General features: G+C 59.7%; 53 protein-coding genes and 1 other RNA gene (2 of these 54 running past the window's edge). 27 read left to right on the top strand and 27 right to left on the bottom strand.

Features of this window, described 5'->3' with window-relative positions:
• The 4 genes from H3H36_RS08585 to H3H36_RS08570 all read left to right on the top strand — a co-directional run.
• On the top strand, window positions 1–539 hold the 3' portion of the coding sequence (locus tag H3H36_RS08585; RefSeq protein WP_229219815.1) for a DUF58 domain-containing protein. 469 nt of this gene lie to the left of the window's left edge; the window shows 539 of its 1008 coding nt (coding positions 470–1008); its start codon lies beyond the left edge, outside the window; the stop codon is at window positions 537–539.
• The gene (locus H3H36_RS08580) at window positions 536–2542 is read left to right on the top strand and encodes a transglutaminase TgpA family protein (protein WP_182216253.1); all 2007 of its coding nucleotides are present in this window, start codon (window positions 536–538) and stop codon (window positions 2540–2542) included. The genes H3H36_RS08585 and H3H36_RS08580 overlap by 4 nt, the downstream gene beginning before the upstream one ends.
• A 5-nt stretch (window positions 2543–2547) precedes the next feature.
• Entirely contained in the window at window positions 2548–3687 is a 1140-nt protein-coding gene (mltB, locus tag H3H36_RS08575) for a lytic murein transglycosylase B (protein ID WP_182216251.1), read from the top strand.
• A 425-nt stretch (window positions 3688–4112) separates the two neighbouring features.
• Entirely contained in the window at window positions 4113–4460 is a 348-nt protein-coding gene (locus H3H36_RS08570; protein WP_182161342.1) for a hypothetical protein, read from the top strand.
• Window positions 4461–4535: 75 nt separating this feature from the next.
• Here H3H36_RS08570 and cysM read toward each other — a convergent pair whose 3' ends face one another.
• Together cysM and H3H36_RS08560 are read right to left on the bottom strand one after the other, a co-directional pair.
• On the bottom strand, window positions 4536–5438 hold the full coding sequence (cysM, locus tag H3H36_RS08565) for a cysteine synthase CysM (RefSeq protein ID WP_182161340.1): 903 nt from the start codon (window positions 5436–5438) through the stop codon (window positions 4536–4538).
• An 83-nt stretch (window positions 5439–5521) separates the two neighbouring features.
• Complete coding sequence (locus H3H36_RS08560; RefSeq protein ID WP_182216249.1) at window positions 5522–6070, bottom strand: GNAT family N-acetyltransferase; 549 nt, start codon at window positions 6068–6070, stop codon at window positions 5522–5524.
• A gap of 125 nt (window positions 6071–6195) precedes the next feature.
• Between H3H36_RS08560 and H3H36_RS08555 the strand changes: the two genes are divergently transcribed.
• Window positions 6196–7962: an FAD-dependent oxidoreductase gene (locus tag H3H36_RS08555; RefSeq protein WP_182216247.1), complete on the top strand. Its 1767-nt coding sequence runs from the start codon at window positions 6196–6198 to the stop codon at window positions 7960–7962.
• 4 nt (window positions 7963–7966) lie between these two features.
• Here H3H36_RS08555 and H3H36_RS08550 read toward each other — a convergent pair whose 3' ends face one another.
• The 15 genes from H3H36_RS08550 to gyrA form a co-directional block, all read right to left on the bottom strand.
• Complete coding sequence (locus H3H36_RS08550) at window positions 7967–9343, bottom strand: M28 family peptidase (protein WP_220459686.1); 1377 nt, start codon at window positions 9341–9343, stop codon at window positions 7967–7969.
• A gap of 119 nt (window positions 9344–9462) precedes the next feature.
• On the bottom strand, window positions 9463–9870 hold the full coding sequence (locus tag H3H36_RS08545) for a ComEA family DNA-binding protein (protein ID WP_182216241.1): 408 nt from the start codon (window positions 9868–9870) through the stop codon (window positions 9463–9465).
• 194 nt (window positions 9871–10064) lie between these two features.
• The gene (gene rfaE1 / locus H3H36_RS08540; RefSeq protein WP_182216238.1) at window positions 10065–11009 is read right to left on the bottom strand and encodes a D-glycero-beta-D-manno-heptose-7-phosphate kinase; all 945 of its coding nucleotides are present in this window, start codon (window positions 11007–11009) and stop codon (window positions 10065–10067) included.
• A 9-nt stretch (window positions 11010–11018) separates the two neighbouring features.
• Entirely contained in the window at window positions 11019–12386 is a 1368-nt protein-coding gene (locus tag H3H36_RS08535) for a UDP-glucose dehydrogenase family protein (protein ID WP_182216235.1), read from the bottom strand.
• Window positions 12387–12423: 37 nt separating this feature from the next.
• Window positions 12424–13599, bottom strand: coding sequence for a lipopolysaccharide assembly protein LapB (gene lapB / locus H3H36_RS08530; RefSeq protein ID WP_182216232.1), 1176 nt, complete (start codon window positions 13597–13599; stop codon window positions 12424–12426).
• A gap of 45 nt (window positions 13600–13644) precedes the next feature.
• Window positions 13645–13950, bottom strand: coding sequence for a LapA family protein (locus tag H3H36_RS08525; RefSeq protein WP_182216229.1), 306 nt, complete (start codon window positions 13948–13950; stop codon window positions 13645–13647).
• A 125-nt stretch (window positions 13951–14075) separates the two neighbouring features.
• On the bottom strand, window positions 14076–14381 hold the full coding sequence (locus H3H36_RS08520) for an integration host factor subunit beta (RefSeq protein ID WP_107141261.1): 306 nt from the start codon (window positions 14379–14381) through the stop codon (window positions 14076–14078).
• Between the two features lie 11 nt (window positions 14382–14392).
• Entirely contained in the window at window positions 14393–16072 is a 1680-nt protein-coding gene (rpsA, locus tag H3H36_RS08515) for a 30S ribosomal protein S1 (RefSeq protein ID WP_182216227.1), read from the bottom strand.
• A gap of 176 nt (window positions 16073–16248) precedes the next feature.
• Window positions 16249–16917: a (d)CMP kinase gene (cmk, locus tag H3H36_RS08510; protein ID WP_182216224.1), complete on the bottom strand. Its 669-nt coding sequence runs from the start codon at window positions 16915–16917 to the stop codon at window positions 16249–16251.
• A gap of 112 nt (window positions 16918–17029) precedes the next feature.
• Window positions 17030–18361, bottom strand: coding sequence for a 3-phosphoshikimate 1-carboxyvinyltransferase (aroA, locus tag H3H36_RS08505; RefSeq protein ID WP_182216222.1), 1332 nt, complete (start codon window positions 18359–18361; stop codon window positions 17030–17032).
• A gap of 15 nt (window positions 18362–18376) precedes the next feature.
• A complete protein-coding gene (locus tag H3H36_RS08500) occupies window positions 18377–19279 on the bottom strand; it encodes a prephenate dehydrogenase (protein WP_182216219.1) in 903 nt (300 codons plus the stop codon).
• Between the two features lie 4 nt (window positions 19280–19283).
• Window positions 19284–20393: a histidinol-phosphate transaminase gene (hisC, locus tag H3H36_RS08495; RefSeq protein ID WP_182216217.1), complete on the bottom strand. Its 1110-nt coding sequence runs from the start codon at window positions 20391–20393 to the stop codon at window positions 19284–19286.
• Between the two features lie 20 nt (window positions 20394–20413).
• A complete protein-coding gene (pheA, locus tag H3H36_RS08490; protein ID WP_182216214.1) occupies window positions 20414–21487 on the bottom strand; it encodes a prephenate dehydratase in 1074 nt (357 codons plus the stop codon).
• Between the two features lie 53 nt (window positions 21488–21540).
• Window positions 21541–22650 (bottom strand): 3-phosphoserine/phosphohydroxythreonine transaminase, encoded by a 1110-nt coding sequence (gene serC, locus H3H36_RS08485; protein WP_182216212.1) that lies wholly within the window; start codon window positions 22648–22650, stop codon window positions 21541–21543.
• Between the two features lie 181 nt (window positions 22651–22831).
• Entirely contained in the window at window positions 22832–25477 is a 2646-nt protein-coding gene (gene gyrA, locus H3H36_RS08480; protein WP_182216210.1) for a DNA gyrase subunit A, read from the bottom strand.
• 488 nt (window positions 25478–25965) lie between these two features.
• Here gyrA and ompA point away from each other — a divergent pair, with 488 nt between their 5' ends.
• From ompA to H3H36_RS08430, 10 genes are all read left to right on the top strand, one after another.
• On the top strand, window positions 25966–26676 hold the full coding sequence (ompA, locus tag H3H36_RS08475) for an outer membrane protein OmpA (RefSeq protein WP_182216208.1): 711 nt from the start codon (window positions 25966–25968) through the stop codon (window positions 26674–26676).
• Between the two features lie 113 nt (window positions 26677–26789).
• Entirely contained in the window at window positions 26790–27485 is a 696-nt protein-coding gene (gene ubiG, locus H3H36_RS08470) for a bifunctional 2-polyprenyl-6-hydroxyphenol methylase/3-demethylubiquinol 3-O-methyltransferase UbiG (RefSeq protein ID WP_182216206.1), read from the top strand.
• A 34-nt stretch (window positions 27486–27519) separates the two neighbouring features.
• Window positions 27520–28221 (top strand): HAD family hydrolase, encoded by a 702-nt coding sequence (locus tag H3H36_RS08465; protein WP_182216204.1) that lies wholly within the window; start codon window positions 27520–27522, stop codon window positions 28219–28221.
• A 209-nt stretch (window positions 28222–28430) separates the two neighbouring features.
• Window positions 28431–29441, top strand: coding sequence for a hypothetical protein (locus H3H36_RS08460; RefSeq protein WP_229219814.1), 1011 nt, complete (start codon window positions 28431–28433; stop codon window positions 29439–29441).
• 152 nt (window positions 29442–29593) lie between these two features.
• Window positions 29594–30628 (top strand): hypothetical protein, encoded by a 1035-nt coding sequence (locus H3H36_RS08455; protein WP_229219813.1) that lies wholly within the window; start codon window positions 29594–29596, stop codon window positions 30626–30628.
• A gap of 49 nt (window positions 30629–30677) precedes the next feature.
• Window positions 30678–31038: a transfer-messenger RNA gene (gene ssrA / locus H3H36_RS08450) on the top strand.
• Window positions 31039–31200: 162 nt separating this feature from the next.
• A complete protein-coding gene (locus H3H36_RS08445) occupies window positions 31201–32460 on the top strand; it encodes a tyrosine-type recombinase/integrase (RefSeq protein WP_182216202.1) in 1260 nt (419 codons plus the stop codon).
• A 12-nt stretch (window positions 32461–32472) separates the two neighbouring features.
• Window positions 32473–33450: a hypothetical protein gene (locus H3H36_RS08440; protein WP_182216200.1), complete on the top strand. Its 978-nt coding sequence runs from the start codon at window positions 32473–32475 to the stop codon at window positions 33448–33450.
• 102 nt (window positions 33451–33552) lie between these two features.
• Window positions 33553–33780 (top strand): helix-turn-helix transcriptional regulator, encoded by a 228-nt coding sequence (locus tag H3H36_RS08435; protein WP_182216198.1) that lies wholly within the window; start codon window positions 33553–33555, stop codon window positions 33778–33780.
• A 10-nt stretch (window positions 33781–33790) separates the two neighbouring features.
• Window positions 33791–35233 (top strand): YfjI family protein, encoded by a 1443-nt coding sequence (locus H3H36_RS08430; protein WP_182216196.1) that lies wholly within the window; start codon window positions 33791–33793, stop codon window positions 35231–35233.
• A 352-nt stretch (window positions 35234–35585) separates the two neighbouring features.
• On the opposite strand, the gene H3H36_RS08425 is transcribed toward H3H36_RS08430, so the two are convergent.
• Window positions 35586–36476: a toxin-antitoxin system YwqK family antitoxin gene (locus tag H3H36_RS08425; protein ID WP_182216194.1), complete on the bottom strand. Its 891-nt coding sequence runs from the start codon at window positions 36474–36476 to the stop codon at window positions 35586–35588.
• 163 nt (window positions 36477–36639) lie between these two features.
• On the opposite strand from H3H36_RS08425, the gene H3H36_RS08420 reads away from it, so the two are divergent.
• The gene (locus H3H36_RS08420) at window positions 36640–36885 is read left to right on the top strand and encodes a helix-turn-helix domain-containing protein (RefSeq protein WP_182216192.1); all 246 of its coding nucleotides are present in this window, start codon (window positions 36640–36642) and stop codon (window positions 36883–36885) included.
• A 52-nt stretch (window positions 36886–36937) separates the two neighbouring features.
• On the opposite strand, the gene H3H36_RS27690 is transcribed toward H3H36_RS08420, so the two are convergent.
• The 3 genes from H3H36_RS27690 to H3H36_RS08405 all read right to left on the bottom strand — a co-directional run bounded on the left by H3H36_RS27690 (window position 36938) and on the right by H3H36_RS08405 (window position 38491).
• On the bottom strand, window positions 36938–37171 hold the full coding sequence (locus H3H36_RS27690; protein ID WP_182216309.1) for a recombinase family protein: 234 nt from the start codon (window positions 37169–37171) through the stop codon (window positions 36938–36940).
• Between the two features lie 280 nt (window positions 37172–37451).
• A complete protein-coding gene (locus H3H36_RS08410; RefSeq protein ID WP_182216190.1) occupies window positions 37452–37820 on the bottom strand; it encodes a hypothetical protein in 369 nt (122 codons plus the stop codon).
• Between the two features lie 371 nt (window positions 37821–38191).
• Entirely contained in the window at window positions 38192–38491 is a 300-nt protein-coding gene (locus tag H3H36_RS08405) for a hypothetical protein (protein WP_182216188.1), read from the bottom strand.
• A 389-nt stretch (window positions 38492–38880) separates the two neighbouring features.
• Between H3H36_RS08405 and H3H36_RS08400 the strand changes: the two genes are divergently transcribed.
• From H3H36_RS08400 to H3H36_RS08375, 6 genes are all read left to right on the top strand, one after another.
• The gene (locus H3H36_RS08400) at window positions 38881–40113 is read left to right on the top strand and encodes an ABC-three component system protein (RefSeq protein ID WP_182216185.1); all 1233 of its coding nucleotides are present in this window, start codon (window positions 38881–38883) and stop codon (window positions 40111–40113) included.
• Window positions 40110–40607, top strand: coding sequence for a three component ABC system middle component (locus H3H36_RS08395; protein WP_182216183.1), 498 nt, complete (start codon window positions 40110–40112; stop codon window positions 40605–40607). Before H3H36_RS08400 ends, H3H36_RS08395 begins: the two co-directional genes overlap by 4 nt.
• Window positions 40604–42553 carry a DUF3732 domain-containing protein gene (locus H3H36_RS08390; RefSeq protein ID WP_182216180.1) on the top strand — a complete coding sequence of 650 codons (1950 nt, stop codon included), beginning with the start codon at window positions 40604–40606 and terminating at the stop codon, window positions 42551–42553. The genes H3H36_RS08395 and H3H36_RS08390 overlap by 4 nt, the downstream gene beginning before the upstream one ends.
• Window positions 42554–42705: 152 nt before the next feature.
• Window positions 42706–44298: an AAA family ATPase gene (locus H3H36_RS08385; RefSeq protein ID WP_311196606.1), complete on the top strand. Its 1593-nt coding sequence runs from the start codon at window positions 42706–42708 to the stop codon at window positions 44296–44298.
• Entirely contained in the window at window positions 44282–45154 is an 873-nt protein-coding gene (locus H3H36_RS08380; protein WP_182216178.1) for an HNH endonuclease, read from the top strand. Before H3H36_RS08385 ends, H3H36_RS08380 begins: the two co-directional genes overlap by 17 nt.
• Window positions 45155–45365: 211 nt before the next feature.
• A complete protein-coding gene (locus tag H3H36_RS08375) occupies window positions 45366–46073 on the top strand; it encodes an HNH endonuclease (RefSeq protein WP_220459685.1) in 708 nt (235 codons plus the stop codon).
• Window positions 46074–46644: 571 nt separating this feature from the next.
• Here the strand turns inward: H3H36_RS08375 and H3H36_RS08370 are convergent.
• A complete protein-coding gene (locus H3H36_RS08370) occupies window positions 46645–48771 on the bottom strand; it encodes a TonB-dependent receptor (RefSeq protein WP_229219812.1) in 2127 nt (708 codons plus the stop codon).
• Window positions 48772–48865: 94 nt separating this feature from the next.
• On the opposite strand from H3H36_RS08370, the gene H3H36_RS08365 reads away from it, so the two are divergent.
• Both H3H36_RS08365 and H3H36_RS08360 read left to right on the top strand, forming a co-directional pair.
• On the top strand, window positions 48866–50047 hold the full coding sequence (locus tag H3H36_RS08365; protein WP_182216173.1) for a PepSY-associated TM helix domain-containing protein: 1182 nt from the start codon (window positions 48866–48868) through the stop codon (window positions 50045–50047).
• A 138-nt stretch (window positions 50048–50185) separates the two neighbouring features.
• Window positions 50186–51139 (top strand): sensor domain-containing diguanylate cyclase, encoded by a 954-nt coding sequence (locus H3H36_RS08360; RefSeq protein ID WP_182216171.1) that lies wholly within the window; start codon window positions 50186–50188, stop codon window positions 51137–51139.
• Between the two features lie 23 nt (window positions 51140–51162).
• Here H3H36_RS08360 and H3H36_RS08355 read toward each other — a convergent pair whose 3' ends face one another.
• From H3H36_RS08355 to H3H36_RS08345, 3 genes are all read right to left on the bottom strand, one after another.
• The gene (locus H3H36_RS08355; protein WP_182216169.1) at window positions 51163–51621 is read right to left on the bottom strand and encodes a hypothetical protein; all 459 of its coding nucleotides are present in this window, start codon (window positions 51619–51621) and stop codon (window positions 51163–51165) included.
• 71 nt (window positions 51622–51692) lie between these two features.
• A complete protein-coding gene (locus H3H36_RS08350) occupies window positions 51693–53153 on the bottom strand; it encodes a GGDEF domain-containing protein (RefSeq protein WP_311196604.1) in 1461 nt (486 codons plus the stop codon).
• Window positions 53154–53302: 149 nt separating this feature from the next.
• Window positions 53303–53698 (bottom strand): nuclear transport factor 2 family protein, encoded by a 396-nt coding sequence (locus H3H36_RS08345; protein ID WP_229219811.1) that lies wholly within the window; start codon window positions 53696–53698, stop codon window positions 53303–53305.
• 795 nt (window positions 53699–54493) lie between these two features.
• Between H3H36_RS08345 and H3H36_RS26930 the strand changes: the two genes are divergently transcribed.
• Both H3H36_RS26930 and H3H36_RS08335 read left to right on the top strand, forming a co-directional pair.
• Window positions 54494–55192: a PEP-CTERM sorting domain-containing protein gene (locus tag H3H36_RS26930; protein WP_229219810.1), complete on the top strand. Its 699-nt coding sequence runs from the start codon at window positions 54494–54496 to the stop codon at window positions 55190–55192.
• A 172-nt stretch (window positions 55193–55364) separates the two neighbouring features.
• Window positions 55365–55997 (top strand): TetR/AcrR family transcriptional regulator, encoded by a 633-nt coding sequence (locus H3H36_RS08335; RefSeq protein WP_182216295.1) that lies wholly within the window; start codon window positions 55365–55367, stop codon window positions 55995–55997.
• Here H3H36_RS08335 and H3H36_RS08330 read toward each other — a convergent pair.
• Window positions 55994–56860, bottom strand: a complete 867-nt coding sequence (locus tag H3H36_RS08330) for an SDR family oxidoreductase (protein ID WP_182216167.1) — start codon at window positions 56858–56860, stop codon at window positions 55994–55996. The genes H3H36_RS08335 and H3H36_RS08330 overlap by 4 nt on opposite strands.
• 123 nt (window positions 56861–56983) lie before the next feature.
• Between H3H36_RS08330 and H3H36_RS08325 the strand changes: the two genes are divergently transcribed.
• Complete coding sequence (locus H3H36_RS08325; RefSeq protein ID WP_182216165.1) at window positions 56984–57289, top strand: antibiotic biosynthesis monooxygenase family protein; 306 nt, start codon at window positions 56984–56986, stop codon at window positions 57287–57289.
• Between the two features lie 3 nt (window positions 57290–57292).
• Here H3H36_RS08325 and pncB read toward each other — a convergent pair whose 3' ends face one another.
• Window positions 57293–57671, bottom strand: partial view of a nicotinate phosphoribosyltransferase gene (gene pncB, locus H3H36_RS08320; RefSeq protein ID WP_182216163.1) — the 3' portion only. Its footprint extends 815 nt past the window's final position; 379 of the gene's 1194 nt are visible here — the last part of the coding sequence; its start codon lies beyond the right edge, outside the window; it ends in the stop codon at window positions 57293–57295.

Genomic DNA, 57671 nt, shown 5'->3' with positions numbered 1-57671 from the left:
CGGCGCAACGGGGCTGGCTGGAGGCGCCCCGCATCCGCCTGCTCACGCGCTATCCGCTCGGCCTGTTCCGGGCCTGGGCCTACTGGAAGCCGGACCTGCGGGCGCTGGTCTATCCCTGTCCGGAGCCGGACGCGCCGCCACTGCCCATGCAGGGCGCGGCCAGCGAGGAAGGCCATGGCCAGGTGGGGCTGGACAATTTCGCCGGCATCCGCAGCTACCAGCCGGGCGACCCGATGCGCCACCTGGCGTGGCGCCAGATCGCGCGCCATGACCCGTCCCTGGGCGGCCAGCTGGTGACCAAGCATTTCGACGGCGGCGCCGTGGCCGAGCTGTGCCTCGATTTCGCCCAGCTGCCGCTGTGGATGGACCGGGAACTCAAGCTGTCGCGCCTGACCAGCTGGGTGCTGGAAGCGGAGCGGCGCGCCCTGCCCTACGCATTCCGACTCGGTCCGCACCAGTTCGAGGCGGCGCTGGGCGACGCCCACCGCGCCGCCTGCCTGCAGGCGCTGGCCCTGTACGGCGCGGAGCGGCAGCCATGACAAGCGCCGCCGGCCGCTGGCAGCGCCTGGCCCAGCGCCTGCCGCGCGACAAGGCCGACACCCTGCTGCTCCTGGGCGCGGCCGTGATGGTGCTGGCGCCCCACTTCGCCCACCTGCCGCTGTGGACCAGCGCCGCCGTCTGCGCCACGCTGCTGTGGCGCACCGCCATCACGTGGCTGGGCAAGCGCATGCCGCCCTTGTGGCTGCTGCTGCCGCTGTCGATGCTGGCCATGGCCGGCGTCTATCACTCATTCCACACGCTGCTGGGGCGCGACGCCGGGGTGGCCATGCTGGCGCTGCTGCTGGCCTTCAAGCTGCTGGAAATGCACGCGCGGCGCGACCTGTTCGTGGTCATCTTCCTGAGCCTGTTCCTGCTGCTGACCACCTTCTTCTACAGCCAGACCATGCTCACGGCGCTGTCCATGCTGGCCACGCTGGCCGTGCTGCTGACGGCCCAGCTCACGTTCCAGTACAGCGGCGCCGTGCCGCCGCTGACCCGGCGCCTGCGCACGGCTGGCCACATCATGCTGCTGGCCGCGCCGCTGGCGCTGCTGCTGTTCGTCGCCTTCCCCCGCATCCAGGGGCCGCTGTGGGGCTTGCCCGGCGACGCGCGCGCGGGGCGCAGCGGCATGTCCGACAGCATGGCGCCCGGTAACGTGTCCAGCCTGGCCATGTCGGACGAGGTGGCGTTCCGGGTGCGCTTCCTCGATCCGCGGCCAGACCAGCAGCAACTGTACTGGCGCGGCATCGTGCTGGGCGACTATGACGGCCGCACCTGGACCCGCGTGCCGCGCCGGCGCGGCACGCGGCACGACGTGCAAGTGCAGGCGCGCGGCCCGGCTGTGCGCCATCAAATCACGCTGGAGCCGACCGGCAAGCGCTGGCTGTTCGCGCTGGAATTGACGGAGCCGGACCTTGACCTGCCCGGCTACCTGGCCGCCAGTTCCGGGCAGGCGGAATATTTTGCCACCACCCCGATCAACGAACGGCTGCGCTACGACGCCGTGGCCCATCTCGATTACCGCATCGAGGCCAACGCGCCGCCGCCGGACCTGGCCCGCTGGCTGGCGCTGCCGGCCGGTTTCAACCCGCGCACGCTGGCCCTGGCCGCCACCTTGCGCCAGCCGCAGCCGGCCGATTCCGTGCGGGCCGTGCTCGCCCTGTTCCGCAATGAAAAGTTCTTCTACACGCTGCAACCGCCGCTGCTGGGCCGCGACGCCGTCGACCGGTTCCTGTTCGATACCCGCTCCGGCTTTTGCGAACACTACGCGGGCGCCTTCGTGGTGCTGATGCGCGCCATGCAGGTGCCGGCGCGCGTGGTCACCGGCTACCAGGGCGGCGAATACAATCCGGTGGATGGCTACGTGACGGTGCGCCAGTCCGACGCCCACGCCTGGGCCGAAGTGTGGCTGGACGGCCAGGGCTGGCGCCGGGTGGACCCGACGGCCGCCGTGGCGCCCGAGCGCATTGCGCACAACCTGGCACGCGCCCTGCCCCAGAACACCTTATTTGGCCTCGGTCCCTTGCTGGCGTTGCAGAACGACCCCACCTCATGGTTGGCCCGTTTGCGTTTTACGATGGCAGCGATGAATAATGCTTGGAATCAATGGGTCCTGGATTACAATCCAGACAGGCAGCGAAGTTTCCTTGAAGAATTAAGCGCGGCCCTGTTCCAGTGGCGCAGCATGGCCGGCCTGGCACTGGCGACGGCCTTGGCCCTGTTACTGCGCCAGCGCGGCCTGCGGCGCCGGGAAGACCCGCTGGAACGCCTGTACCAGGCATTTAGCCGGCAACAGGCCCGCCATGGTTACGCGCGCCGCCCCGATGAAGGGCCGATGGCCTACGCGGCGCGGCTGCGCGCCATGCCGGCCAGCAAGGAGAAACATGCTGCCATGGACGAATTTTTGACGATGGTTGGCGCGCTCCGATATGGCCGCGCCAGTCCCGCGACCCAAGCGGCGTCGCTGCAGACGCTGCACACCCTGTTACCCAAATGCCGATGAACATCATGCCGTCCCTCCACCGATCCCCCGCCCGCTGGATGTTGGCCCTGCTGCTGGCGGCCGCGCCGCTGGCCCAGGCCGCCGTCGATCCTTATGGTTACAAGCTGCCGCCCAGCCAGCGCCACAAGAAGGCCAAAGTGGTCAAGAAGAAAGGTCCGCCCCCCATCGACTACGTGGGCGAATTCGTCAACTTCGGCGAATGGAAGGATGTGCGCGCCTTCCTCGACGACCTGGCCACGCGAGACGGCTTCGACCGCGCCGCGCTCGATACCTTGATGAGCCAGGTGCACTACGTGGACGCGGCCGTGCAACTGATCAAGCCGGCGCCACCGGGCAAGCCCAAGAACTGGCAAGCGTACAGCAAGCTGTTCATCGATCCGGTGCGCATCGACGCCGGCGTGAAATTCTGGAACGAGAACCAGGACGCGCTGGCGCGGGCCGAGGCGCTGTATGGCGTGCCGGCCGAAATCCTGGTCGGCATCATCGGCGTGGAAACCGTGTATGGCCGCAATACGGGCCGCTTCCGCGTACTCGACGCGCTCACCACGCTGGCGTTCTCGTATCCGGAAGCGCCGGCCCGTGACGAGCGCATGGCCTTCTTCCGCAGCGAGCTCGAAGCGACCTTGCTGTTTGCGCGCCAGAACGGCATCGATCCATTGTCGCTGCGCGGCTCGTACGCGGGCGCCGTCGGCATGCCGCAATTCATGCCCAGCAGCATAGTCAAGTATGCCGTCGATTTCGACGGCAACGGCAAGGTCGATCTGCTCGGCTCGAGCAGCGACGCCATCGGCAGCGTGGCCGCCTTCCTGACGGCGCACGGCTGGCGGCGCGACGATCCGGGCCCGCTCGTGTACGCGGCCGAGGTGTCGCCCAACCGGGCCTGGGAAGGCATGATCAACCAGGGGCTGGCGGCGAAATTTCCGGCCCAGGACTTGACGGCGGCCGGTGTCAGCACCACATCAGCATTGCCATCGGGCATGGTCTTTGGCCTGGTGGACTTGCAGAACGGCGCCGATCCCACGGAGTACTGGGTGGCGACCAATAATTTCTATGCCATCACGCAGTACAACCGCAGCTATTTCTATGCGATGTCGGTGGTGGAACTGGGGCGGGCCGTGCGCCTGTCCCGCGGCGGCGCAATGTAAGGAAGCGTAAAGACAGTTGAACTGTGATCTTGCTCGCAGTATCTTGTAATTAACACTAGGAAACTGCCATTTTGTGCCGCATGGAAAGTGCATTTCGTGCGGCAACAAATAAAAATTGCCTTATAATCAACTTTGACGATACAATTGAATTGAGGCACAAGCAGCTTAACACACGAGAAGGTGTATAATTCTCACACAATGTTGCAGCGGGACAACAATAACCTATGGCAATGCATTTTTATTGTTGCTTTTGAGCATAGAAAAGCGCGCTGTTGTACAATTGTGTATATATTATGAAACTTGTTATACCGGAATCCCCGTGTGTGAATTCGTTCCTTGGTGAAGGATGAACAGTAACGCAGCAAGAGCGAGCTCCGAGTGTGTTTTACTTTGCAGGACTACTTTCAGAAGGAACAAACATCATCATGACAAACCAAGTCGGCATCGATATGAATAACGATTCGGAAGGCGATGATCTGCTGCAGTACAACCCGAACCGTCTGCTGGATACGCTGATCGAAAATCTGCGCCTGAAGAACGACGCAGCCCTGTCGCGCGCGCTGGAAGTGGCGCCGCCGGTGATCAGCAAGATTCGTCACCACCGTCTGCCGGTCGGCGCTTCGCTGCTGATCCGCATGCACGAGGTGAGCGATCTGAGTATCCGTGACCTGCGCTACTTGATGGGCGACCGCCGCAACAAGTTCCGCATCAGCGACAAACAGTTCAAGCCTAAAGAAGGCGAATCGGGCGGCGGCAACAACAACCAGGGCTGATCGCAGCCTCTGGTTGTATTGTCACCGTAGGCGTCCCCTCCCCTCGCGCGGGGGCGAGGGCAGGAGTTGTTGTCGTCAGGCCGGGAACACGCCTGTCGACAGATAGCGGTCGCCGCGGTCGCACACGATGAACACGATGGTGGCGTTTTCCACCGTTTGAGAGATCCGCAACGCGATCTCGCAGGCACCGGCTGCCGAAATCCCGCAGAATATGCCTTCCTCCGCCGCCAGGCGGCGCGCCATGCGCTCAGCCGCGGCTTGCGTCACATACTCGATCTGATCGACCCGCGACTTGTCGTAGATTTTCGGCAGATAGGCTTCCGGCCATTTGCGGATGCCGGGGATTTGCGAACCTTCCTCCGGCTGCGCGCCGATGATGCGCACCTCCGGGTTCTGCTCCTTCAGGTAGTGCGACACGCCCATGATGGTGCCCGTGGTGCCCATGGCGCTCACGAAATGGGTGACCTGGCCGTTGGTGTCGCGCCAGATTTCCGGGCCCGTGCCTTCGTAGTGGGCGCGCGAATTGTCGAAGTTGCCGAACTGGTCCAGGATGACCCCCTTGCCATCCTTTTGCATCTGCTCGGCCAGGTCGCGCGCGTATTCCATGCCGCCCGTCTTGGGCGTGAGCAGGATCTGGGCGCCGTAGGCGGCCATGCTCTGGCGCCGTTCCAGGCTCAGGTTTTCCGGCATCAGCAACAGCATCTTGTAGCCGCGCAGCGCGGCCGCCATGGCCAGCGCGATGCCCGTGTTGCCACTGGTCGCTTCGATCAGCGTGTCGCCCGGCTTGATCTGGCCCCGCTCCTCGGCGTGCAGCAGCATGGACATGGCGGCCCGGTCCTTGACGGAGCCGGCCGGGTTGTTGCCTTCCAGTTTGCCGAGAATGATGTTGTTACGTGCCGCCGCGTCCGCACCGGGAATGCGCGTGAGCTGCACCAGCGGCGTGTTGCCGATCGTGTCTGCCAGAGTCTTGTAAGCCATCGTCTTGAGCCTGAGTTCACTAAAACAAGCATTTTAATCCGAGATGGCATTACGCGTATTTTCGGCCCGGCCGGTCCCGCCGATCAGCGCCGCAGCGCGTGCGACATGTAGGTGTAGCCGTGCGGTTCACCGTCGATGCGGAACATGTCGACATGCTCGCCGGTTTGCACGAAACCCGTCGCCAGGTAAAGCTGACGCGCCGGCGCGTTCACCGACAACACTTCCAGGTCGATCCAGTCCAGCCCGTCCTGCGCGCCGGCCCACTGGACGGCCAGGCCTACCAGGCGCCGGCCCAGCCCGGTACGGCGCCAGTCGCGGTGCACGCCCATGCCCAGCATGCTGCGGTGCTCGGCATGCGGTTCGGGCCGGGCGCGCAAATCGACGTGGCCACGGATGCCTTCGGGGCCGACGGCGATCCACGCGCGCCGCCAGCCCGGCTGACCCAGCGGTGTCTCCAGCGCCTGGCGGAACGCGGCGGCGCGTTCGGGCGCCAGCGTGCGCTGGGCGCGCGACATGGGCTGAAACAACGGCGTGCCGCCCTGGCCGTTGTCCTTCAGCTGGTCCGCCAGATAAGCGAAGAAGGCATCATAGTTGACGGGCCCAAGCGGGATCAGCGATGTAGGGACGGGCATCAGGTATTTGCTGTTTTGATATGACGCATTATTGTATAGTAGCTTGCACAGGTTGCAAGTTTTTAGCGCGGATGCGCCGCTTGCGCTAGACTGGCGGCATCCCTTCTTCACGTCACGGAACCGCCATGGCCGCCAATCCGCTCGATTTCACGCCCGACAACCCACAGGACGACACCGTCCCCACCGGCAAGCTGGACATCGAGTCGCGCCGGCACCAGATCTTCCCCGTGCTGAGCGCGGCCGACGTCAAGCGCGCCATGCGCTTCGGCCATATCCGCCACTTCGCCGACGGCGAACGCGTGTTCGAAGCGGGCCGCACCAGCTTTGGCCTGATGCTGGTGCTGTCCGGTCGCATCGCCGTGAGCCGCTACGATGGCCTGGGCAACACCTCGCCCATCACCGAACACGGGCCCGGCCAGTTCAGCGGCGAGGTGGCGCAGTTGTCGGGCCGGCCCTCGCTGGGCAACGGTACTGCCATCGGCGCCGTGGAAGTACTGGTGATTCCGTCCGAAGGGCTGCGCGCGCTGGTGATCGCGGAAGCCGAGTTGGGTGAACGCATCGTGCGCGCCCTGATCCTGCGCCGGGTGGGCTTGATCGAAGTGAACTCCGGTGGCCCCGTCATCGTCGGCCCCCGTGGCCATGGCCGCGTGCATGCGCTGCAAAGCTTCCTGGCCGCCAATGGCCATCCCCATTCCGTGCTGGACCTGGAGACGGACGCGCAGGCGGCCGCGCTGGCCGAGCACTATCATCCCAAGCCCGAGGACTGGCCGCTGGTGGTGTGCCCGGACGGCGTGGTGAAGAAGAACCCCACCGTGGTCGACCTGGGCCGCTGCCTGGGCATGCTGCCGGAACTGAGCAGCGACAAGGTGTGGGACGTGATCGTGGTCGGCGCCGGGCCGGCCGGACTGGCCACGGCCGTGTACGCTGCGTCCGAAGGCTTGTCGGTACTGGCGCTGGAAACGCGGGCCTACGGCGGCCAGGCTGCGGCCAGCGCCCGCATCGAGAATTACCTGGGCTTCCCCACCGGCGTGTCGGGCCGGGCGCTGGCGGGACGGGCCTATGTACAGGCCCAGAAGTTCGGGGTCGAGGTGGCCATCCCGGCCCCGGCCGGCAAGCTCATTTGCGATACCTACCCGCTACAGGTGGAAATGTGCGGCAGCGGCCAGCGCCTGCAGGCGCGCACGGTGGTGCTGTCGTGCGGGGCGCGCTACCGCCGGCCGTCGCTGGCCAACCTGCGCCAGTTCGAGGGACGCGGCGTGTACTACTGGGCCTCGCCCATCGAGGCCAAGCTGTGCAAGACGGAGGAAATCGTGCTGGTGGGCGGCGGCAATTCAGCCGGCCAGGCGGCCGTATTCCTGGCCGGGCATGCGTCCAAAGTGCACATGCTGGTGCGCGGCGAGGGACTGGCGGCCACCATGTCGAGCTATCTGATCGAACGGATTGAAGCGACGCCCAACATCGTGCTGCACACGCATACGGAAATCGTGGCGCTGGAAGGTGATGACGACGGCTTGCAGCAAGTGCGCATCCTGCACCGCCTGAGCGGCGAGGAAAAGGATTACGACGTGTGCCGGGTGTTCCTGTTCATCGGCGCCGATCCCAACACGGACTGGCTGGGCGACTGCGGCGTGGAAGTGGACCAGCATGGTTTTATCCGCACTGGCTTCGACGTGGGCCGCGCCCAGTGCCGCGCCAACTTCGAAAAAGGCATCTACCCGCCCGAACTGCCAGCCCGCGCCGCGCTGGAGACCAGCGTGCCGGGCGTGTTCGCCATCGGCGACGTGCGGGCCGGCTCCACCAAGCGGGTGGCGGCCGCCGTGGGCGAAGGCGCGGCCGTGGTGGCGCAGATCCATGCCTTCCTGGCCAATTTGCCGGCAGACCACCAGGGCTGAGCGGTCAGCGCAGCGGCGTGGGATAACTGGCCGGACTGACGTTGCCGTCCTGGTCGACGGCCTGCACGCCAAAGTAGTAATTGTCCTTCGACAGCGGCAGGCGGAATTCCGTCACCTTGCCGACCAATTGGGCGCCTTGCCAGTCCGGCGCGTCCGTCGTGCGCCAGACGACGCGGTAGCCGGCCAGGTCCGGCTCGGCGTTGGCCTGCCACAGCAGCGCCGTATCGTTTTCCAGCTGCGCCGTGCGCACCTGCACCTGGCGCGGCGCGGCCGGCGCCAGCGCCAGCGAAGCCAGCGCCGCCGCGTTCACGCGCGCCACCTGGGCGATGTAGTCAAAGTCGTCGAACTGCGGCAAGTCGCCGTAGACCTTGCCGTTCTCCGTGCGCAGGTTCTGGTGCTGGTGCGAGAAATCCTCGGCCGGCTCCGTGAAGCGCAGCGCCGCGTAGCCGCGTTCGAGGAAAGGCATGTGATCGCCGCCGCGCAGGTAACGGTCGCGCCGCTGGATGATGTTGACCTTGAAACCGGGCACATAGCGCTCGCCGGCCGCCTTCACGGCCCGCGCCAACTGGCGCGACAGCGAATCGTTCTCGCCGCCCGTCTGCACCAGCGTGCGCACGGCGGGGCTGTTCTCCTTCTGCACCGGCAGGCCTTCCGCGAACAGGCGCACCTGCGTGTTATCGCGCTTGCCGTGTTCATCGTGCGAACTGCCGATGATGTCATTGGTGAACATGCCGGCGATATCGCGCTTCTGCTGGCTGGCCTGCTCGGCCCAATGGGTGGCGCCCAGCAAGCCCTGCTCCTCGCCGGCCACCGTCATGAAAACCAGCGTGGCGTCGAAGCGGTAGCGCGCCATCACGCACGCCATTTCCATCACGGCGGCCGTGCCGGAAGCGTCGTCGTTGGCGCCAGGGGCGGCGCCGCTGGCGTCCATGATGTCGCTATTGCGCGAGTCGTAGTGGCCGCTGACGACGTACGTGCGCGCGGCCGACGCGGGCTGCGCACCGGGCAAGGTGGCCACCACGTTCACCACTTCCGTGGGCCGGCTGATGCGGGCCGAGACCGGCGAGATGTGGCTGTCGAACGCCACCTGCAGGCGGCCACCGTCGGCCGCGCCGCAGCGCTCCAGTTCCGCCTTGATCCAGCGCCGCGCGGCGCCGATGCCTTCCGTGTCGGACACGGTATCGGACATCGTGTGGCGGGTCTTGAAGCCGACCAGCTTACGGATATAGCCTTCAATGCGCTGCGGCGATATCTGGCTGACGATCTGGTCGATCTGGGCTTGGTGACGCGGGGAGTCAGGCCCGGTCTCGGGCGCGGCGCTGGCGGTGCCGGCCAGGGCCAACAGGAACAACATGGAAGGGGCTGCGGCGCGATGGCTCATCTGAACACTCCGGTGACGGGAACGCGTCATCTTCGCATGGAAAGCAACTAAAATTGCCGTCAGATACAAAAAACCCCGCAAGCTCGCGCTGGCGGGGTTGTGGGCGCAATCGGCGCAGCTTACTTCTTGGCCTTGGTCTCGGCTGCGGCGGAACCGGAGGCCATGGCGGAACCGGATGCCGGCATGGTCTTGGCGCTGCCCTTCGACATCGATGCTGACTTGGCGCCGGCGGCCATCGGCTTGGCCGGTGCGCCTTCCTTGGACTTGCCGTTCACCTGCAGGCCCGCTTCGGACAGCTTGATGGAGTTCTTCTCGCCGATACCCTTGACGCGTTTTTCCAGGTCAGCCCAGTCCTTGAACTCGCCGCCCTTGGTGCGTTCCTCGATAATGGCCTTGGACTTGGCCGGACCGATGCCCTTGACCGAATCGAGTGCGGCCGCATCGGCCTTGTTGACATCGACCTGCGCAAACGCAAAGCTCATCGTCGCAATCAGGGTCGCAACCGCCAGCAAAAGTTTCTTGAACATGTCGTCATCTCCAAAGTTAGTGAGGAAGCAGGGCCGCCAACGCGCCCTGAGTCCCTATAACGGCCCGGCCGGACGCCGGTTGACAGCAAAATGACAACGAATGCCTGCGCTGGCGCAAACCCGGACAACAAAAAAAATCGGGACGTAACACACTGAATGCGTGTTACGTCCCGAATTGTTTGCCGCAGATGGCGTCAGCCGAACAGTTCTTCGCGCGTGACGGTGGCCGTGCCCAGCTTGCCCACGACGATGCCGCCGGCCCGGTTGGCCGTTTCCACGGCTTTCTGCCAGCCTTCGCCGGCGCCCAGCATGGCGGCCATGGTGGCGATCACCGTGTCGCCGGCGCCGGAAACGTCGTACACCTCGCGCGCGGCGGCGGGCATGTGGAAACGTTCATGTTCCGTGTACAGCGTCATGCCCTCTTCCGAGCGGGTCAGCAGCAAGGCGTCCAGTTTCAGGTCGCTGCGCAGTTGCTGGGCCTTGGCCGTCAGCTGCTCCTCGCTGTTCCAGCTGCCGACGATGCGGCGCAGTTCGGACTTGTTGGGGGTGAGCACGGTGGCGCCCACGTAGCGCGTGAAGTCGTCGCCCTTGGGGTCGACCATCACCACCTTGCCGGCCGCGCGGGCGGCAGCGATCATGTCGGCCACATTCACCAGGCTGCCCTTGGCGTAGTCCGACAGCACGATCACATCGTAATCGGGCAGCAGGGCCTGGAACTGCACCAGCTTGTCGCGCAGCACGGCGTCCGTCGGTGGTTCCTCGAAGTCGATGCGCACCATCTGCTGCTGGCGTCCGATCACGCGCAGCTTGATGATGGTGGAGATGGCTTCGTCGCGTTTCAGGTAGCTGCGGATACCGCCATCCTGCAGCATCTGCTCCACTTCCGCGCCCGCCTCGTCGGCGCCTACCACGCCCAGCAGGCCGGCATGGGCGCCCAGCGCGGCGGCGTTGCGCGCCACGTTGGCGGCGCCGCCCAGGCGCGCTTCGCGTTTTTCGATGCGCACGATGGGCACCGGCGCTTCCGGCGAGATGCGGCTCACGTCACCGAACCAGTAACGGTCCAGCATCACGTCGCCCACCACCAGGATGCGCACCTGGTCCAGCGCCGGCCCCTTGTAGGTCGCTACATTGGTACTCACTGCCACCTCTTACACGCGGGTGTGGATGGAACGGCCGATGCCGTGGTACTCGAAGCCCGCTTCGGCCATCACTTCCGGTTCGAACAGGTTACGGCCGTCGAAGATGACGGCGTTCTTCAGGCTGGCCTTGATGCGGTCGAAGTCGGGGCTGCGGAAGGCCTTCCATTCCGTGACGATGACCAGCGCGTCAGCGTCCGTCAGCGTGTCCATCGGGCTGGTGGCGAAACGGATGCGGGCCAGTTCGGCCGCGTCGAAGTCGAGCGCCAGCACGCGGCGCGCTTCGTCCATCGCCACCGGGTCGTACACGGCCACCGTGGCGCCGCTGTCGAGCAGTTGACGCAGCAGCACGCGGGCTGGGGCTTCGCGCATGTCGTCCGTGTTGGGCTTGAAGGCCAGGCCCCAGACGGCGAAGTGCTTGCCACTCAAATCGTCGCCGAAGCGGGCGTTGACCTTTTTGCCCAGCACCAGCTTCTGTTTGTCGTTGACCGCTTCCACCGCGCGCAGGATCAGCAGGTCCTGGTCGTACTGGCGCGCCGTGCGCTCCAGCGCCTGCACGTCTTTGGGGAAGCACGAGCCGCCATAGCCGGCGCCCGCGTACAGGAAGCTGTGGCCGATGCGGGGATCGGAGCCGATGCCGTGGCGCACGGCTTCGATGTCGGCGCCCACTTCGTCGGCCAGGTTGGCCAGTTCGTTCATGAACGAGATGCGGGTAGCCAGCATGGCATTGGCGGCGTACTTGGTGAATTCGGCCGAACGCACGTCCATCCAGAAGGTGCGCTCGTGGTTGCGGTTGAATGGCGTGTAGAGCTTTTTCATCAGGCCGTGGGCGCGCTCGCCTTCGGGCGTGTCGTCGCAGCCGATCACGATGCGGTCCGGACGCATGAAGTCTTCCACCGCCGCGCCCTCTTTCAGGAACTCGGGGTTGGAGACGACGGAGAACGGCACGGCGACGCCGCGCGCATCCAGCTCGGCCTGCACGGCGGCCTTGACGCGGTCGGCCGTACCCACGGGGACGGTGGACTTGTCGATCACCACCTTGTAGTCGGTCATGTGCTTGCCGATGTTGCGGGCGGCGGCCAGCACGTATTGCAGGTCGGCCGAGCCGTCTTCGTCGGGCGGGGTGCCGACGGCGATGAATTGCAGTGTGCCGTGGGCCACGGCAGCCGCCACGTCGGTCGAGAACTGCAGGCGGCCGGCGGCGCGGTTGCGCGCCACCACTTCTTCCAGGCCCGGTTCGTGGATCGGGATGCCGCCGCTGTTGAGCAGATTGATCTTGCGCTCGTCGACGTCGAGGCAGAAGACGTCGTTGCCCAGCTCCGCCAGGCAGGCGCCCGTGACCAGGCCAACATAGCCGGTGCCGATAATGGTGATTTTCATATGTGTTTCCGCCTACTTAAAATGGGCTCCGGCCCCGTTAATTCATCACATTCAATTCTTCGGTGCGGCGCGGCGGGTAAGTCTCCCACCGGCTGCAACCTGGGCACTGCCAGTAGAACTGGCGCGCCTTGAAGCCGCAATGGCTGCACTGGTAGCGCGCCAGCTTCTGGGTGTAGCCGTGCACCAGGTTCTTCACCATCGACAATTCCGACCACAGCGCGGCCGGTGCATCCATCAGGCGCGCTTCCAGCAGTTTATCGAGGCCCAGCAGAGTCGGCGTGCGGCGCAGTTCCGCGCTCACCAACTGCTTGGCCGCATCCACGCCATCGAGTTCGATCACGGCCTTGAACACCACTTCGATCAAATCGATCGACGAAGCCTGTTCCAGGTAGGACTTGAGCAGGTTGACGCCTTCCTGCGGCCGGCCCACCTTGGTGTAGCCATCCATCAGGCGCTGCGCCACCAGCGCCACGTGCGGCACGCTTTGCTGCTCCACGCGGCGCCACGTCAGGAGCGCACCTTCCACGTCGCCCTGGGCCAGCTGGGCATCGCCGATCAACAGCGTGGCGCGCACGTTGGTGCGGTCGGCCTGCAGCGATTTTTCCAGCAGCGGCAGCGCGTCTTCCGGGTGCATGTGCACCAGCGCATCCTGCGCCAGCTCGCAGTAGAACTGGGCGATCTCCTTCTGGCGCGAACCGGCGCCCGCTTCCTGCAGGCCCAGCGCCGCCTCGATGGCGCGCGGCCACTCCTTCTCGCGCTGGAAGATCTCCAGCAGCGCGCGGCGCGCCTGCACCGCGTATTGCGTGTCGAGCAGCTGGTTGAAGGTTTCCTCGGCGCGGTCCAGCAGGCCGGCCTTCAGGTAATCCATGCCCAGCTCGTAGCGGGCGTGCACCTGCTGCTCCTGCGGCAGGTCGGGCCGCGACAGCAGGTTCTGGTGCACGCGGATGGCGCGTTCCGTCTCGCCGCGGCGGCGGAACAGGTTGCCGAGGGCGAAGTGCATGTCGGCCGTTTCCGGGTCCAGCTTGACGATTTCGATGAAGGCGTCGATGGCCTTGTCCGGCTGCTCGTTGAGCAGGAAGTTCAGGCCCTTGAAATAGCCGCGCGGCAGGCTGCGCGACTCGGACACCAGTTGGCGGATATCGACCCGCGCGGCGATCCAGCCCAATCCGAAGAAGACGGGGATGCCCAGTAACCACCAGAGTTCAAATTCCATGCGTGTTGTTGTGTGATCGTTGGTCGGTACGCGATGCGGATGACATCACTGCTGAGTGTTGACGCTGTCGGGCTGCGGCTGGGCGCTCGCCTGCTGCGCCGTCGTTTGCAGCGTCGCGATGGTGGTTTTGTGTTTGTTCGTTTCGCGCCGGTGGCGGAACACGGTGGGGGTGAGCGCCAGCACGCCGAGGACGGCGCCGGCCACGAAGAAGCCGAGCAGCATCAGGACCAGGGGGCCGCGCAATTCATAATTGAGGAAGAAGTGCAGATCCACTTCCTGGGTATTTTTCAGGGCAAAACCAAAAAACAAGACGAAAAGAACGAATCCAATGATCGTGGATATGAATTTCATTAGCCTGGTTCCTGTTCCGGATTTCAAAGAGCGACAGTATGGCACCAGAATCCGGTTACGACAAAATGGATAAAAAAAGCGGCATCCAGGGACGCCGCTTTTTTACATCGAATCCTTCAGACGCTTCAGTCCTCGATGATCGGTTGCCCGACCATCGCGTCGACCCGCTCGCGCAACTGCTTGCCCGGCTTGAAGTGGGGCACCCGTTTTTCGGGCACCATCACCTTGTCGCCGGACTTGGGATTGCGTCCTATGCGCGGTGGCCGGCTGTTGAGGGCAAAGCTGCCAAAACCGCGGATCTCGATGCGCTGGCCACTCGCCAGGGCGGTGGTCATCGCATCGAGAATGGTTTTGACGGCATATTCCGCATCTTTGGCCACCAGCTGAGAATAGCGCTCAGCCAGGCGGTTGATCAACTCGGACTTGGTCATCTAAGCAATTCTTAGTTCTTGGTGTCGAGCTTGGCCTTCAGCAGCGCGCCCAGGCTGGTGGTGCCCGAAGCTGCGTTGTTGTCGGTAGCGGCCATCTTCTGCATGGCTTCCGCGGTTTCCGCGCTGTCTTTCGCCTTGATCGACAGTTGGATGCTGCGGGCCTTGCGGTCGATGTTGATCACCAGGGCTTCCACGGTGTCGCCCACTTTCAGGTGGGTGCCAGCGTCTTCCACGCGGTCACGCGAGATTTCCGAAGCGCGCAGGTAGCCTTCCACTTCGTCCGACAGCTGGATCACGGCGCCCTTGGGCTCAACCGATTTCACAGTGCCCGACACCAGCGAACCCTTGTCGTTCATGGCGGCGAAGTTGTTGAACGGGTCGCCTTCCAGCTGCTTCACGCCCAGCGAAACGCGCTCGCGCTCGACGTCGATGGCCAGCACGATGGCTTCCAGCTCGTCGCCCTTCTTGAACTTGCGCACGGCTTCTTCGCCGGACTCGGTCCAGGACAGGTCGGACAGGTGCACCAGGCCGTCGATGTTGCCAGCCAGGCCGATGAACACGCCGAAGTCGGTGATCGACTTGATGGCGCCACGGACCTTGTCGCCCTTCTTGTGGGTCACGCCGAAGTCATCCCATGGGTTCGCCTTGCACTGCTTCATGCCCAGCGAAATACGGCGACGCTCTTCGTCGATTTCCAGAACCATGACTTCCACTTCGTCGCCCAGCTGGACAACTTTGTTAGGAGCGACGTTCTTGTTGGTCCAGTCCATTTCGGACACGTGCACCAGACCTTCGATGCCCTGTTCCACTTCCACGAACGCGCCGTAGTCGGTCAGGTTGGTGACTTTGCCGAACAGGCGGGTGCCTTGTGGGTAACGACGGGACAGACCGGTCCAAGGATCGTCGCCCAGTTGCTTCACGCCCAGGGACACGCGGTTCTTTTCCTGATCGTACTTCAGAACCTTGGCGGTGATTTCCTGGCCCACGGTCAGCACTTCCGATGGGTGACGCACACGACGCCATGCCAGGTCGGTGATGTGCAGCAGGCCGTCGATGCCGCCCAGGTCCACGAACGCGCCGTAGTCGGTGATGTTCTTCACGACGCCGGTCACAACCGTGCCTTCTTTCAGGGTTTCCATCAGCTTCTGGCGCTCTTCGCCCATCGAAGCTTCGATCACGGCGCGGCGCGACAGCACGACGTTGTTACGCTTGCGGTCCAGCTTGATGACCTTGAATTCCAGGGTCTTGCCTTCGAACGGGGTGGTGTCCTTGACAGGACGGGTGTCGACCAGCGAGCCGGGCAGGAAAGCGCGGATGCCGTTGGTCAGCACGGTCAGGCCGCCCTTGACCTTGCCATTGACGGTGCCGACGACGATCTCGCCCGACTCCATGGCTTTTTCCAGGGCCAGCCACGACGCCAGGCGCTTGGCCTTGTCGCGCGACAGGATGGTATCGCCGAAACCGTTTTCCAGCGATTCGATGGCCACGGAAACGAAGTCACCTACTTTGACTTCCAGTTCGCCTTGGTCATTCTTGAATTCTTCAACAGGGATGAAAGCTTCCGATTTCAGACCAGCGTTCACGATCACGAAGTTGTGGTCCAGACGCACGACTTCCGCGGAGATCACTTCGCCGGAGCGCATATCTTGACGGGACAGCGACTCTTCGAAGAGGGCTGCGAAACTTTCCATACCGGTGGTTGCAGTAGACATAGGGTTCACACTAGGTTAGCCAGCAGAGATCGCACGATGCGACTTAAACTGGGTTGAGGTTTTGACACGCCGGAGGCCGGCACAGGCCCGCTTCCAGCACCAACAGCAGCGCCGCACAAACCGCTGCGCACGCTGCTTTACAACAAACATTGCAATTATTTCACTTCCGCCGCATACCACTTGAGCACTTGCTCAACGGCCTGATCGGCCGTGATTTGCGAGGTGTCGAGCACATGGGCGCCCTCCGCGGGCACCAGCGGGGCGATGGCCCGGTGCGTATCCCGGTCGTCGCGCGCTTGCAAATCCATCAGAAGGTCTTCCATATTAGCAGAAATTCCCTTCTCAATCAATTGCTTATATCGACGTTCGGCACGGGCCGCCACACTGGCCGTCAAAAACACCTTGAGCGGGGCGTGCGGGAAGATCACGGTGCCCATGTCGCGCCCGTCGGCCACCAGGCCCGGCGTCTTGCGAAAACCCAGTTGCAGCCCGTACAGGGCCTGGCGCACGGCTGGCAAGGCGGCGATGCGCGAAGCCGTGTTGCCCACTTCCTCGGCGCGGATGGCGTCCGTCACGTTCTCGTGGGCCAGGATGATGGCGCCGCCCGAGAAGCTGCACGGCAGGTGCTCGGCCAGCTTGGCCAGCGCGTGCTCGTCCGTGAGCGAGGTGCCGCGGCGCAGGGCCGACAGCGCCGTCAGCCGGTACAGGGCGCCCGAATCGAGGTAATGGAAGCCGAGCTTATCGGCCACACGGTGCGCGACGGTGCCCTTGCCGGATGCGGTAGGGCCGTCGATGGCGATGACGGGGATAGGGGAAGTTGTCATAGGCATTCTGTAGTGAAAAATGGGGGACGTAACACGATAATTCCAGCCGGAAAAACTGTGTTACGTCCCCGATATTGCTGACCGGGAAAACCGGGGTACGTCCCCAATTTTGTTAGCGGGCGATGGCTGCAAACGCGGCGAAATATTCCGGGAAGGTCTTGGCCACGCATTTGGGGTCGTTGATGCGCATCGCGTTGCCTTTGCGCGCGGCGCCGTCCAGCGAGGCCAGCGAGAAGCACATGGCCATGCGGTGGTCGTCGTAGGTGTCGATGGTGGCCGCGGTGATGACGGCCGGCGGCGTCACGCGCAGGTAGTCGGCGCCCTCTTCCACCACGGCGCCCAGCTTGCGCAATTCCGTGGCCATGGCGGCGATGCGGTCCGTCTCCTTCACGCGCCAGCTGGCGATGTTGCGCAGCGTGCTGGTGCCGTCCGCGTACAGGGCCGCGATGGCGATCGTCATGGCCGCGTCGGGAATGTGGTTGAAGTCGGCGTCGATGGCTTTCAGCACGCCGTTCGAGCGCGCCTCGATCCAGTTGTCGCCCATGGTGATGGTGGCGCCCATCTGCTCCAGCGCGGCGACGAAACGCACGTCACCCTGGATGCTGTCGCGGCCCACGCCTTCCACCCGCACCGGACCGCCGGCAATCGCGCCGGCAGCCAGGAAGTAGGAGGCCGACGAGGCATCGCCTTCCACGTGGATGGTGCCGGGGCTCTGGTATTGCTGGCCCGGCTGCACCGTGAACGAGGACCAGCCGTCCTGCGCCACCGTCACCCCAAAGCGGCGCATCAGGTTCAGCGTGATTTCGATGTAGGGCTTGGAGATCAGCTCGCCGACCACGTCGATGGAAATGGCATGCTCGCGCGCCATCAGCGGCGCCACCATCAAGAGCGCCGTCAGGAACTGGCTCGACACGTTGCCGCGCACGGACAGGCGCTGGGCGTGGATCTTGCCGCGGCCGATATGCAGCGGCGGGTAGCCGGGATTGCCGGTGCAGGTGATGGCGGTGCCGGCCGCGTTGAGCGCGTCCACCAGGTCGCCGATCGGGCGCTCGTGCATGCGCGGCACGCCATGCAGCGTGTAGTCGCCGCCGATCACGGCCAGCGCCGCCGTCAGCGGGCGGATGGCGGTGCCGGCGTTACCCATGAACAGGTCGGCCGAGGCATTCGGGAACACGCCGGCGGCGCCGGGCACCACGTGCACCGTGTGGCCGTCCGTCTGCGGCTGCTCGTGCCACTGCACGCCCAGCTTGTGCAGGGAGTCCAGCATCACGGCCGTGTCGTCCGAGGCCAGCAGGTCGACCACCCTGGTTTCGCCCTGGGCCAGCGCGGCCAGCAACAGGATGCGGTTGGAGATGCTCTTCGAGCCGGGCAGGCGCACCACGCCTTCGGCATGGGCGACTGGTTGCAGGTCGATGTGGTGCGGGTATGGGGTTTGCTGCGTCATGCGGTCGCTATCCTTCTATTCTGCGCTGTCTTTCGGTTGCGGCGTTTCCGCCGTCTCTATCGCTTCTATCCACTGGCGGCGGGCGCGCTGCGCATTGGCGTACACCGCCTCGATGGCCGCGCCATCGGCGGCGGCCAGGCGCGCGCGCAGCGCCGTCAGTTGCGCCATGTAGGCGTCCAGCTCGACCAGCAGCGCGGCCTGATTGGCCAGGCTGATGTCGCGCCACATTTCAGGCGACGAACCGGCGATCCTTGTGAAATCGCGGAAGCCGCTGGCGGCATATTGGAACAGTAAATCCGCATGCGGTTTGTTGGCGATGTCGTCCACCAGCGCGTATGCCAGCAGGTGCGGCAAATGGCTGACGGCGGCAAACACCTTGTCATGCTCCTCCGGGGTGAGCCGGTGGATGATGGCGCCGCAGGCCTGCCAGGCCGCGGCCACCCGCTCCACGTCGGCGGACGCATTCTCGTCCAGCGGCGTGAGCACGGTTTTCTTGCCGATGTAGAGGTCGATGATGGCCGCGTCCGGGCCATTCGTCTCGCGCCCGGCGATCGGGTGGCCGGGCACGAACTGGGCCAGCTTGGCGCCCAGCGCGCGGCGCGCGGCCGCCACCACGTCGCTCTTGGTGCTGCCGGCGTCCGTCACCACGGTGCCCGGCTGCAGGTGCGGCGCCAGCGCGCCCAGGATGGCTTCCGTCTGGGCCACCGGCGCGGCCAGCAGCACCAGGTCGGCGCCGCGCATGGCCTCGGCCATGTCGCCGCCCACCACGTCGATGATGCCCAGCTCGCGCGCGCGCGCCAGCGAGGCGGCCGAGCGGCCCATGCCCACCACGGTGCGCACCGCGCCCGCGTGCTTGAGCGCGCGGGCGAACGAGCCGCCGATCAGGCCGACGCCGAAGATGACGATTTTATTCAGCACGGCGTCATCCGGCCAGGGCCTTGGTCAGCGCGGCGATCAGCACCGCGTTTTCCTGCGGCAGGCCGATCGAGATGCGCAGCCATTGCGGCAGGCCGTAGTTGCCCACCGGGCGCACGATCACGCCCTGCTTGAGCAAGGCCAGGTTGACGCGCGCGCCGGCGCCGGCATCCTCGCCCACCTTGACCAGCACGAAATTGCCGTACGAAGGCACGTATTCCAGGCCCATCTTCTCGAACGCTTCCACGAATTGCTGGTAGCCGGCGCGGTTGTTGGCGGCGCTCTGTGCCAGGAACTCCTTGTCGTTGAGGGCGGCGATGGCCGCTGCCTGCGCCATGGAGTTGACGTTGAACGGCTGGCGGATACGGTTCATCAAATCCGTCAGCGCCGGCTGGGCGATGGCGAAACCGACCCGCAGGCCGGCCAGGCCGTAAGCCTTGGAGAAGGTGCGCGACACCAGCAGGTTGGGATACTTCTTGACCCACAGGGCCGATTCGAACTGGTCTTCCGGCGCCAGGAATTCGTTGTAGGCTTCGTCCAGCACCACCACCACGTGCGGCGGCACCTTGGCCAGGAAGGCTTCGATCTCGGCGGCCGGCAGGAAGGTGCCGGTGGGGTTGTTCGGGTTGGCGATGAACACCAGCCGGGTGTCGTCCTCGATGGCGGCCAGCATGGCTTGCAGGTCATGGCCGTAGTTCCTGGCCGGCACCACGATGTGGCGCGCGCCGATGCCCTGGGTGGCCAGCGCGTACACGGCGAACGAGTACTGCGAGTACACCACGGACTGGCCGCGCTCGACGAAGGCGTGGGCGGCGATTTCCAGGATGTCGTTGCTGCCGTTGCCCAGCGTGATCCAGTCGGCCGGCACATCGTAGCGCTTGGACAGCGCCGCCTTCAAATCGAAGCCATTGGCGTCCGGATAACGGCCCAGTTCCGTCGCCGCCGCCGTCATGGCCTGCTTGGCCGATTCCGGCACGCCGAACGGATTTTCGTTGGAGGCCAGCTTGACGATGTTCGCCTCGTCAAGACCGAACTCGCGCGCCACTTCCGCAATCGGCTTGCCAGCCTGGTAGGGGGCGATGGCGCGAACGTATTCTGGACCGTAATTCTTGGACATTTTGCTCTTCAATGTAAGGGTTAGGAAAGACTGACCGGGTAGGAACCCAGCACCTTGAAGAAGGCCGCGTTATCCTTCAACTCCGCCAGCGCCTTGGCGACGGCGTCGTTGTGGACATGGCCTTCGATATCGACATAGAAATAATACTCCCACGTGCCCACGCGCGCCGGACGCGACTCGAAGCGCGTCATCGACACGCCATGCTTGGCCAATGGCGCCAGCAGCTGGTACACGGCGCCGGCCTTGTTGGGCACGGCCAGCACGATCGAAGTCTGGTCCTTGCCCGACGGGTTGGTCTGCAGGTGGCCAATGATAGCGAAGCGGGTACGGTTGTGCGGATCATCCTGGATATGGCCCTTGACCACGCCCAGCTTGTACTGCTCGCCCGCCATTTCGCTGGCGATGGCGGCGATGGTGGCGTCGTCGCTGGCCATGCGCGCCGCTTCCGCGTTGGACGCCACGGCGCGCCGCTCGATGTTGGGATAGTTCAGGTTGAGCCACACCTGGCACTGGGCCAGCGCCTGCGAATGGGCGCAGATGGTTTGCACGCCATCCATGTTACCGGTCTTGGTCATCAGGCTGTGGTGCACGGCGATCGATACTTCACCGCTGATGATCAAACTCGTTTGCAGCATCAGGTCCAGCGTGCGGTTGATGGCGCCCTCGGACGAATTCTCGACCGGCACCACGCCAAAGTCGGCCGTGCCGGCTTCCGTGGCGCGGAACACTTCGTCGATCGAGGCGCATGGCAAGCCTTCCACGGCGCTGCCGAACTGCTGGTACACGGCCTGCTCGCTGAAGGTGCCGGACGGCCCCAGGAAGGCCACCGTGACGCGCTTTTCCAGCGCGCGGCAGGCCGACATGATCTCGCGGAAGATGGTCTGCACTTCATGGTTGCCCATGGGGCCGGGATTGCGCTCGGCCACGCCGCGCAGCACCTGCGCCTCGCGCTCGGGGCGGAACACGGGCGCCTTGGTTTCGGCCTTCACGTGGCCCACTTCCTGCGCCACCCTGGCGCGGCGGTTGAGCAGGTCGAGGATCTGCGCGTCGATGGCGTCGATCTGTTCGCGCAGCGGTTTAAGTTTGTCTGTCATGTCTGCATCAGTGCCAAAAAGAGTCATAGTCGCGAGATGCGGCGCGCTGGTCTTCAGCGGCCCGCGAACTCGTTCAGGTAATCGACCAGGGCTTGCACACCCTCGATTGGCATCGCGTTGTAGATCGATGCGCGCATACCGCCGACGGACTTGTGGCCCTTCAGTTGCAGCAGGCCGCGCGCTTTTGCGCCGGCCAGGAAAGCTTCGTTCTTGCTCTCGTCCTTCAGGAAGAACGGGACGTTCATGCGTGAGCGGTTTTCAGGCGCCACGCGGTTGAGGTAGAAATCGTCGGCGTCCAGCGCGCCATACAGCAGCGCCGCCTTGGCCTTGGCGCGTTTTTCCATCTCGGCCACGCCGCCCTGCTGCTTCAGCCACTGGAACACCAGGCCGGCGATGTAGATGCCGTAGGTGGGCGGCGTGTTGTACATGGATTCGTTGTCGGCCACCAGCTTGAAGTCGAACGCGGACGGGCAGATTGGCAGCGCCTTGCCCAGCAGGTCTTCGCGCACGATGACGATGGTCACGCCAGCCGGGCCGATGTTCTTCTGGGCGCCGGCGAAGATCAGGCCGTATTTCGACACGTCGATCTGGCGCGACAGGATGTGCGACGACATGTCGGCCACCAGCAGCGTATCGGCGCAGTCGCCCGTCAAGGGCTGGGGCGACCCATGGTCGAAATCGAATTCCACGCCGTCGATGGTCTCGTTGGTGCAGATGTGCAGGTAGGCCGCGCCGGGCGTGAGCTTCCACTCGGACTGCGGCGGCACGCGGTTGAATCCGCCGGCCTGCGACGAGGCAGCCACGTTGACGGTGGCGTACTTGGCCGCCTCCTTGATCGATTTGCCTGACCACGAGCCGGTATGGACGAAGTCGATCGTGGCTGGTTGCGGCTTATGGCCGACCAGGTTCATGGGAACGATGGCGTTCTGGGACAGGCCGCCGCCTTGCAGGAACAGGATCTTGTAGTTATCCGGCACTGCCAGCAGCTCGCGCAGGTCGCGCTCGGCCGCCTTGTAGATCGACATGAATTCCGGCCCGCGGTGGCTCATCTCCATGACGGACATGCCGCTGCCATGCCAGTCCAGCATTTCGGCGGCGGCTTGCGCCAGCACTTCCTTCGGCAGCACGGCGGGGCCGGCGGAGAAGTTGTAGATGTGAGTCACGTTACGGTCCTTGGGTCAAAAACTGCGAATTCTGGAAAAAACTGAAACAGCGCGCACGGCGAGCGGCGCGCCATCACAAAACAAAACGGGGTCAGTGTTATTGTCGCATTAAACCGCGCAACGAACACCGACCCCGTCCGCCCCGGCCAAGCCTGCACCGGGACACACCTATCCGCCGGCCTTATTCAGGCTGAGCATCCTCCGGCTTGGCATCCGGACCCGGTTCCAGTTCCACCTCGTCGATGTCGGTCTCGACCACGCGCTGCAGGCCGGACAGGCGGGTGCCGTCCTCCACCGCGATCAGGGTCACGCCTTGGGTGGCGCGGCCCATCTCGCGGATCTCCGACACGCGGGTGCGGATCAGCACACCGCCCGTGGTGATCAGCATGATCTCGTCGGACGAATCGACCAGGGTCGCCGCCACCACCTTGCCGTTACGCTCGGAGGTCTGGATCGCGATCATGCCCTTGGTGCCGCGGCCGTGGCGGGTGTACTCGGTGATCGGGGTACGCTTGCCGTAGCCGTTCTCGGTGGCCGTCAGCACCGACTGCTCCTCGTTCTCGGCCACCAGCAGCGCGATCACGGTCTGGCTTTCCTCCAGGTTCATGCCGCGCACGCCGCGCGCGTTGCGGCCCATCGGACGCACGTCGTTCTCGTCGAAGCGCACGGCCTTGCCGGCGTCCGAGAACAGCATCACGTCGTGCGCGCCGTCCGTCAGCGCGGCGCCGATCAGGAAGTCGCCCTCGTCCAGGTCGACGGCGATGATGCCGGCCTTGCGCGGGTTGCTGAAGTCCTTCAGCGGCGTCTTCTTCACGGTGCCCAGGCTGGTGGCCATGAACACGTAGTGGTCTTCCGGGAAGGTCCGGTTATCGCCCGACAGCGGCAGGATGACGGTGATCTTCTCGTTGTCGGCCAGCGGGAACATGTTGACGATAGGCTTGCCGCGCGAGTTGCGCGAGCCTTGCGGCACTTCCCACACCTTGAGCCAGTACATGCGGCCACGGTTGGAGAAGCACAGGATGTAGTCGTGCGTGTTGGCGATGAACAGCTGGTCGATCCAGTCTTCCTCTTTGGTCGCCATGGCCTGCTTGCCGCGCCCGCCGCGCTTCTGGGCGCGGTATTCGGAGATCGGCTGGGCCTTCATGTAGCCCGTGTGCGACAGCGTGACCACCATGTCCTGCGGCGTGATCAGGTCTTCCGTACCGAGGTCGGTGGCGTTGTGCTCGATGGTCGAGCGGCGCACGTCCTTGTTGCCGGCGCCGTATTCGTTCTTGGCCAGCGTCATCTCGTCGGTGATGATGGTGGTCACGCGGGCCGGCTTGGCCAGGATGTCGAGCAGGTCGGCGATTTCGGCCATCACGTCGCGGTATTCGTTGACGATCTTGTCCTGCTCCAGGCCCGTCAGGCGTTGCAGGCGCATCTGCAGGATTTCCTGGGCCTGCTCGTCCGACAGCTTGTACAGGCCATCGACCTGCATGCCGTAGTGCTTGGGCAGGTGTTCGGGACGGAAGGCGTCGATGCCGCCCACCGTGTCGCCCTCGCCCGTGCGGGCCAGCATCTCGCGCACCAGCGACGAATCCCAGGCGCGCGCCATCAATTCCGTCTTGGCCAGCGGCGGCGTCGGGGCGGCCTTGATGATGGCGATGAATTCGTCGATGTTGGCCAGCGCCACGGCCAGGCCTTCCAGCACGTGGCCCCGTTCGCGCGCCTTGCGCAGCTCGAACACGGTGCGGCGGGTGACCACTTCGCGCCGGTGCGACAGGAAGCATTGCAGCATCTGCTTGAGGTTCAGCAGGCGCGGCTGGCCATCCACCAGGGCCACCATGTTCATGCCGAAGGTGTCCTGCAACTGGGTCTGCTTGTACAGGTTGTTGAGCACCACTTCCGGCACTTCGCCCCGTTTCAGCTCGATCACCACGCGCATGCCCGACTTGTCGGATTCGTCGCGGATGTCGGAAATGCCTTCGAGCTTCTTGTCGCGCACGTTCTCGGCGATGCGTTCCAGCAGCGACTTCTTGTTGACCTGGTAGGGCAGCTCGTCGACGATGATGGCGGTGCGGCCGCCATCCTTGCCGTATTCCTCGTAGTGGGTCTTGGCGCGCATGACGACGCGGCCGCGGCCCGTGCGGTAGCCGTCGCGCACGCCCGACACGCCGTAGATGATGCCGGCCGTGGGGAAGTCGGGCGCGGGGATGATCTCGATCAGCTCATCGATGGTGCAGTCCGGGTTGTTCAGCACGTACAGCGCGCCGTCGATCACTTCCGTCAGGTTGTGCGGCGGGATGTTGGTGGCCATGCCCACCGCGATACCGGACGAACCGTTGATCAGCAGGTTGGGGATCTTGGTCGGCAGGACGGTCGGTTCCTTTTCCTTGCCGTCGTAGTTGGGCTGGAAGTCAACCGTGTCCTTGTCGATGTCGGCCAGGATTTCGCCGGCGATCTTGTCCAGGCGGCACTCGGTGTAACGCATGGCCGCCGCGCTGTCGCCGTCGACCGAACCGAAGTTACCCTGGCCATCGACCAGCATGTAGCGCATCGAAAAGTCCTGCGCCATGCGCACCAGCGTGTCGTAGATGGAAGCGTCGCCGTGCGGGTGGTACTTACCCATCGTGTCGCCCACCACGCGGGCGCATTTGACGTAAGGCCGGTTCCACACGTTGTTCATTTCGTGCATCGCGTACAAGACCCGGCGGTGCACCGGCTTGAGGCCGTCGCGCACGTCCGGCAAGGCGCGGCCCACGATCACGCTCATGGCGTAATCGAGGTAGCTCTTGCGCATCTCTTCTTCGAGGGAAATTGGGATTGTTTCTTTTGCGAATTGATCCATTGGCGGGTCGTTCGATCTTTGACTATGGTTGACTTATCTTTTAAGCAATTTTACCGCGCGTGCTGCCTGCCGCCCCGGCAGCGTCCTGTAGGAGCGCGGTGGGAACAGACAAGCGTACGATTTTAACATGGGCGCCTACCCGTCAGCGCAATTCCGGCGCGGACGGGCCCGCCCGGCGCCAGCGCCGCTTGATCGCACGCTCTTGCACCAACGCAAGGATCAAGCACAAAATGTCATGGCTATGACATAAATCTCAATTATTATTGCCGCCAGTGTTGCAACAAAACAACATTTTGGTCGGAATCGGAAAAGGTTTGAATTGCGCCAAAAAGCGTGCTGAAACCGGCTGTGGCAAAATGGACGAGAAGTCAATTGCTTGAATCGCAAGCGAAAAACAGGCGCGCGCGCCCCGCGTGGTAGAATTCGGGCCACGCATTAACTCATCGCGCAGTTTTTACGCGGAAATCACCCCCGAAAGGAAGAAAAATATGAAGAAACTTATGTCGATCCTGGCTGTGTCGGCCGCCTTTGCTGGCTCGGCGATCGCCCAGACCCCCACCACCCCACCTTTCGCGCCCGTGACCCAGGACATCCAGGCCGCTACGCCGAAGAGCGCCTATGTCCAGGACGCACGCGGTGTGATCGCCCGTGATCCTTTCGGCCTGTGCTGGCGTACCGGCTACTGGACCCCGGCTGACGCCGTGCCAGGTTGCGACCTGCCAATCTGCGTCGAGCCAGAGAAACTGGAAAACGGCAAGTGCGTGGCCCCACCGCCACCAGCACCTGTTGCGCCGGCACCGGCTCCAGCACCTGCTCCAGCCCCAGCACCCGCCCCTGTGCCGACCGCGCAGAAGGTGAGCTTCGCCGCTGACGCCTTCTTCGACTTCGACAAGGCCGTGCTGAAGCCAGAAGGCAAAGCCAAGCTGGACGACCTGACCTCCAAGCTGGGCGGCATCAACCTGGAAGTGATCATCGCCGTCGGCCACACCGACTCCGTGGGTACCGATGCCTACAACCAGAAGCTGTCGATCCGCCGCGCTGAAGCCGTCAAGGCCTACATCATCTCGAAAGGCGTGGAAGCGAACCGCGTCTACACCGAAGGTAAAGGCGAGAAGCAACCAGTGGCGGACAACAAGACCGCAGCCGGCCGCGCCAAGAACCGTCGCGTGGAAATCGAAGTGGTTGGCACCAGCAAGTAATTGCGCTGCCTGACGTCCGCGGCCTGCCGCGGACGCCCACCTGAACCCCGCCGCGGCGGGGTTTTTTTACGTCCATGCTGTAAAATCCCCGTATTGCTCCAACGAAGCTGCCCATGAACGCCGATCCTTTAGAACTGCAAAAATTCAGTGACCTGGCCCACCGCTGGTGGGACCCCACGTCCGAGTTCCGCCCCCTGCACGAAATCAATCCGCTGCGCCTGGAATGGATCAACGCGCGCGCCCCGCTGGCGGGCAAGCGCGTGATCGACATCGGCTGCGGCGGCGGCATCCTAGCCGAATCCATGGCCCGCAAGGGCGCCCACGTGACGGGTATCGACCTGTCGGAAAAGGCGCTCAAGGTGGCCGATCTGCACAGCCTGGAGTCGGGCGTGCAGGTGCGCTACAAGCTGATCGCGGCCGAGGACATGGCGGCCCAGGAAGCCGGCCAGTACGACGTGGTGACCTGCATGGAAATGCTGGAACACGTGCCCGATCCGGGCGCCATCGTGCGCGCGGCCGCCACCCTGGTCAAACCGGGCGGCCAGGTGTTCTTCTCCACCCTGAACCGCAACCCCAAGTCCTATTTGTTCGCCGTGATCGGCGCCGAATACCTGCTGCGCATGCTGCCCAAGGGTACCCATGACTACGCCAAGTTCATCACGCCGGCCGAACTGTCGCAGTACGTGCGCAGCGCCGGGCTGGACGTGCAGGGCTTGAAAGGCATGGGCTACAATCCGCTGAGCAAGATTTACTCGCTCAACGACGACACCAGCGTCAATTACCTGATGGCCACCAGCCGTTCCCTGTAACCGCCTTTTGTAACATCCTCCGTTCCCGTCCACCATGAGCCTGGCCCTACCCCGCAGCGCCCCGCGCGCCATCCTGTTCGACCTGGACGGCACGCTGGCCGACACCGCCCCCGACCTGGCCGCCGCCGTCAACCTGCTGCGCCACGAGCGCGGGCTGGCGCCGACCGCCTACGAACTGCTGCGTCCCACGGCCTCGGCCGGCGCGCGCGGCATGATAGGCGCCGCCTTCGGGCTGCAACCGCACGACGAAGGCTTCGCCGTGCTGCGGGAAGGCTTCTTCGACAATTATGAAGCCGCCATCGCCGTACACAGCACCTTGTTTCCCGGCGTGCGGGAACTGTTGGACGGCATCACCGAAGCCGGCCTCGCGTGGGGCATCGTCACCAACAAGCCGGCCCGTTTCACGGATCCGCTGGTGCCCCTGATCGGTCTGGGCCAGGCCGGCTGCGTCGTCTCGGGCGACACCACGCCGCACGCCAAGCCCCACCCCGCGCCGCTGCTGGAAGCGGCTTCCCGCCTGGGCCTGGCGCCGGAACAATGCTGGTACGTGGGCGACGACCTGCGCGACATCCAGGCCGGCCAGGCGGCCGCCATGCTGACCATCGCCTGCGGCTGGGGTTACTGCGGCGCCACCGAACCCCAAAGCTGGCCGGCCGACTACCTGCTCGACACGCCGCACGCCCTGTTGAATTTGCTGCAGCAAACGCTGGCCGCCGCCCCCGCCCTGGCCGCCTGAACGAAGACGCTTGCGCCAGCGCAAGCGCTTTTCGAGGCAGTGCTCCACAATGAAAGTATGCGAAGTTTCTTGTATAGACGAGCGAACTCCGTACAATCCAAAGTTGACTGACGGAATTATTTTTCCCTACAAGGCAACGCCCAACACCCGCGTCCGGCTGGAAAGAGAAGCAGTCACCCGAATTCTGTTTCCTTTCAGGAGCATGCATCATGCATCAGCCCGACCTGGTTGCCCCAGCCCCGCAGCCACCTGTCATGCCCGCCACCGGCCAGGTCGCCGGCAGCGGCCCCCAGCGCTGGCAAGTGCGCATCACGGATGGCAAATTCCACTGGTACGACCTGCTGGCCGGCTTCCCAGACAAGCCCGACTTCCGCGAACCGATCGGGCGCTACCTGCGGCGCATGCAGTTCGACCTGGAAGCGGCCAATGAACGGCCCCTGCTGTACTGCGTGGTGACGCGACCACGCATGCGCTACGACCCCTCGCGCGCCACCCAGTGGGGCTTTTTCTCCCTGAAACTGACGGTGCCATTGCTGTCCGGCGCCCACGCCACGCGCGACAGCGTGACGGTGGAACTGAAGCCGCCGTTCGGCGCCACCGTCAAGAAACCCAGCGTGATCCTGACAGAGAACTTCCTCAACCTGAACTGGGGCGGCGTGATCGAAGTGCTGTCCGTGCACGACCTGCTGATGCAATACGTCCATGACCGCAAGCTCGCCAGCCAGGTGCTCCACGTGGGCCAGACGCTGGACCCGGAAGGCCGCCTGGCCAAGGGCCGCCTGCCCGCCGTGCAGCGGCTGCGCCAGCAGCACAGCGAGCACAGCGACACACTGGTGCTGGTGCTGCAACCGGAAATCACGGCCAGCAGCCCGGATGGCGACCCGGCCGACCTGGCCGGGAACCAGATCCCGGACGTGGCCGCCGCGCTGGCCCGCATCCGCATGGACGTGCTGGAGGCGGCGCTGATCTGCTACTTCGAAGGCCCCACGCCGGCCGGCCGCTACGGCGAGGAAAAGGAACGCCGCCGCAACCGTCTGCAGGAAGTCCAGCAAGCCTGGGAACTCGATACGCTGGAAGTCGCGGTGGAACTGGAAGCAGGCGGCAGCTACCGCTACCTCGCTTCCGAGCACGTGGCCGTGGCCCGCCGCCACCTGTTCCGCTGCAAGCTGGCCGATGGCTGCGTCAGCGTCGCCAAACTGCCACAGCCCCCGACTGCCTGACGGGCGGTGACGGGCCGCCGCTGTGGCGGCGCGGCGACGGAAAATTACAATTTCGACACATTCCCACCGATTCTCACTTGCTTCATGGCAATGTGAAAAATGGCGTACTATACTGGGTCTAGTTTTTCCCCAGCCCAGGAGCACGCCGCACCATGACCAGCGATTATCCAGATCCCGAGCCGATCGAGGATATTCCCGAACCGTACGAAGACTTGCTGCCCAACGTACCGCAGCGCACGGTGGCCGTACAAAACTGGAACGTCACCGTGTCGGACGCCAAGTTCCACTGGTACGACCTGGTGGCCGGCTTCCCGGCCGTGCCGGACATCCGCGACCCGGTGGGCCGCTACCTGCGCCGCATGCAGTTCGACCTGGAAGCGACGATGGAAAAGCGGCTGCTGTACCTGGTGGTGAGCCGGCCGCTGGTGCGCTTCGACACCAACCGCAGCCCCAGCTGGGGTTTCTTCTCGCTCAAGCTGACCGTGCCGCTGCTGGTGGGCGCCGAGCAAAAGCGCGACAGCGTCACGCTGGAACTGGAAGTGCCGTTCGCCGCCACCATGAAAAAGCCGGTGGTGACGGTGCAGGACCGTTTCCTGATCCTCAACTGGGGTGGCCTGGTGGAAGCCATGTCCATCCACGACGTGCTGCAACACCATGACCACGGCCTCAAATACGTGAGCCGCGTGCATTACGTGGGCCAGACCAAGGACACCTCGGGCCGGCTGGCCAAGGGACGCTTGACGGCGCTGCAAAAGATCCAGCAGAACAACAGCGAGCACAGCGACACCCTGCTGCTGGTGCAGCGCCTCAATTTCGAGATCGATTCGGCGCAAGGCGACCCCGCGCTGCTGCCGGCCAACCAGAACGCCGTGGCGGCCGACATCCTGCTGAAAGACAGGATGGACCTGGTCGAATGCGCCGTGATCAAGTATTTCGAAGGCGACGTGATGCGCGGGCGCAAGGACCACGAACTGGCCGTGCGGCGCGCCCGCATGGTGGAAGTGCAGGCCGCCAACAATGTGAACGACGTCAACATCGACCTGACCTCGCCGGAGTCCGAGGGCGACCGCTATTACGACCTGATGTCGGACTACGTGCCCGTGTCGCGCAGCCACCGCATGCGTTGTCATCTCATCAATGGCGAGATCGCCTTGACCATCCTGCCGCCCGAGCGCAAAGGGTCATGATGAAGGTTCGTGCGGCGCGCTGGAAATTGCGTTAGAATGGAGTTTCTGTGGGGACGACCTGGTTTCGACGTGGGTTGCAAAGCAGCGCAGGGCATACCGAGGGCTGGTTACCTCGTAAATACACCCAGAAAAAACTTAACTGCAAACGATAACTCGTACGCACTGGCAGCCTAAGGGCTGTTAGCTCCTAAACGCTTCTTCCCTGGGGCGGACCGTTAAAAGTCATGGAGTCATTTACAGGGAATCGTGTCTTGCCGGGTCACTTGGCAAAACACTAAATAATAGGTGACTCGCCTGTCCGTAGCGTGCGCGTCCGCGCCGTACAGGTTAAATTAATTGGCAGCGCTAAGTATGTAGAACTGTCTGTAGAGTGCTTGCGGACGCGGGTTCGATTCCCGCCGTCTCCACCACCGAACATTGCAATACCTTCCAACGCCGTCCAAGTGACGGCGTTTTTCTTTGTCTCTCCCTCTGAGAGGCACTCCTAGCCAGTCTTGCCAAATCCAATGCCATCCAATAATAATGGGGGTATCGACGGGGGTATCGTCACAAAGTGAACCAGGAGAAAAAACATGGCTGGGGGTATCGGAGGCGGCAAGCTTACAGATAAGGCGGTTAAAGCCTTTGCTGCCAAGGCAGAACGCGGCAAAAAGCTGGCCGACGGCGGCGGCTTGCACCTCTTCGTTACCCCTGCTGGGGGTATTACGTGGCGCATCAAGTACCGGCTGGACGGCAAGGAAAAGCTCTATTCGGTCGGCCCATACCCCCTGGTCCCATTGGCCGCCGCCCGCGTCGAACTAGGCGAAGTCAAATCGCTGCTACTTGAAGGCAAAGATCCCGTTACCCATCGCCGAGTAAACCGGGCCGCGCACGCCGCCAGCACCGACAACACATTCCAGGCCGTCGCTGAAGAATGGCTAACCATGAAGAAAAAGGAATGGAGCGCCGGACATCACACCAAGTCTTCACGCGCATTCGAGCGTGACATTTACCCTTCCCTCGGCAAGCTTCCCATCGCCAGCATTACGCCAGCGATGGTAGCCACCACCATTCAAGACGTTCACAAACGGGATGTCCTTGAAACCGCTTCCCGCATCCTTCAACACCTCAACGGCGTCTTCCGCTACTCCCAAGCCAAAGGCTTATGCCGCGACAATCCGGCGGCACCAGCGCGGGAAGTCCTACCGCGCAAGAAAGACAGCGGGCGTATGCCAGCCCTGCTGGATTACGTGGCGCTGGGCGATGTACTGCGCCGCGCACAGCTTGCCCGCCTGTCCCCCGCAGTCCATTTGGCGCATCGCCTCTGTGCATTTACCGCGTCCCGAATCGGCAATGTCGTCAACGCTGAGTGGAGCGAGTTCAAGCTTGAGGGCGATCAACCGGTATGGACGATCCCACGGGCAAAAATGAAAGTCACTAATCGCGACATCGACCACCGAATCCCTCTCTGTGCAGAAATCGCAGGAGAGCTACGGGATTGGCAAGCAATGATCGGCAGAAAAGGATATGTCTTTCCCTCTCCAGCAGGGGGAAAGCATATTGGCAGAGAGTCAATAGAAAAGGTCTACCGGGTCACACTCAATCTTGCGGGAAAGCATTCTCCGCACGGCTGGCGCAGCGCCTTATCCACCCTTGCACGTGATCACGGCTTCGAACGTGACGTCGTTGAGCTGGCGCTGGATCACGCCCACGACGACGAAGTGGCGCGCGCCTATGACAGAGGAGAACGCTTCTCCCAGCGCATTGAACTGTTTAACTGGTGGGGAAGCCAGCTCGCCAAGGCCCAAGCTGGCGGGAAGATTCTCCCTCTGAACAAAACCGCAACTGCATAAGCAAGAGTGCACATGAAGAAAAACATGCAGCAACCAGCCCCATCACTTGGGCAGACGATTCCTCACCCGCTGGGGACTGACCTAATTTCAATCAATACTAAATATTACAAAATAGGAAAAGCGGCGGAAATCCTAAAATGCTCCGCAGATGACATCGTACATTTGGGATCTCTTGGAAAAATGGAGATAATGGCACCAGTTTTATCAGGTTCCATGTTTGAGTGGCCTATAGGCTCAGCTGGAATTCCCTTCCCCGAACTTGAAAAGCCATTTAGCTTCAAATTCACTGTGGCCGACCGCGTAATCTTATCTAAGTTTGATTTAGCAAGCATAGAAGCCACTGGAGAGGCGACTCCAAACTATTTCTTTCTTCCGAGCAAAGCAAGATCAGCAATAGCAGATTTTGAAGCGTTTTCGTTAGATGAAATGGAACCGTTTGAATTAGAAATAAAGAATGAAAAAGGTGAAAAAGTTGGATCAACGACCATCCTAAAGCAGGTCGATGAACCAACACTAACCGAGAACCAGATTGCACTTAGAGAGCTATCCTATCACTCTCCTTGGCATAAAGCTCAACCGAACATCAACGAAAAAACTGAAACCAATACCATTGGAGATCAGGCCATAACGATTGACAATCTTTTTGTTTCAAAAGAGGAAATCATAAGAATTATTAACGGCACCCCGCAAGGAGATGACGCCAAAAAGATAAACTCGCAAGACGACGAAGTAAGTTACCATGAAAATATCAACTATCAAAATCGGCACTCATCAAAGCGCGAGCCAATTTTGATAGCAGCAATATATTGCCTAACTCAGAAGCTTGGGCGAAATATAAGTGCAGCAAAACTGACTCAAGAAGTGGAGTTAGTCGCACCTCGATTTTATCCAGAGACTGGTTCGTTTCCACTAACCACAAAGACAATAGAAGGACATTTGAGTGCGGCTATCGCTGGTAGGCCCACTACTACAAAAAAATTCCCCGAGTAAACTTACTCAGGCCCTATCTAAATTTAGTCTGGGAAAACACCGAGTCCAACCGAATAGAATTCAGGCCATTCCGGTACTTCCCGGCACTAAATGGAGAATGAAATGGCCGAACTCACCCAACCAGCTCAAATCTTGAGGATGAAGCAACTTGTTGCTCGTCTTTCAATCTCGAAATCATCCATCTATGATCGTCTGAATCCGCGATCCCCAAGGCACGATTCAGCATTCCCAAAGCCGATCAAAATCGGCAGCGCCACTGCATTCTTGGCCCACGAAGTTGATGAGTACATAAGTTTTAAAACTCAAAATAGCCGCTCTGCGCATAAGTGAGGGATTCGCTATGAAGAATTTCCAGATTAGGCGATTTCCAATCGAACACATTCCTGAATCGATTAAGAATCCGATACTAGAGACTTATGCCAACATACAGGCACCGATACCATTAGTTTTCGCATCGGCACTTGGCGCAATATCATTAGCGTGCCAACGTTCGATCAATGTTCAGCGTCCAAACGGGCTTATATCTCCATGCTCGCTGTACTTACTCACCATCGCCGAGTCTGGCGAGAGAAAGTCAACCGTTGACAAGATATTCAGGAAGCCCATCACAGAGTTTGAGCGGAAACGAACTGCAATTTTCTCAAGCCAAATTATTCATTACGAAGCAATGCTTAGTGCGTGGAATGTAGAGAAAAAGGCAATTCTATCTTCGATAAAGAAATGCACCATAAAAGGCGAGTCATGTGATCAGCTAAAGGAGCAACTGATCGAGCACAATCTACTGGCTCCTGAAAGACCGAAGAGCTGGAAAATGATCTATACGGATGCAACACCTGAAGCAATTAAACGTGGCTTATTCGAAAGCAATGGTAGCGCGGGCATTATTTCTGATGAAGCAGGTGATATTCTGTTTGGGCGAGCTTTGACAGATTTATCAGCAATAAATTCTTTATGGAGCGGAGATGCGTACCAAGTGGATCGAGTAGGCTCAAGCAGTTACTCCGTAAGTGATCCTAGACTTACATTATCGCTGATGATTCAACCTAATCCATTGCGAAACTACCTCGGTAAGTCTGATACCATCGCCAGAAGTATCGGATTTCTTGCACGTTTTCTGGTGGCGTTTCCGCAATCGACGCAAGGAGAGCGATTTATTGAAGACCGTACTCACTCGTGGACATGTGTTTCAGAATTCCATGATCGCCTAGAGTCAATACTGGAGCAAAGCGTAAGCAATGAATGCCCTCAAACACTCCGCTTCTGCCATGCCGCGAAGGAACGATGGATTGAGGTTCAAAACGAAGTGGAACTTGATTTAGGGAAAGGACGTTTTCTTTCAGATATTAAAGATTTCGCTTCCAAGCTATCGGAAAACATCGCAAGACTAGCAGCAATTTTTCACACCTTCGAAGAAAAATCAGGGCCAATCTCATTGGAAACACTGAATCAAGCTGTGGAAATAGGAGTGTGGTATGCTTTTGAATTCAAAAGACTATTTTCAGATGAAGGGAGAAATTTCTTAAATGACGATCACTCAACTAAGCTGGAGAACTGGCTATTTGACTTGTCAATAAAAACCTCATCCCTTCACATACAAAAAAATTACATAAGGCAATATGCCCCTTACAGCCTAAGAAACAAACGAATACTCGACTCCGCATTGAATGATCTAGTTCAAGATGGAAAAGTTTGCATTAATACCTTTGGCAAAATGTCTTACGTTTACTTAAACAAAGCTCACTTTGCAAATTCGATCGAGGATTGGCCCGATAGAGGTTTTTGATCCCCCCCTTAAAATCAAGCTATTGCTGCTATTCCTGCTACCGATAGCAGGAATAGCAGCCTCCTCTTGCTTTACAAAGTAAAAAAATCTTGTTTGCACCCCTATGGTATGTCAGTGGGAGGGGTCCGCACTGGCCACCCGGTTCTAAGAATTGGCTAGCCGCAGGCCAGTATGCTGTTTATTTAAGAGAGGTATGAAATACCTCTCTCTGATCAAGCAGTTAAGCTCTGCTTCAAAGAGCACTTGAGAGCATTGCAGAGGAAAGTAATGAGGAGACTAGCCAGGCAAGAAAGCCTGGCTATATGCCCGCTAAATCATTGCAGTCAGCATAATGAAACCAGAAAGATGCCAATCAAGGCATCTTTCCTTGTTTACACCAACTTGTCCATTCATCAATTTGCTCAGTACTAATCATCGCATCCTGGCCGACTTGTTGACGATGCTTATTCATCCAAAGATCAACGCATGCTTCATTGCTTGCAACCTTAGGGGCAGAGTTTTCAACTGCAACTTCAGCCTTCCCTGATACCCAATTAGTTTTTTCAATAATAGCTCCATCAGGAGAGTACTTCGTTACAACTCCATCGTAAGCTCCAGACTTCAACGTTCCGCTAAAAATTAGTTTTCCAGTGGATTCATCAAATTGCTCCTCAAGTCCGGTAGCAAGACCTCCCTCCCACCCCACATGGTGAATAAGCTTAGAAGTACCGTAACTGTATATCTTCGACTCCCCATCCAGTTCGCCATTTCTAAAATTGGCCTCTGCAATAACATTCCCTTTACGCTTTAAATCGTATACAACAACCGCACCTTCCATGACATTTTTTGAAAAATGCAGCTTAAAGAGTGGTTCGGGACTTTGCAAAACTTTGCAATTGGCCTCACCATCGAGAAAGCCATCCGAAACTTCGGCATCGCAGACTATTTTTCCGAAATCATTTCCTGATATAGCAGTGAGCGCGTTCATTCCTATCGCGCTTGAGAGCGTCTTATCTTTGGAAACATTACTCATCAATCTAGTTAGCTTTTCAATCTTTGCCACGGGCATCTTATTTAAAGGGAGGTTTGTTATCTTCCCTGAAAAACCTTCATTTCCTCCAGACTCATAAATCTTGTTATTGGAAATTTCTGCGTTTCGGAAATCCAATGTTTTATTGCAGCCAGTCATAAAAAGCGCAGTTATAGAATACACAACCACATGAGTTATCCTAGTGAAAGAGGCCACTATTTTTGTTCCTTTCATTTATTTCAAGCAAGTACTGGCAAGCTGGGATTCTTGCCAAGGAGAAGTGAGGAGCTGGGACAACAGCCACACCCAAAGTTAGCAGGGTCAATGCGGCAGCAATACCGCAAAATGGGTCGTAAATGCCGTGGCTATAAAAGCATCATAGCCCGACTATTTGCCTATGGCAAGAGTATCGGCAAAGGTAGATAAGGATGAGGACTTGGTGCGCTTTGGCGCATCTGTCAGAGCGCGCCGTCAAGCGCTTGGACTCTCCCAGGAGGCTCTCGCCGACCTCGCAGGAATAGACCGATCCCATATGGGGAAGTTAGAGCGCGGAGAGCGAAATCTTTCGTTCTTGAATATCCTACGAATTGCAAACGCTGTACATTGCAAACCATCCGATCTATTCGTCGATGCAGACCTGTAGGTCCGCATGCGACTAGCAGCCACCACATCAAGCGCATGAGCGTGGATAAATCTCAATCTGGCGCACGAGTATTTGCCTCCTTGAGTATCCGGTAAACGGATGCAATGCCAATAGAACAAGCATCAGCTATTTCTTGCTTAGTTAGCCCCTTCGCGTCCAGTGCATGCACCCTGGCGCTCTTGGCCCTGGCCGTGGGTGCACGCCCGAGGTAAGCCCCGCGCTCTTTCGCAGCAGCGATTCCCACCCGCTGCCGCTCAAGCATGTTCTCCCGCTCAAACTGCGCGATGGACGCAAATAGGTTGAATGTAAGCCTACCTCCTTATCCGGTGAAAAGTAGACTGGCGTTTCATGGATAGTCCAGTTCAGCCCTGCTTCTTCTGCCCAAACCTCAATGGGCTGGTGGCTGCTAAGTTGTGCACCTAAGCCATGCCAAGGCTTGGCACCGACATATGCCATAGTTTCGATCATGTGCGACATGTTTTCCCCTCTTCCTTGCTGCGCATTGCAGCGTCAATCAGCACTAGGCGGCGTCCAGCGCCGCCGATTTTCAGCACGCAGTTGCCTGACTAACTACTGAATTCATGGCCGCATGTAATGCACTGCTGATTGTCGAGGAGCTTTTCATCAAAAACCTCCCCTACTTTGGCCCCTGCCACACATCCGGTTGATGCACCAAAAATACCGCCCAGGATTGCGCCTGCAAGACCACCAAGTGCAGCACCAGCTGGACCGGCAATGGCACCAACGACGGCACCGGTTTCGGCACCAGCAATAGCTCCGGAAACACCTGCTGCCGCGCCACCCACCGTGCCAATAGCAGCCCCAGTACGACGCCCTACGTTCTGGCGACGAACATGGTTCGACTGGCATTTAGGGCACCTTACGGCTAGGTCATTAGGAGTCTGGTGACTAGTTGAAATCTGATAATGGTTCATGTCGTTCCCTATTGATTAAAAAGAAAAAAGAGGCCAGGTTTCCCTGGCCTCAACACTGTGATATGTGGTCAAAATTCTTTTCAATCCAATAGATGCGGAGTAGGTTCCTTCATTTCAATCAATCGAATTTCCCTTGTTCAACATTTCAAATAAACAATTGAAAAATTACTAACCAGAGGGGAGGTGTTTGCCAAAAGCAAAACGGCAACTACCAAGGGTAATTGCCGCTTCAAGATGTAAAGTTAAAGTGCTGATCACCACTGACCAGTAGTCGGAAATGTCAGATACAACAGGCTACTAAGCGCGACCTAACTGCGGCTAACGCTTTTATCAACATTCGCTGATACAGCACAAAAAGAACTGCGTGGAGTTCACTCCTCCTCTTCCTTCTTTTTTTGCTTCTCGTAAATGTCATTTCCGATGGCTTCCGCCTGCGCCTCCTTACCTTCCGGCACTTGAGGGGATTGCGCCTCGGCCAGCGTTGCCTTAACACCCGTAACATCATCAGATGCTTCGCGCTGAGCCTCAAAAATCGCTTCAGCTTTCATCCAAGCGTCTTGCCGGGAATAATCCCCTTGGACGACAAGACGTCCAGCATACGTGCTTATAACGCGCGCGCGCGCATCCTTGAATTCTTCCTCCCCAGCAGCAAGGTGTGCATCTTTTGACATAGTTCTCTCCGTATCTCGATGGACTTCTACCCACAGCACTCCACCTCCGAACCGTCAAATGTACAAGTATCCGTCTAGTCTTATCGGGTTACTGGACTTCTTTTTGGTTGCGAAAGCTCAAATGCACACGGCAGGGGCCATCCCCTGCTCGGCCCGCATGTTGGGGCACAGCAAGACGATTCAAGGCAACGCGATCAATTAAATGCTCTGAAGATCGGGGAACGCAACAACGAAGTGCAACAATCTGTGAGTTTTGTCTAGCAACAGATAGTGTAAAGTGCACCAGGGAAATATTTATTATCACTCATTGCAAAAAGTTCATGCCAGGCAATGCTATTAAAGCAATATTAGTGCTTTAAGAACAATGCAGGTAAAGAATGGAGGTTCAGATGCCAGCAGCCGGAGCTAGTCCATTCGCAGCAGTGAATCCTGCACTTGGGTACTTATACCAAGTACGCGCCGCGTTACTTTGGTCTCTAGAAAGGGTTCGCCTTGATGAATCCTTTCAAGTTTCCATTGAGGTACTCGACGATGTTGCATTCGAATCCGATGTAGGCGATCCGGGCACATTCTTACAAACAAAACACCATGCCAATGGCACTGCAGCACTGACGGATAGTTGCACTGATCTTTGGAAAACGTTACGGGTCTGGATTGAAAGCAGCGCCACCAACCACATCGCTTCGTCTGCCACTCTACAGCTTGTAACCACTGGCATCGCTCCAGCCAACTCGGCGGCAAACAAGCTGAAATTAGCTGGCCGAGATCCGCTTGGAGCTAGGGCATTGCTGGATGTCATTGCCCGCACGTCTACGAACGCGGCAAACGCTTCTGCATATCAAGCATATGAGTCATTGAATCCATTACAACGACTGAAGTTACTGGAAAGAATCTATGTAATAGATTCAGCTCCAACCATCGCAAATCTCGATCAAGAACTACGGACGGCAGTCTTTTGGGCTGTTGAGCGAGCACATCAAACCTCATTCTTGGACCGTCTTGAAGGTTGGTGGCTTCGCCGAGTCATTACCCAGCTAACGTCATCATCGGACGCCCGCATCGCTTCGGTGGAGATCGAGGCAAAGATGTGCGATTTGCGTGACCAATTTCGTCAAGACTCATTACCTATCGATGATGATTTACTCGATTTCGTGCTTGATGAAGCTACGACTGCTACGCATCAGCACCATCCATTTGTTAGACAAATGGCGATCATCGACGCTGGTCGGCGGAGGGTTGCAAGCGCCATTCGCGATTTTTATAGGGCCTATGAACAGCGCTCTAGATGGGTCCGCGAGGATCTTGTTGTTGCGCTTGATATCAGCCGTTACGAAAAGCGACTCACTGAAGAATGGGAGACCGTATTTGATGCGGTATGCGATGAAGTCGGTGAAGCTGCCACCGACGCAGCAAAGAAAGTCGCGGCAAGGTCTGTTCTACAGTGGGCTGAGCGAGCTTCCATTCCCATTCGACCTGGCGTTACCGAGCCTTTTCTTTGTCGAGGCTCGCTGCACATGATTTCCGACGAAAAACGTATCGGATGGCATCCGGATTTCATGACAATCCTTGGATCTGTTCTTGATGGCGCTAGTAAAGCAAATGAAACAGGGGGAAGTGAATGACGATGTGGGCTAATCGTTCAATTGAAGAAAGAGCACTCCTGAATCCTGCTTTTTGTGCATCTTTGATTTGGCATTTTGCCGCTACTGGAGAAGTCGCGGGAAATCGCCCCTTAACCCTTGCTGAAGCGTTTCTCGTACTTCCGATCATACTGCCAAAATATTCCCGTGAAGCGTTACCACGCACTTATCGTACATCTCTCGCCACTTGGATTGATGAAAATCCTTCCTTTCAAGCAACGTTGGCAGTCCGTGCCCGTGCGATGGTGCCATACACGAAAGAGGCATTGATCTTCGGTGGAACACGTCAATTTATCCAGGTCTCAATCGAGGCAGTATCAGCAAATGCAAATTGGAAACGACAGACAGGTCGAGCCTCGCGTCAGTCATCGCCGGAGACGCAAGCCTGTTTAAAAAAAGCAGCTTTTTTGGGGAATTGGTTTCTTGAAACAGGTGCATCCAATACCGTATTGGCACTTCTGGGAGTTCGGCCTTGACAATAAAAATATTAGAAATAGTTATCTACAGCCACGACGGCAGGAAGCGGGTACTTCCGCTTAATGCTGATGGTGTTAGCGTCATAACCGGCGCATCTAAGACGGGCAAGTCAGCACTGATTGACATAGTTGACTATTGCTTTGGCGCAAATGAGTGTAGGGTTCCTGATGGACCGATTCGCTATTCTGTTTCCTGGTTCGGGTTGCGGTTAAGACTAGAGTCTGGTGAAGCATTTATTGGCAGAAAATGTCCTGCTGTTCGATTTAAGTCAAGTGAAGATTGTTTTGTCTCGATTGGCAATATCGTGGAGTCGCCAGACGCTAGCGCCCTTCGGCAAACTACCAATACTCGCGGGCTATTGTCCCTGCTATCCGGATGGACAGGAATTTCAGAAAATCTCTTTGAGCCACCCGAAGGGCAAACCCGGCTACCGCTTTCCGCGAACGTGCGGCATGCGCTCGCCTTCTGCTTTCAGCCACAAGACGAAATCATCCGTAAGCACCAGCTATTCCATGGCACGGATGATAATTTTTATGCTCAAGCCATTAAGGATACGCTCCCCTATTTCTTGGGGGCCGTTGACGATGACTATGTTCGAAAGTGCCAAGAACTCAAGCGCCTAAGAGACCAACTACGCGCTGTAATGCGCCAGCTTTCTGAGCTGAATTCAATTCAAGGTGATGGTGTAGGAAAAGCTTTCGCATTGCTTGCTCAAGCAAGGGATACTGGACTTTCTGCCACGATCACCGATAGCTGGGAGGAGACAATTGCGGCTTTAAAACTGGCGCTCCTGGTTGACCTTGGCCAACCAGATGAACTATCTAAAAATAGCGAGTACCGACGGCTAAGCGATGTCCGAAGCGTACTGCTAGAGGAACAGCGTCGGACAAAAGACGAAATGGATGCATTGCTTACCTATGAGCGCGATGCGCATGGGTATTCGCGAGAGGCACGTGAGCAACAAAGTCGCCTCACCTCAATTGGCATATTCGACGACACCGCCCCAGCACACGCCTGCCCACTCTGTGACCAAGCACTTCCCCAGGACGATCAACAACCGGAGCTTGTAAATCTTCGCAATGAACTAGCTAGCGTTGCATCTCGCCTTGAAACGGTTGTCCAGAACTCACCGCGCATCGAACGAGCTATTAATGAAGTTACTACTCGTTTAAACCGGACTCGTTCGGCCTTAATCTCAAACCGGCAGCAGCTTGAAGCTGTTCGGACTGCAAATGAGCCATTGCGGCTGGCGAATGACGAAATCGCCCGCCGCGCCCTCGTACAAGGACGAATTAGCCTTTACCTCGAAAGTGTTCCGGACTTGCCAGACACAAGCGCTCTGCAAAGGCAGGCTGAAGAGTTGCGCACTGCATATGCCAGCTTGGAGGGCGAATTAAGTGACGATGTTGTTACTGAACGCATGACCTCTATTGGTTCCATACTAAGCCAACAAATGACAGATGGGGCAAGAAGTCTAATGCTAGAGCATTCAGCATCGCCGTTAAGGTTAGATGCAAAGCGACTGACTCTAGTTGCGGATACTGCGAATGGGCCAGTTCCTATGAGTCGAACAGGGAGCGGCGAGAGCTGGGTTGGATATCACCTGATAGCCCACTTAACGCTGCATAACTGGTTCGCACAACGCGAACGTCCAGTTCCAAGGTTTCTCTTCCTTGATCAACCCTCTCAGGTTTATTTCCCACCTGAAAAAGAAATTGCTGCTGAAATGTCAGTTGATGATCTTTCTGAAGATGATCGCAGCGCGGTAAAACGTATGTTCAAGTACGTATTTGATGCGACGAACTCTATTTCGTCCAATGTGCAAGTTATCGTAATCGAGCATGCTGACATTGATGAGGAATGGTTCCAATCCGCAGTCAAAGAGCGTTGGCGTCGTGGACTAAAGTTAGTCCCCGTTGACTGGCCACGTTTAGGCAGTGTTTAAATTACCTGAAGCGCGGACAAAAGGGAATAAGCAGTTCCAAGATCTGCATACGCTATCGTAGCAACCTGCCCTTTTATGCTGGAGGAAGATCTTGTTTTTTAAAGAGCGCCCCTTCTTGTCCACTAACTTCTAAAAATATACAAAGGAACATCGTGCTGCAATTTAAAATATTACCTAAAAACACTTGGGCCTCCGGTGAAGGAAAAAATACAGCCTACTTAACCATTGACTATTGGAATGATTATTCTTTCATTACAATGTTCAGGGTTTTTTTACACGATGAAAGTGGCGTTCTTCATGACATTGGTCAAATTAAGATAGGATTTAAAGGGCAAACCATAGAAACCGATACCTATCAGAAATTATCGGAGACATTCTCCCATCTAGAAGGTGATTTTTTCTCTCTAGGCCAAAGCGTAGATTACTATAAAAGTCTGGCCGCCCTTCCAGATTCATTAAAAAATTCCTATCTCTCAGGCCTTAACGACATGGTGGCAAAACCTGAATTGATAGAAACATTTAAGGATGAAAAAGTATTTAAGACATCATTATTAAGAGAAGTCAGTCTTTCAGTTATTAAAGGTCAATTTCCCAGGGTACTTAACCATAAGCCTGAGTTAACTGATTTTAAATTTAAATTCATAAGACCGGAGGAAGAAAATTTTGGTGCCATCAACTTACCATTTACTGTCAAGGTCGATTCAACACCCAGCACCAACATTCACGCCATTATTGGTCGCAATGGAGTTGGAAAAACAACCATTTTAAATGGAATGATCAATGCCATAACAGACAAGCAGAGTTTAAATAAATTCATTGACAGGGACGCGTGGGATGACGAAGAAATATCAGACGATTACTTCAGTAGCTTAGTATCCGTTTCCTTTAGCGCATTTGATCCATTTCACCCCCCTAAGGAACAACCAGACCCATCCAAGGGAACTTGCTATTTCTACATAGGACTAAAGGATCAATTAAATGAATATAGGCATAGAACGATTATAGACCTGCAAAGTGACTGCACCAATTCCCTGATTAATTGTTTTTACAAAAAAGACAAAAAAGATCGATGGTTAAATGCCATAGAAAAACTTGGGTCAGATGAAAATTTCGCCTTAATGAATTTGGCGCAGCTAGAATCAATTTATCAGGAAATTAGAAAAAATATCAGCCATGATGAGCAATCAGACTCAAAACCATTTCAGGAAAGATACTTAGCTGCCGTCGCTCCATTTCTTTCGCGCATGAGTTCAGGTCACGCAATTGTACTGCTCACCATTACAAGACTTGTTGCGACAGTAGAAGAAAAGACCTTGGTCCTACTCGATGAGCCTGAAAGTCATCTTCACCCACCTTTATTGTCAGCATTCATCCGGGCTCTTGCAGATTTACTGCATGACCGGAATGGAGTAGCCATTATTGCCACACATTCGCCAGTTGTACTTCAGGAAATTCCTAAATCTTGCGTCTGGAAAATTTATCGAGTCGGAAAGAGTATCACAACAACCCCACCAAGTATCGAAACTTTCGGCGAAAATCTCGGATTACTAACGAGCGAAGTATTTAGTCTTGAAGTAGAACGCTCGGGATTTCACGACATTCTTGCTAAGTCTGTTGAAAGCGGAAAAACATACGAGGAAATAATTTCCGATTACAAAGACCAACTTGGCTTTGAAGGAAAGGCCATTCTTAAAGCACTTGTTGTAAACCGCGATAGGAGCCGTAAAAATGATGCGATTGGCTGATCCACAATACACCTATGATAAGACACTGGATGAATGCCATAGCGGAATAACTGGAAATAATTCTCTAAAGAAAAAACTAAACTCCAACAAGAAAAATCTAACAGATGCAGGAGATAACTACTCCGAATTGTCAAGAAAAGGTGAACTTTACTTAATCAAGGCTATCAACTCAAAAAAAGGGGATGACCCTGTAGTTCTCAATGATTTGAAGAAATCGGAGCTGATGAAGTTTTATGACACATACTTCGTTCCTGAAGATAAGCCAACTCGGGCGATTTACGATTATTTACTGAACTCAGCCAAAGAAAAATGTCCTTTTTGCGGAGGAATCGGGACACCCAGAAATTTAGATCACTTTTTACCAAAATCTCAATTTCCACAATTTTCAATTTACCCTCGTAATTTAGTTCCATCATGCAGAGATTGCAACATGGATGGAAACCCTATTGGGTTTTCAGAGACAGCCGAAGACCAAATCATCCAGCCTTATCTCGATGATGATAGATTTTTCTTAGAGCAGTGGATTCATGCAAGTTATAGCAAGGGCGTTTATGATCCAACCCCAGGGAACTTCACTTATTTCACGAAACCTCCGGCACACTGGTGCGACATAGATAAGAAAAGGGTTGAGAAACATTTTGTGGAATTCAACATTGCACAAAGATACTCCACTAAGGCGGCAGAACATTTAGGAATTGCCTTAGGTCAATTAAACTATTTTATAAAGAAAACTGGAGTACGCGATGACGATTTCATACGAGATTTTTTTAAAAGCTCTGCTGATGCCGCGTCTTTCCCCAACCATTGGCAAAAAGGAATGTATCAAGCATTGATAGATGCAATACTCCTTCCGTGATCAATTCTACAGAACCAACCTATTGCCCAGCAGGACAGGACGCATTTTCATACCCTTCGACTATGCAACTAGCAGGTGACATTTTCTTGCTTAACACGTAGAGTGGCGTCTTGACCAAAGCTGACCGAGTACTATGCCGTCCGTTGAACCGCTAGAGTGGCCGTTTCCTCCTACCCAAAAAAATCCTCCTTGGAGTCGGGAGGAATTGATATTGGCCCTGAATTTGTATTTGACGCATCGCCCCAAGCTTCCATTGAAAAATGGTCCCGAGGTAAAGCAGTTGTCAACGCAACTTAATGACCTGGCAGGATGTTCTGGCAACTCAAGTACGTTCAGGAATGCCAATGGTGTCTACATGAAACTGATGAACTTTTTGAGCATAGACCCGGACTATCTCGTACGAGGAAAGGCAGGCTTAACGCGAAACAATAAAGACGAGCAACTGGTATGGAATTTGTTTGCGTACGATGAAGCACTCCTTAATGCAACGGTAGCAAGAATACTTGCTTTTATTGCTACCCCAGCGTCGATGCCAGAGCTAGCAGGAGACGACGACGATGGATTTGTAGAGGCAGAAGAAGGGAAATTATTGACTCGCGTTCACAGGAGTCGAGAACGGAGTAGGCTCCTTGTACGTAAGTTCAAGGAACATGTGCGGGCGAAGAAAGGTAGCCTAGCTTGTGAAGGATGCGGCTTAGAAGCGGCTGATAAGTACGGGATCGAATTTGCTGACGTGATGGACGTGCATCACAGACGGCCTGTTCATACATTACAACCCGGCGACAAGACCAAGTTCAGTGATCTAGCGATACTGTGTGCGAGTTGCCACCGGATTGTGCACAGCAGAAGAAAATGGCTGAGCATCGAGCAATTACAACAGCTTGTCGCTGGTAGTGGCCGAAGTAGTATTTCGCGCTAGATGTCCTACGACATCCAACCCCATGCAATATTGCTGGGGGTATTTTTGGGGGTACAGAAGAAGTCGAACCCGATGAAAAATAATGCAACATATTGATTATAAATATATTTTTTCATCGAGTACGATTCCCGCCGTCCCACCACCGAACAAAAAAAGAGGGGCCCAAGCGCAAGCTTGGGCCCCTCTTTTTTTGTTCGGCAGCGCAGAGACGGCGGAAACCGCATCCGCGGACGGCGCAGCCGGACGCGGGGTGGAGCTGGGGTTTCAGGCCGCATGCGGCCTGCCAGCGGAACGACGCCCGCTTGCAAGCGGGCGGCTCTCCGATTCATCCATTCCCGAAATCGCAACGCGATTTCGCGCCGCGTCAGCGGCTCACGGCGAGCCCAGCCGTAACGCAGCTTTGAGGCTTTCGCTTAACTCACGAGAAGATTTTGTACATTGTGAGTCCCCTCGTTTTTCCTCTGCCAAATACGACGGCATTAATCCACTAGGTCATTGAACGTCCCCATCAAGGCAGCCCATGTGCAAACTCGCGAAACCTGCGGGCCAATGCGCGCTGCCACAGCCTCGCCTAGAAACTGCGCGTCAAGCTCACCGACAAAGTCCGCCCCCGGCCCGCGAAATACGCGCTCGCATCCTTGTAGCTGGCCGACTGCGGATAGTAGCCAATGTACTGGCGGTCGGCCAGGTTCTCTACCCCCACCCCCAGCTTGCCCCATGCGACATCATGGTTGAGCGCCAGGTCCACCAGCGTGTAGCCCTTGAAATGCTCCTCCAGGTTGCTGGTGCCGACCACGCGGCCGATGTTGATATCGCGGTCGAACAACGTGATCGCCTGCAAGCGCACATTCGCCTTCGGCATGACGCGCCAGTTGGCGCCGGCCACCAGCTTGTCCGGGCCTTGCGAGCGCGCGCCCGGCGCCACATCCATCGGCGCGCCGGCGGCAGTGGCGGTTTTGCCCATGGTGCGCGCGTAGGAACCAAACGCCGACAATTGCTTCGACGCGCGCAGCTCGCCCGACACTTCCCAGCCGCGCACCGTCGTCGGCACGCGGTCGAGCTGGCCGATGCCGGCGGCATTGACGCGCAGTACGCTGCCGAGCCTGGAGCGCGAATCGTAGAATGATGCGCCCAGGCTGCCCATCGCGCCGCGCCAGTTCACGCCGACCTCATTGTTGCGCGTGATGATGGGTTCCATGTCGAACAGCGTCGCCACCGATTGCCCCGGCAGTTTCACGGCACGCAGTACCAGGCCCACGTCGGGCAGGCCGAAGCCTTCCGCGCTGGACAAGAAGGCCGACCAGTTCGGACTGAAGCGCCACACCGCGCCAATATTTTTCACGTCCTTGGTGAACGAACGCTCACCGCCCTGCACCACGCGGCTGTTGTAGGCGGCCAGCGTGGTGTACGTGCCGACGCTGAGTTTCGCATCCTCATGGCGCACCCCGCCGCGCACGGTCAGTGGCCCGATTTCATATTCAAGTTGCGTGAACGGGGCCAGCGACGTGAAGTCCAGCGTCGGCACCCAGGTGCGCCCGGTGCCGGCCAGCCACTGCCTGGTGCGGTCGCGCAGGTAATCCAGGCCGGCCGTCAATTCCAGCCCCGCGACCAGCGTATCGGGCCGCACATAGGTCAGCTTGACGCCATGCTTGTTGGCGACCACTTCCGACTGGTCGTACAGCGTGTCTTTCGGCGCGATCGCCGTATCCTGGAACGTCGACGTATTGGTGGCGCCATACAGCGCGGCGAAATCCTGCTTGAACACCTGGGCGTTGAAGCTGCCGCCCAGCAGATCGTTGTGGCGGTATTCCAGGCTGCTGGTTTCCACCTTGTTGCGCGGCGCCGCGCCTGGCGGCGTGCCGGCCGTGGAACTGGTGGGGATGCCTGCCGCAAAGTTGGCATTGACCGGCGCATAGTCGCCCTCGCCTGCCATGCGGAAGCGGTTGATGGTCAGCTGCAGGCGCTGGTCGCCGATATTCCTGCCGATCTTGAAGAACAGGTCGGTGCCCTGGGAGTCCATGGTGTCGCCTTGCACGGTTTCGATGCCCAGCGCGCGGCCATTGCCATCGTAGCCGAGACCGCGCCGCTGGATGCCGCCGAAGGCCAGCAGGTCGAAGTCGCCTGCTTTGTGCTGCAGGCTGTAGCCGGTCTTCCAGTCCAGGCTGTCGCCGCGCAACTGGGAGGCCATGCGCACGTTGACCGACTGCGTCGTGCCATCGGCCTTCGGCGACCTGGTGATGTAGTTGATGATGCCGCCGGTGGCGCCCATGCCCTGCATGGCCGAGGCGCCGTTGATCACCTCCACCCGCTCGATGATGGCGGTATCGGCCATATAGCCTTCGCGCATGCCGCCGCGCAGCGGGTTGGTTTGCGGCACGCCGTCCAGCAGGATCAGCGCGTTGCGCCCACGCAGCGATTCGCCGGTGGAACTCATTTTCTGGCGGCTCGGCGCGTAGCCGGGAATGTAGGTGGCCAGCGCCGCCGACGGATCGTCGGCCAGCAGGTATTGGGTAGCCAGCTCTTGTTGCGAAATCACGCTGACGGCGCCCGGAATCCTGTCCACGCTCTTGCTGTTGCGGGTCGCCGTCACGACGACCTCCTTGACCGGCTCATCGGCGCTCTGCGCCAGCGCCGCGCCGCCGGACAAGACCAGACATGCCAGTGCAACGGCACGGGCCAGGGGATGCAGCGTGGTCATACTTCACTCCTCTACAAAATGATACAAACAGAAACGCAAATGATAATGATTATCATTTATAATCTCAAGCAATTTTTACTACTGCCAAGAAAATATGCTGACTGGTTTGCTGCGTGCGCGGCTGCGCACGCTACACCTGTATGTGTCCCTGGTCTTCGGGGCGATCTTCGTGCTGGCCGGCCTGACCGGCGCGGCCATCGCCTGGACCGATGAACTCGATGGCGCGCTCAATCCCGCCCTGCTGCGTTCGCGCGGCGCGGCCGGCAAGGAGGACGTGGCGCCCACGCCGGCCCAGGTGCAGGCCGCCGTCGAGCGCCTGGCCGCCGCGCCCGGTTACGGCCAGCCCACGCTGCTGCAACTGCCGTACGCGGCGGACGAGGTCTACGTGGCCTGGTACCGCAAGCCCGCCAAGAACCGGGGCAGCTTCGCCATGCCCAGGCCACGCCAGGTCATGCTGGACCGCTACACGCTGGCCATCCTGGGTGAGCGCAACTACGGCGAATTCGGGCTGTCGCGTCCACTGTTGATGCCTGCCCTGTTCCACCTGCACCGTTACCTGTTCGCGGGCGAGGTCGGCAAGACCGTGACCGGCATCGCCGGCCTGCTGCTGACGCTGACATCGCTGCTGGGCCTGGTGCTGTGGTGGCCGAAACCCACGCTGGCCAGCCTGCGCAAGGCCGTGAGCGTGCGGGGCGCGCCCACGTCGCGCCAGTTCCACTACAGCCTGCACCGCTCGGCCGGCTTTTTCCTGACGCCGGTACTGGCCGTGCTGGGCTTCACCGGCATGGCGATGAACCTGCCCGACTGGGTGCGTCCGGTGGTGGGGGCGGTGGCGACGCTGGAACATGAGGCCAAGGCCGCCAACGGACCGGCCGCGGGCCGCCAGACGATCGGCGTGGCGGCGGCGCTGGAAGCGGCCCAGCGGCAAATGCCGCAAGGCCGCCTGTCGCGCCTGTCGCTGGGCTCAGCCAGGGCGCCCTACGAAATCCGCCTGCGCCAGCCCGGTGAAATCCGCGCCGGCGACGGCAGTACCCGCATCAGCGTCGATGCCTACAGCGGCGCCGTGCTGCGCGTGCGCGATCCGCTGGCCGCCGCCCCCGGCGACGCCTTCCTCAACTGGCAATTCCCGCTCCATACGGGCGAGGCGTTCGGGCTGGCGGGGCGGCTGCTGGTGTCCTTGTCCGGACTGGCGCCGCTGGCCTTCATGATCACCGGCCTGGTGCTGTGGCTGGGGCGCCGCAAAGCGCGCGGCGGCCCCGCCGCCTTGCGCAACTAAGCCCCGCAGCCCGCCCCCAAGCGCATATAATCTTGCAATGTTGCACTAGCCATTGACGCAACCTGTTCCCGTCTGGAAGAACCGCATGCAAGAAGCCATCCGTCCCCTGCCCGCCCGCCATCCCCTGGAGGTCCGCCCATGATCCATCCCAAGCTGTTCGAACGCGTGCTGGGCCTGGCCAACCTGGGCCTGGTGGTGCTCGATGCCAGCCAGCAGATCGTGCTGTGGAACCAGTGGATGGCCAGCCACTCGGGCTGGTCCGCCAGCCGCGTGCAAGGCAATGAACTGTTCGACCTGATCCCGGAATTGCGCGGCCAGCGGCTCGAGCAAGCCGTGCACACGGCCCTGGTCAACAACCTGCCCACCCAGCTGCCGCAGGCGCTGAACCGCACCCCGTTCGCGCTCTACCCCACCGGCACCTGGGGCGGTGAACGGATGGAACAGAGCGTGTCCGTCACCCCGTTCACGGAAGGCAAGGAGCGCTATTGCCTGATCGAAGTGAGCGACGTGAGCACCACGGTGGGCCGCGAGCGCCAGTTGCGCGGCCAGGCCGAGGCGTTGCGCGCCCAGTCCTACGTGGACGGCCTGACCGGCATCGCCAACCGCCGCCATTTCGACGTGGCGCTGGACCGCGAACTGCGGCGCGCGCACCGCAACGGCAACGAACTGTCGTTGCTGTTGATGGACATCGATTCCTTCAAGGCCTACAACGACCACTTCGGCCACCAGCAAGGCGACGCCTGCCTGAGCCTGGTCGCCGAAGCGTTCGCCGGCATGCTGCAGCGTCCGGCCGACCTGGCAGCCCGCTACGGCGGCGAGGAATTCGCCGCCGTGCTGCCCGATACGGGCCCGCAGCAGGCCCAGCAACACGCGGAGGCGATCCGGGCCCGCATCGCGGCGCTGGGCATCACGCACGCGCCGGCGGCCGTGCGCAACCACGTGACCATGAGCATCGGCGTGGCCAGCTTCGACAAGAACCGGCTGGCCGACGCGGAGAGCTTGCTGGGCGCGGCCGACCGCGCCCTGTACGCGGCCAAGCACGCCGGACGCGACTGCGTGGTGGTGGACCGCGCACAGGACGAGGCCGCCTGAGCACAGCTGGCGCGCCGGCGCCGCTACGGTTCCGGCGCGATGAAGGCCACTTCCGGTATCGCGCTTTCGTAGCGCGCCGTGGCGTCCTTGAGCGTGAGCTGGCGCAGTTCAACCAATAATTCCAGGCCCTCCAGCCGGGCGTCGACAGCTTGCGCCTTGGCCAGCCGGGCCGCGATGTCGTGGCTGCGCAGCATATTGGTGGCGATGGCCGCCACCAGCGAGCACAGGCTGGCCAGGGCGCACAGGATGCGCCAGCTGGGGCTGTTCTCGCCAGCCGAGCCGAGCGCCTGCGTCAGGCGCGCACCACCCAGTGCCGGCGCCGCCGTCAGCACCGCCGCCAGCGCGCTGGCGACGATGCCGGTATTGGTCAGCCCCGCACCGCGCGCGCTGGCCTTGCGGATGAACGCCGCGATATGGCGCCGCTTGTCACGCAGCCGCTCGCCCAGCGCGTCCCAGCCATCCTGTTCCTTCGCCGTGGCCATACCTCTCCTCCCGGCGCCACCATCAGCGCTCAGGGATTAGACCTGCCACCTGCTTCAATGTTCCGCCGCCGTCAGGCCGGATGGGGTGCATGGGTGTCGGCCACGCGCAAGCCATTGGCGGAGATGCGGTTGCGGCCCGCGGCCTTGGCCACATACAGGGCCTTGTCGGCCGCCTCCACCAGCAAGGTGGCTGGCGGTTGCAGTTGCCCGGCCTGGCCCGATTCCGTGTCAGCCGCGCGGCAACTGGCCGCCACCACGCCTATGCTCACCGTCACCTGCGGCCAGCCAGCCGTGCCGGCATGGGGGATGCCCAGGTTCGCCACGGCCAGCCGCATGCGCTGGGCGATCAGCTCGGCGTCGGCCAGGCCCGTCTGCGGCAAGAGCGCGACAAATTCCTCGCCGCCATAGCGTGCCACCATGTCACCGGCCCGGTGCGAGGCGCCCGCCAGCGCCTGCGCCACGGCGCGCAGGCAACTGTCGCCGGCCACATGGCCATGGGTATCGTTGTAGGTCTTGAAGTAGTCCACGTCGATCATGAGCAGCGCCAGTGGCGCATGGCCACGCAGGGCACGGCGCCACTCCAGCTGCAGCTCGGCATCGAACGCGCGCCGGTTGGTGATCCCCGTCAAACCGTCCGTCAGGTTGATGCGGCGCAGCCGTTCCATCATGTCCAACAGGCTGCTGTACATCATGCCACTCTCGGCCAGCAACACCATGAGCACGAAACTGGCCGCCAGCAGGCCGTAGAGCCGGCCCACATAGAACCCCACGTCGAAGCGGCCGCCGTTGAGCATGGCCGACAACGCCACATCGACCACCCAGACCCACATCACCACGATCAGCCACAAGTCCAGCACCGAGCGCACGCCGCAGCGCCAGACGGCCACCAGCGCCAGCAGGCTCAGGCACCAAACCGTGCCCACCACGGTAAGCATCACCGGCGTGTAACGGTCCGCCACCATAATCGACGGAAGGACCGCCTGAAAGCGCGTCACCAGCAGGGTTTGCGCCGCCACCACCGCCAACACCAGCAGCCCGCCCAGCACGATCATCAGGCTGGTGCGGCGGATGGGCAGCACGTCGTCCACGGGACTGCGCCTGAGCAGGGCGTAGGCGATCACGAACAGGGGGAAGCCGCCGTGCCACACCATGTACAGCCACGCCGTCGTCTGCGGCCCGGCGCCCAGCAAGCCGCCGGCATCGAATACCCCAGGGAAGGTCAGCAGGTGCACACAGGCCGTCAGGGCCGTGAACAGGTAGCCGCAGGCGAGCACGTACAGGGAGCGGACCTGGAAGGAATGGAACTGGCCAAACAACAGCGAGGCCGTGATCAGATCACAGATCACCAGTGCCGATTCATACGCGGGAATGAAGGCCCACACGCGCTGCAACTGCACCTTGGCGAACGGGGCCGCGGCCATGAAGATGAGCACCGACAGGATGACCACGCCATACGCCATGCGCCGCTGGCGCGGCCCGGCCGGTACTGTCGATAGAAAGACCGGCTGCTCCGGTTGTGCTAGCTCCGCCATGTGCCACCTCGCCTTGCCTTCATGGCTGTCGCCAGCCAGCGCAGCAAGCGGCCACTGGCAGCTTGCATGTAACAAGTGTATCAAGGGCACCGGACTTTGCCACAACCCATTTGAACAGCCGGATCAAGCCGCCACAACTAACGACAATCTCAGCTGGGGCGGCCGTGGAATGCCTTGTTGGCGATCTTCCAGCCGTCGGCCGTTTTGAGCAACACGAAATAGTCGGTGAAGGTCACGGCGCCATGCACCAGGGTGATGCGGGCGCAGGCCGACAGGCCAGCCACGTCGATCCAGTCCACCGTGCGGCGGCGCGTTGCCTCGTCGGCCGCCGGCACGCCCTTGAACCGCTCGCAGTACACATCCAGCGGCCAGGACGTGAACTGGCCGTCGCGCATGGACTCGATGTGGGCGCTGGGCAGGAACGCCAGCCGCATATGGGCCGCATCGTCATGGGCATGGCCGAGGAAATAGTGTTCGATGGGAACCAGGACTTCGGCCTGTTCGGCCGTCAGGGCGGCCATCGCGGTGCATGGAGTCGATGTCATTGTTGCGGTTTTGACGCGCCCAGCGGCGACCGATGGCGAATAGTCCATGTTGGCATATCTGCTTTATATCAAGCCATCGCATGATGCCGTGCGGCACATCTTCCTTTCTGTAGACAGGTGAAGTTAATGAAGGTGCATAGACCGATTCCGTCTGACAAAAAACGTACTTTTTGCCATCCGGAAAGCTATATCCGACCACGTATAGACTTGGACGGGCAGTTCGCTATGGTGGCGCATTTCTCCCTCACAATCGCATGCATTGCCCAATAAGAACTATATATAGTCGAATATAAAATTTCCATGCGGAATAATATCCATCCAAACAGAATGAAATGACCGAGCAATGAATAAGTTGAAGTTTGTAATTTCAAATATCCGCCCAGAAATAAACCTCTCAACATCAAGAAACATCGGCTATTGAGGGAATTTAAGCAAACAGCCTCTGCGATTATAAAAAACATTCTTCCGTCTCTTCTCACATGATAGTATTTACAGTATAAGTTTGTATTATTAACAATAAAACCATTAGACAGAAATAACGCGGGGAAATGAAAAATATAAGACCATCAAATAAACTGGCCATTTGATTGAATAACAACTCGAGCGCACCGTGTCAGGACCTTGCCTCCGCGGACCACTGAGAATCAATGCCATCGCATTAAAGCAGGCAATGAAAATGAAAGGAGGATATATCCAACATACTATCTGTTATAGATATTCAATAGCCAGTTTATCTTAAGAAACCAAAATGGCGAAAATAGTACTTTAATTTGTATTATTTTTTGCTAGATTGAATTGTCGGGCTCGATTCGCGATGACGATTTTCCAAGTCGCAATTCAGCTTGGTTGTTGATCAGTAACATATTAAAAAAAGAGGGAACTAAAATGCAAAAAATGATCTTCCAAAAAGCCGCCGGCAGCCTGCTGCTCGCGGCCGGCATGATCGCAGCACCGCTCGCCAGCGCAGGTAGCCTGACCTATCAGGGCGTGACTTTCACCTTCACGGAAGCGGCCAATGTGTTGACCCTGGAAATCGATGCGGCTGGCCGCACCGGTGACTGGGCCACCGCCACCAACATTGGCATGCTGCAAGTGAAGGACATCGGTTCGTTCACCACGGCCGCGCTGTCGGGCGAAGCCGGCCCGCCAAATACCACGGCAGCCTCGCTGTGGACGTTCTCGCCCAACGAATTGAGCGCCAATGGCTGCGATGGCGGCAGCAACGGGGTTCAGCGCGCCTGCTTCTATGCCGCCAACACATCCAACCGGATCGCACTGGCCGACAACATGATGTTCCACTTCACCTTCACCGGCGGCACGCAGGACTTCAGCGATCCGCACCTGAAGCTGGCTTTCTACAACGGCGACGGCACCGATAAAGTCGGCAGCCTGCTGTCGATGAACATCCCGGCCGTTCCGGAACCGGAAAGCTATGGCATGTTCCTCATGGGTCTGGGCATCCTGGCCTTCCTGGCACGTCCGAGGAAAGCGTGACCGGCGCGGCGGGCTGCCAGCCAAGCGACTTCCAACCCGTCGTCAGCACAGCCCGGACAACAGTCCGGGCTTTTATTTGCGCGTCACGCGCGTCCCGCCACGGTGGCCGGATGGCGGTCGCGGCATGGCCTGCATTAAAATGCTGTCCATTCCAGCTTTTGCCGCCGCCGCCATGCACACCGTTCCCGCTTCCGATCCCGCCAGCCCCAAGAAACGCGGCCGCCCGCTCAAGGGAGCCGGCGGCAACCTGCGGGCCGAGCTGATCGAAAAATCGGCGCAGTTGTTCCGCGAACGCGGCTACGACAATACCACCGTGCGCGACATCGCCGCCGCCACCGGCATCCAGGCCGGCAGCTGGTTCTACCATTTCAAGACCAAGCAGGAGATCCTGGCCGCCATCATGGAGCAGGGCGTGGCGCAATCGCTGGCCCAGATCGAGGCCATCGCGGCCCAGGGCTTGCCCGCGCGCGCCATGCTGCGGCAACTGGTGGAAGTGCATCTGCACACGCTGCTGGCGCCCGACCACCATTTCATTCCCGTGCTGCTGTACGAGGCGCGGGCGCTGGACGAGCCCTCGCGCGCCCGCATCGTGGCGCTCAAGGACCGTTATGAAGCCGTGTGGGATGAGGTGATCGCGCGGCTGCACGCATCGGGCGAATGGGCCCTGCCCACGCGCTTCGACCGCCTGCTGATGTTCGGCGCGCTGAACTGGACCGTGCAATGGTACAAGGCCGACGGCGGGGCCGACATCGCCCAACTGGCCGACGCGGCCATGCAATTCATCCTGCGCACGCCAGAACCTTAATCCTCGCGCAGCACCTTGGGCGTCTGCGCCAGGTGGAAGCCGTCGAACGGCGCGCTGGGGTGACGCAGCGAGGGCATCGGCATGCCCGGCCGCACATTGGGCCGGCCGCCATCGACGCGCAAGGTGGTACCCGTGATGAACGCGGCCGCCTCCGACAGCAGGAACACGATGGCGGCCGAGATTTCCGCCTCGGTGCCAAAGCGCTTGAGCGGCACCGTCTGCGGGAATTGCTGGATGGTCTGCTTCATCGACGGCGGGTAGGCATCCATGCCCGACGACGCCACGTAGCCGGGCGCCACCGCGTTCACCCGCACCCCGTATTGGGCCCATTCGAAGGCGGCCGTTTCCGTGAAGTTGACCATGCCGGCCCGCGCCGCCCCCGAATGGCCCATGTTGGGCATGCCGCCCCACATGTCGGCCACGATGTTGACCACCGCCCCGCCACGGGCCTGCATGGCCTGGTTCAGGCACTCGCGCGCCATCAGGAAGCCGCCCGTCAGGTTAGTCTGCAGCACGGCTTCCCAGCCCTTGAGCGAAATATCCTTGAGCGGGGCCGGGAACTGGCCGCCGGCGTTGTTGACCAGGCCATCGATGCGGCCATGCTCGGCAACGATGGCCGCCACCAGCGCCTGCACGGCCGCCTCGTCGCGGATGTTGCAGGGCCACGCCTGGGCCACGCCGCCGGCCGCCGCGATCTCCTCGCGCACCCGCGCCAGCTTGTCCGGGTCGCGCCCCACCAGCGCCACGGTGGCGCCCAGCGCCGCCAGTTCGTGCGCCGTGCAGCGGCCGATGCCACTGCCGCCTCCCGTCACGATGATGAGCTGATCCTGGAACAGGCCGGGCTTGAAGACGGAACGGTACATGGCGACTCCTTTGATGGTGGACCCCAAATAATAAAGCAATTGCTTGATTTAATGCAATGCGGCAAGGCAAACAATGGCCGTTTCAGGCAAAATGGCCGCATTCTTACGAAAGGACGCATCACCATGATCTATGAAATCGCCGAGCTGTACATCAAACCCGACGCCCATGCCGCCTTCCAGGCCGCCGTGGCCCAGGCCATCCCTATTTTCCAGGCCGCCACGGGTTGCTTGTCGATGCGGCTCGACCGCGACATCGAAGTGCCCGACACCTATCACCTGGTGGTGGGCTGGGCCACGCTGGAAAACCACACGGTTGATTTCCGTGGCAGCCAGGGCTTCGTGGACTGGCGCGGCCTGGTCGGCGGCCACTTCGCCCAGCCGCCCAAGGTCGAGCACTTTGAGACCGTCGTCAACGGCTTCGGTCAGTAAGTATCACGACAGGACGGGATGGTGAAACACCTGGCGCAGATAGGCCAGGAAGGTCTCGTCCTTGCACAAGGTTTTGCCGGGCGCATCCGATAGCTTGGCCACGGACTGGCCATTGCAGGCCACCAGCTTCATCACGATGTTCAGCGGCGTCAGTCCCACGTCATTGGTCAGGTGGGTGCCGATGCCAAAGCCGGTCATGATGCGGTCGGCGAAATGGCGGTACAACGCCAGCGCCTTGTCCAGATCAAGCGCATCGGAGAACACCAGGCGCTTGGTATTGCTGTCGATGCGCAGCGCCCCGTAGTGGGCCAGCGCCTTCTCGCCCCACGCGACGGGGTCGCCCGAATCGTGGCGCAGCCCGTCGAACAGCTTGGCGAAATAC

The organism is Rugamonas fusca (genome assembly GCF_014042365.1).
GTDB lineage: Bacteria > Pseudomonadota > Gammaproteobacteria > Burkholderiales > Burkholderiaceae_D > Rugamonas > Rugamonas fusca.
Note: the sequence above shows the minus strand (reverse complement) of the source record. Positions and strands in the feature narration are given on the sequence as shown.

Bases quoted from the DNA above. Each gene is read 5' to 3' on its own strand.
- H3H36_RS08365 (WP_182216173.1), top strand. From the start codon at position 48,866: ATGCTGACTGGTTTGCTGCGTGCGCGGCTGCGCACGCTACACCTGTAT.
- H3H36_RS08535 (WP_182216235.1), bottom strand. From the start codon at position 12,386: ATGAAAATCACCATTATCGGCACCGGCTATGTTGGCCTGGTCACGGGC.
- rpsA (WP_182216227.1), bottom strand. From the start codon at position 16,072: ATGGAAAGTTTCGCAGCCCTCTTCGAAGAGTCGCTGTCCCGTCAAGAT.
- H3H36_RS08460 (WP_229219814.1), top strand. From the start codon at position 28,431: ATGCATCAGCCCGACCTGGTTGCCCCAGCCCCGCAGCCACCTGTCATG.
- H3H36_RS08370 (WP_229219812.1), bottom strand. From the start codon at position 48,771: ATGACCACGCTGCATCCCCTGGCCCGTGCCGTTGCACTGGCATGTCTG.
- H3H36_RS08445 (WP_182216202.1), top strand. From the start codon at position 31,201: ATGGCTGGGGGTATCGGAGGCGGCAAGCTTACAGATAAGGCGGTTAAA.
- H3H36_RS08555 (WP_182216247.1), top strand. From the start codon at position 6,196: ATGGCCGCCAATCCGCTCGATTTCACGCCCGACAACCCACAGGACGAC.
- H3H36_RS08405 (WP_182216188.1), bottom strand. From the start codon at position 38,491: ATGTCAAAAGATGCACACCTTGCTGCTGGGGAGGAAGAATTCAAGGAT.
- H3H36_RS08455 (WP_229219813.1), top strand. From the start codon at position 29,594: ATGACCAGCGATTATCCAGATCCCGAGCCGATCGAGGATATTCCCGAA.
- lapB (WP_182216232.1), bottom strand. From the start codon at position 13,599: ATGGAATTTGAACTCTGGTGGTTACTGGGCATCCCCGTCTTCTTCGGA.
- H3H36_RS08580 (WP_182216253.1), top strand. From the start codon at position 536: ATGACAAGCGCCGCCGGCCGCTGGCAGCGCCTGGCCCAGCGCCTGCCG.
- H3H36_RS08335 (WP_182216295.1), top strand. From the start codon at position 55,365: ATGCACACCGTTCCCGCTTCCGATCCCGCCAGCCCCAAGAAACGCGGC.
- H3H36_RS08325 (WP_182216165.1), top strand. From the start codon at position 56,984: ATGATCTATGAAATCGCCGAGCTGTACATCAAACCCGACGCCCATGCC.
- H3H36_RS08345 (WP_229219811.1), bottom strand. From the start codon at position 53,698: ATGACATCGACTCCATGCACCGCGATGGCCGCCCTGACGGCCGAACAG.
- H3H36_RS08395 (WP_182216183.1), top strand. From the start codon at position 40,110: ATGACGATGTGGGCTAATCGTTCAATTGAAGAAAGAGCACTCCTGAAT.
- H3H36_RS08525 (WP_182216229.1), bottom strand. From the start codon at position 13,950: ATGAAATTCATATCCACGATCATTGGATTCGTTCTTTTCGTCTTGTTT.
- H3H36_RS08430 (WP_182216196.1), top strand. From the start codon at position 33,791: ATGAAGAATTTCCAGATTAGGCGATTTCCAATCGAACACATTCCTGAA.
- H3H36_RS08440 (WP_182216200.1), top strand. From the start codon at position 32,473: ATGAAGAAAAACATGCAGCAACCAGCCCCATCACTTGGGCAGACGATT.
- cysM (WP_182161340.1), bottom strand. From the start codon at position 5,438: ATGGCTTACAAGACTCTGGCAGACACGATCGGCAACACGCCGCTGGTG.
- H3H36_RS08465 (WP_182216204.1), top strand. From the start codon at position 27,520: ATGAGCCTGGCCCTACCCCGCAGCGCCCCGCGCGCCATCCTGTTCGAC.
- H3H36_RS08380 (WP_182216178.1), top strand. From the start codon at position 44,282: ATGATGCGATTGGCTGATCCACAATACACCTATGATAAGACACTGGAT.
- H3H36_RS08330 (WP_182216167.1), bottom strand. From the start codon at position 56,860: ATGTACCGTTCCGTCTTCAAGCCCGGCCTGTTCCAGGATCAGCTCATC.
- H3H36_RS08400 (WP_182216185.1), top strand. From the start codon at position 38,881: ATGCCAGCAGCCGGAGCTAGTCCATTCGCAGCAGTGAATCCTGCACTT.
- H3H36_RS08550 (WP_220459686.1), bottom strand. From the start codon at position 9,343: ATGAGCCATCGCGCCGCAGCCCCTTCCATGTTGTTCCTGTTGGCCCTG.
- H3H36_RS08545 (WP_182216241.1), bottom strand. From the start codon at position 9,870: ATGTTCAAGAAACTTTTGCTGGCGGTTGCGACCCTGATTGCGACGATG.
- H3H36_RS08435 (WP_182216198.1), top strand. From the start codon at position 33,553: ATGGCCGAACTCACCCAACCAGCTCAAATCTTGAGGATGAAGCAACTT.
- H3H36_RS08425 (WP_182216194.1), bottom strand. From the start codon at position 36,476: ATGAAAGGAACAAAAATAGTGGCCTCTTTCACTAGGATAACTCATGTG.
- H3H36_RS08420 (WP_182216192.1), top strand. From the start codon at position 36,640: ATGGCAAGAGTATCGGCAAAGGTAGATAAGGATGAGGACTTGGTGCGC.
- ompA (WP_182216208.1), top strand. From the start codon at position 25,966: ATGAAGAAACTTATGTCGATCCTGGCTGTGTCGGCCGCCTTTGCTGGC.
- gyrA (WP_182216210.1), bottom strand. From the start codon at position 25,477: ATGGATCAATTCGCAAAAGAAACAATCCCAATTTCCCTCGAAGAAGAG.
- hisC (WP_182216217.1), bottom strand. From the start codon at position 20,393: ATGTCCAAGAATTACGGTCCAGAATACGTTCGCGCCATCGCCCCCTAC.
- H3H36_RS08355 (WP_182216169.1), bottom strand. From the start codon at position 51,621: ATGGCCACGGCGAAGGAACAGGATGGCTGGGACGCGCTGGGCGAGCGG.
- ubiG (WP_182216206.1), top strand. From the start codon at position 26,790: ATGAACGCCGATCCTTTAGAACTGCAAAAATTCAGTGACCTGGCCCAC.
- pheA (WP_182216214.1), bottom strand. From the start codon at position 21,487: ATGACAGACAAACTTAAACCGCTGCGCGAACAGATCGACGCCATCGAC.
- H3H36_RS08520 (WP_107141261.1), bottom strand. From the start codon at position 14,381: ATGACCAAGTCCGAGTTGATCAACCGCCTGGCTGAGCGCTATTCTCAG.
- H3H36_RS08560 (WP_182216249.1), bottom strand. From the start codon at position 6,070: ATGCCCGTCCCTACATCGCTGATCCCGCTTGGGCCCGTCAACTATGAT.
- aroA (WP_182216222.1), bottom strand. From the start codon at position 18,361: ATGACGCAGCAAACCCCATACCCGCACCACATCGACCTGCAACCAGTC.
- cmk (WP_182216224.1), bottom strand. From the start codon at position 16,917: ATGACAACTTCCCCTATCCCCGTCATCGCCATCGACGGCCCTACCGCA.
- H3H36_RS08570 (WP_182161342.1), top strand. From the start codon at position 4,113: ATGACAAACCAAGTCGGCATCGATATGAATAACGATTCGGAAGGCGAT.
- H3H36_RS08350 (WP_311196604.1), bottom strand. From the start codon at position 53,153: ATGGCGGAGCTAGCACAACCGGAGCAGCCGGTCTTTCTATCGACAGTA.
- mltB (WP_182216251.1), top strand. From the start codon at position 2,548: ATGCCGTCCCTCCACCGATCCCCCGCCCGCTGGATGTTGGCCCTGCTG.
- H3H36_RS08360 (WP_182216171.1), top strand. From the start codon at position 50,186: ATGATCCATCCCAAGCTGTTCGAACGCGTGCTGGGCCTGGCCAACCTG.
- H3H36_RS08410 (WP_182216190.1), bottom strand. From the start codon at position 37,820: ATGAACCATTATCAGATTTCAACTAGTCACCAGACTCCTAATGACCTA.